Origin of the sequence: Acinetobacter sp. AC1-2 (assembly GCF_016124155.1) — a bacterium.
In the GTDB taxonomy this organism is placed as follows: Bacteria; Pseudomonadota; Gammaproteobacteria; order Pseudomonadales; family Moraxellaceae; genus Acinetobacter; species Acinetobacter calcoaceticus.
The window spans coordinates 57,672-115,342 of sequence record NZ_JABFFO010000001.1; the positions used below are offsets into that span (position 1 = coordinate 57,672).

The 57,671-nt window shown below is 37.5% G+C and carries 52 protein-coding genes, 1 tRNA gene and 1 pseudogene (2 of these 54 cut by a window edge); 31 read left to right on the forward strand and 23 right to left on the reverse strand.

The genetic code is table 11. The features are described 5' to 3' along the window. Positions 1 to 230 carry the 3' portion of an SCP2 sterol-binding domain-containing protein gene (locus tag HL290_RS00220; RefSeq protein ID WP_198495272.1) on the forward strand. The gene continues 154 nt to the left of window position 1, outside the view, so only the last 230 of its 384 coding nucleotides appear in the window; its start codon lies off the left edge, out of view; its stop codon occupies positions 228 to 230. Between the two features lie 91 nt (positions 231 to 321). Here HL290_RS00220 and HL290_RS00225 read toward each other — a convergent pair whose 3' ends face one another. After that, on the reverse strand, positions 322 to 1,434 hold the full coding sequence (locus tag HL290_RS00225; RefSeq protein ID WP_198495273.1) for a transglycosylase SLT domain-containing protein: 1,113 nt from the start codon (positions 1,432 to 1,434) through the stop codon (positions 322 to 324). A 373-nt stretch (positions 1,435 to 1,807) separates the two neighbouring features. Here HL290_RS00225 and greB point away from each other — a divergent pair, with 373 nt between their 5' ends. From greB to HL290_RS00245, 4 genes are all read left to right on the forward strand, one after another. Further along, positions 1,808 to 2,302 (forward strand): transcription elongation factor GreB, encoded by a 495-nt coding sequence (gene greB, locus HL290_RS00230; RefSeq protein ID WP_092709468.1) that lies wholly within the window; start codon positions 1,808 to 1,810, stop codon positions 2,300 to 2,302. 89 nt (positions 2,303 to 2,391) lie between these two features. Then, positions 2,392 to 2,481, forward strand: a tRNA-Ser gene (locus HL290_RS00235). Positions 2,482 to 2,818: 337 nt separating this feature from the next. Continuing rightward, positions 2,819 to 6,817 (forward strand): delta-poly-L-ornithine synthetase PosA, encoded by a 3,999-nt coding sequence (posA, locus tag HL290_RS00240; RefSeq protein ID WP_198495274.1) that lies wholly within the window; start codon positions 2,819 to 2,821, stop codon positions 6,815 to 6,817. Positions 6,818 to 7,284: 467 nt separating this feature from the next. Beyond that, positions 7,285 to 8,163 carry a MetQ/NlpA family ABC transporter substrate-binding protein gene (locus HL290_RS00245; RefSeq protein ID WP_198495275.1) on the forward strand — a complete coding sequence of 293 codons (879 nt, stop codon included), beginning with the start codon at positions 7,285 to 7,287 and terminating at the stop codon, positions 8,161 to 8,163. Between the two features lie 157 nt (positions 8,164 to 8,320). Here HL290_RS00245 and HL290_RS00250 read toward each other — a convergent pair whose 3' ends face one another. From HL290_RS00250 to HL290_RS00275, 6 genes are all read right to left on the reverse strand, one after another. Beyond that, a complete protein-coding gene (locus HL290_RS00250) occupies positions 8,321 to 9,064 on the reverse strand; it encodes a TSUP family transporter (RefSeq protein WP_045429337.1) in 744 nt (247 codons plus the stop codon). Between the two features lie 43 nt (positions 9,065 to 9,107). After that, a complete protein-coding gene (locus HL290_RS00255; protein ID WP_198495276.1) occupies positions 9,108 to 10,172 on the reverse strand; it encodes a hypothetical protein in 1,065 nt (354 codons plus the stop codon). A gap of 34 nt (positions 10,173 to 10,206) precedes the next feature. Beyond that, the gene (locus tag HL290_RS00260) at positions 10,207 to 11,058 is read right to left on the reverse strand and encodes an alpha/beta fold hydrolase (protein WP_198495277.1); all 852 of its coding nucleotides are present in this window, start codon (positions 11,056 to 11,058) and stop codon (positions 10,207 to 10,209) included. A gap of 114 nt (positions 11,059 to 11,172) precedes the next feature. Further along, positions 11,173 to 12,027: an MBL fold metallo-hydrolase gene (locus HL290_RS00265; protein ID WP_198495278.1), complete on the reverse strand. Its 855-nt coding sequence runs from the start codon at positions 12,025 to 12,027 to the stop codon at positions 11,173 to 11,175. A 19-nt stretch (positions 12,028 to 12,046) separates the two neighbouring features. Then, positions 12,047 to 12,373, reverse strand: a complete 327-nt coding sequence (locus tag HL290_RS00270) for a hypothetical protein (RefSeq protein ID WP_127492810.1) — start codon at positions 12,371 to 12,373, stop codon at positions 12,047 to 12,049. Between the two features lie 3 nt (positions 12,374 to 12,376). Beyond that, complete coding sequence (locus HL290_RS00275) at positions 12,377 to 12,922, reverse strand: sugar ABC transporter (RefSeq protein WP_198495279.1); 546 nt, start codon at positions 12,920 to 12,922, stop codon at positions 12,377 to 12,379. A 150-nt stretch (positions 12,923 to 13,072) separates the two neighbouring features. On the opposite strand from HL290_RS00275, the gene HL290_RS00280 reads away from it, so the two are divergent. After that, positions 13,073 to 13,957 carry a LysR substrate-binding domain-containing protein gene (locus HL290_RS00280; RefSeq protein WP_005045712.1) on the forward strand — a complete coding sequence of 295 codons (885 nt, stop codon included), beginning with the start codon at positions 13,073 to 13,075 and terminating at the stop codon, positions 13,955 to 13,957. Between the two features lie 43 nt (positions 13,958 to 14,000). Here the strand turns inward: HL290_RS00280 and HL290_RS00285 are convergent, their stop codons facing one another. Further along, positions 14,001 to 14,306, reverse strand: coding sequence for a hypothetical protein (locus HL290_RS00285; protein ID WP_003650141.1), 306 nt, complete (start codon positions 14,304 to 14,306; stop codon positions 14,001 to 14,003). Between the two features lie 321 nt (positions 14,307 to 14,627). Here HL290_RS00285 and HL290_RS00290 point away from each other — a divergent pair, with 321 nt between their 5' ends. The 4 genes from HL290_RS00290 to HL290_RS18540 all read left to right on the forward strand — a co-directional run bounded on the left by HL290_RS00290 (position 14,628) and on the right by HL290_RS18540 (position 17,894). Then, positions 14,628 to 15,341 carry a DUF4882 family protein gene (locus HL290_RS00290; protein WP_003650142.1) on the forward strand — a complete coding sequence of 238 codons (714 nt, stop codon included), beginning with the start codon at positions 14,628 to 14,630 and terminating at the stop codon, positions 15,339 to 15,341. Between the two features lie 300 nt (positions 15,342 to 15,641). After that, positions 15,642 to 16,061: a hypothetical protein gene (locus HL290_RS00295; RefSeq protein ID WP_198495280.1), complete on the forward strand. Its 420-nt coding sequence runs from the start codon at positions 15,642 to 15,644 to the stop codon at positions 16,059 to 16,061. Positions 16,062 to 16,199: 138 nt separating this feature from the next. Next, on the forward strand, positions 16,200 to 16,928 hold the full coding sequence (locus HL290_RS00300) for a hypothetical protein (RefSeq protein ID WP_198496367.1): 729 nt from the start codon (positions 16,200 to 16,202) through the stop codon (positions 16,926 to 16,928). A 579-nt stretch (positions 16,929 to 17,507) separates the two neighbouring features. Next, positions 17,508 to 17,894, forward strand: coding sequence for a hypothetical protein (locus HL290_RS18540; protein ID WP_320158881.1), 387 nt, complete (start codon positions 17,508 to 17,510; stop codon positions 17,892 to 17,894). 204 nt (positions 17,895 to 18,098) lie between these two features. Here HL290_RS18540 and HL290_RS00305 read toward each other — a convergent pair whose 3' ends face one another. Both HL290_RS00305 and HL290_RS00310 read right to left on the reverse strand, forming a co-directional pair. After that, the gene (locus tag HL290_RS00305) at positions 18,099 to 18,584 is read right to left on the reverse strand and encodes a hypothetical protein (protein ID WP_198495281.1); all 486 of its coding nucleotides are present in this window, start codon (positions 18,582 to 18,584) and stop codon (positions 18,099 to 18,101) included. Between the two features lie 97 nt (positions 18,585 to 18,681). Continuing rightward, positions 18,682 to 19,002 (reverse strand): hypothetical protein, encoded by a 321-nt coding sequence (locus HL290_RS00310; RefSeq protein WP_080758338.1) that lies wholly within the window; start codon positions 19,000 to 19,002, stop codon positions 18,682 to 18,684. Between the two features lie 704 nt (positions 19,003 to 19,706). Here HL290_RS00310 and HL290_RS00315 point away from each other — a divergent pair. Further along, positions 19,707 to 20,261 carry a TetR/AcrR family transcriptional regulator gene (locus HL290_RS00315; RefSeq protein WP_198495282.1) on the forward strand — a complete coding sequence of 185 codons (555 nt, stop codon included), beginning with the start codon at positions 19,707 to 19,709 and terminating at the stop codon, positions 20,259 to 20,261. A gap of 100 nt (positions 20,262 to 20,361) precedes the next feature. Here the strand turns inward: HL290_RS00315 and HL290_RS00320 are convergent, their stop codons facing one another. Further along, positions 20,362 to 20,967 carry a nitroreductase family protein gene (locus HL290_RS00320; protein WP_003650149.1) on the reverse strand — a complete coding sequence of 202 codons (606 nt, stop codon included), beginning with the start codon at positions 20,965 to 20,967 and terminating at the stop codon, positions 20,362 to 20,364. A 58-nt stretch (positions 20,968 to 21,025) separates the two neighbouring features. After that, positions 21,026 to 22,162, reverse strand: a complete 1,137-nt coding sequence (locus HL290_RS00325; protein ID WP_198495283.1) for a glycerate kinase — start codon at positions 22,160 to 22,162, stop codon at positions 21,026 to 21,028. A gap of 397 nt (positions 22,163 to 22,559) precedes the next feature. On the opposite strand from HL290_RS00325, the gene HL290_RS00330 reads away from it, so the two are divergent. The 5 genes from HL290_RS00330 to epmA all read left to right on the forward strand — a co-directional run bounded on the left by HL290_RS00330 (position 22,560) and on the right by epmA (position 28,518). Next, positions 22,560 to 24,968 carry an FdhF/YdeP family oxidoreductase gene (locus HL290_RS00330; RefSeq protein WP_198495284.1) on the forward strand — a complete coding sequence of 803 codons (2,409 nt, stop codon included), beginning with the start codon at positions 22,560 to 22,562 and terminating at the stop codon, positions 24,966 to 24,968. Between the two features lie 78 nt (positions 24,969 to 25,046). Beyond that, the gene (gene fdhD, locus HL290_RS00335; RefSeq protein ID WP_057085834.1) at positions 25,047 to 25,838 is read left to right on the forward strand and encodes a formate dehydrogenase accessory sulfurtransferase FdhD; all 792 of its coding nucleotides are present in this window, start codon (positions 25,047 to 25,049) and stop codon (positions 25,836 to 25,838) included. 143 nt (positions 25,839 to 25,981) lie between these two features. After that, positions 25,982 to 26,374 (forward strand): YkvA family protein, encoded by a 393-nt coding sequence (locus HL290_RS00340; protein WP_004643806.1) that lies wholly within the window; start codon positions 25,982 to 25,984, stop codon positions 26,372 to 26,374. 105 nt (positions 26,375 to 26,479) lie between these two features. Beyond that, positions 26,480 to 27,547: a 4-phosphoerythronate dehydrogenase gene (locus tag HL290_RS00345; protein WP_198495285.1), complete on the forward strand. Its 1,068-nt coding sequence runs from the start codon at positions 26,480 to 26,482 to the stop codon at positions 27,545 to 27,547. After that, on the forward strand, positions 27,544 to 28,518 hold the full coding sequence (gene epmA / locus HL290_RS00350) for an EF-P lysine aminoacylase EpmA (RefSeq protein WP_198495286.1): 975 nt from the start codon (positions 27,544 to 27,546) through the stop codon (positions 28,516 to 28,518). The genes HL290_RS00345 and epmA overlap by 4 nt, the downstream gene beginning before the upstream one ends. 58 nt (positions 28,519 to 28,576) lie before the next feature. On the opposite strand, the gene HL290_RS00355 is transcribed toward epmA, so the two are convergent. After that, positions 28,577 to 29,557 carry a Tim44 domain-containing protein gene (locus HL290_RS00355; protein ID WP_198495287.1) on the reverse strand — a complete coding sequence of 327 codons (981 nt, stop codon included), beginning with the start codon at positions 29,555 to 29,557 and terminating at the stop codon, positions 28,577 to 28,579. Positions 29,558 to 29,639: 82 nt separating this feature from the next. After that, positions 29,640 to 31,028, reverse strand: a complete 1,389-nt coding sequence (gene radA, locus HL290_RS00360) for a DNA repair protein RadA (protein WP_092709518.1) — start codon at positions 31,026 to 31,028, stop codon at positions 29,640 to 29,642. A gap of 489 nt (positions 31,029 to 31,517) precedes the next feature. On the opposite strand from radA, the gene HL290_RS00365 reads away from it, so the two are divergent. The 5 genes from HL290_RS00365 (at position 31,518) to HL290_RS00385 (ending at position 36,121) form a co-directional block, all read left to right on the forward strand. Further along, positions 31,518 to 32,924 (forward strand): amino acid permease, encoded by a 1,407-nt coding sequence (locus tag HL290_RS00365; protein ID WP_004643801.1) that lies wholly within the window; start codon positions 31,518 to 31,520, stop codon positions 32,922 to 32,924. A gap of 140 nt (positions 32,925 to 33,064) precedes the next feature. Then, entirely contained in the window at positions 33,065 to 33,289 is a 225-nt protein-coding gene (gene lptM / locus HL290_RS00370) for an LPS translocon maturation chaperone LptM (RefSeq protein WP_004643800.1), read from the forward strand. 22 nt (positions 33,290 to 33,311) lie between these two features. Further along, positions 33,312 to 34,562, forward strand: a complete 1,251-nt coding sequence (gene lysA, locus HL290_RS00375) for a diaminopimelate decarboxylase (RefSeq protein ID WP_198495288.1) — start codon at positions 33,312 to 33,314, stop codon at positions 34,560 to 34,562. A gap of 5 nt (positions 34,563 to 34,567) precedes the next feature. After that, the gene (gene dapF / locus HL290_RS00380) at positions 34,568 to 35,413 is read left to right on the forward strand and encodes a diaminopimelate epimerase (RefSeq protein WP_003650169.1); all 846 of its coding nucleotides are present in this window, start codon (positions 34,568 to 34,570) and stop codon (positions 35,411 to 35,413) included. 102 nt (positions 35,414 to 35,515) lie between these two features. Then, positions 35,516 to 36,121 (forward strand): alpha/beta fold hydrolase, encoded by a 606-nt coding sequence (locus HL290_RS00385; RefSeq protein WP_198495289.1) that lies wholly within the window; start codon positions 35,516 to 35,518, stop codon positions 36,119 to 36,121. Between the two features lie 48 nt (positions 36,122 to 36,169). On the opposite strand, the gene HL290_RS00390 is transcribed toward HL290_RS00385, so the two are convergent. Next, positions 36,170 to 36,793 (reverse strand): LysE family translocator, encoded by a 624-nt coding sequence (locus tag HL290_RS00390; protein WP_198495290.1) that lies wholly within the window; start codon positions 36,791 to 36,793, stop codon positions 36,170 to 36,172. Positions 36,794 to 36,966: 173 nt separating this feature from the next. Here HL290_RS00390 and xerA point away from each other — a divergent pair, with 173 nt between their 5' ends. The 4 genes from xerA (at position 36,967) to gyrA (ending at position 43,098) form a co-directional block, all read left to right on the forward strand. Continuing rightward, the gene (gene xerA / locus HL290_RS00395; protein WP_198496368.1) at positions 36,967 to 37,857 is read left to right on the forward strand and encodes a site-specific tyrosine recombinase/integron integrase; all 891 of its coding nucleotides are present in this window, start codon (positions 36,967 to 36,969) and stop codon (positions 37,855 to 37,857) included. A 461-nt stretch (positions 37,858 to 38,318) separates the two neighbouring features. Continuing rightward, complete coding sequence (locus HL290_RS00400) at positions 38,319 to 39,068, forward strand: electron transfer flavoprotein subunit beta/FixA family protein (RefSeq protein WP_003650176.1); 750 nt, start codon at positions 38,319 to 38,321, stop codon at positions 39,066 to 39,068. 17 nt (positions 39,069 to 39,085) lie between these two features. Beyond that, positions 39,086 to 40,018, forward strand: a complete 933-nt coding sequence (locus HL290_RS00405; protein ID WP_127492777.1) for an electron transfer flavoprotein subunit alpha/FixB family protein — start codon at positions 39,086 to 39,088, stop codon at positions 40,016 to 40,018. 365 nt (positions 40,019 to 40,383) lie between these two features. After that, positions 40,384 to 43,098, forward strand: a complete 2,715-nt coding sequence (gene gyrA / locus HL290_RS00410; RefSeq protein WP_198495291.1) for a DNA gyrase subunit A — start codon at positions 40,384 to 40,386, stop codon at positions 43,096 to 43,098. Positions 43,099 to 43,142: 44 nt separating this feature from the next. Here the strand turns inward: gyrA and HL290_RS00415 are convergent, their stop codons facing one another. Genes HL290_RS00415 through HL290_RS00430 form a run of 4 tightly spaced genes read right to left on the reverse strand, consistent with a single transcriptional unit; the run spans position 43,143 to position 47,992 of the window. Then, on the reverse strand, positions 43,143 to 44,240 hold the full coding sequence (locus tag HL290_RS00415; RefSeq protein WP_198495292.1) for an ABC transporter permease: 1,098 nt from the start codon (positions 44,238 to 44,240) through the stop codon (positions 43,143 to 43,145). Further along, positions 44,237 to 45,367, reverse strand: a complete 1,131-nt coding sequence (locus tag HL290_RS00420) for an ABC transporter permease (protein WP_174704867.1) — start codon at positions 45,365 to 45,367, stop codon at positions 44,237 to 44,239. Before HL290_RS00420 ends, HL290_RS00415 begins: the two co-directional genes overlap by 4 nt. 3 nt (positions 45,368 to 45,370) lie before the next feature. After that, positions 45,371 to 46,492 carry an HlyD family secretion protein gene (locus HL290_RS00425; protein WP_198495293.1) on the reverse strand — a complete coding sequence of 374 codons (1,122 nt, stop codon included), beginning with the start codon at positions 46,490 to 46,492 and terminating at the stop codon, positions 45,371 to 45,373. A gap of 12 nt (positions 46,493 to 46,504) precedes the next feature. Continuing rightward, positions 46,505 to 47,992, reverse strand: coding sequence for a TolC family protein (locus tag HL290_RS00430; protein ID WP_092706589.1), 1,488 nt, complete (start codon positions 47,990 to 47,992; stop codon positions 46,505 to 46,507). A 388-nt stretch (positions 47,993 to 48,380) separates the two neighbouring features. On the opposite strand from HL290_RS00430, the gene serC reads away from it, so the two are divergent. Continuing rightward, positions 48,381 to 49,460, forward strand: a complete 1,080-nt coding sequence (gene serC / locus HL290_RS00435; RefSeq protein WP_198495294.1) for a 3-phosphoserine/phosphohydroxythreonine transaminase — start codon at positions 48,381 to 48,383, stop codon at positions 49,458 to 49,460. Positions 49,461 to 49,517: 57 nt separating this feature from the next. Here the strand turns inward: serC and HL290_RS00440 are convergent, their stop codons facing one another. Then, positions 49,518 to 49,664: a hypothetical protein gene (locus HL290_RS00440; protein ID WP_005038822.1), complete on the reverse strand. Its 147-nt coding sequence runs from the start codon at positions 49,662 to 49,664 to the stop codon at positions 49,518 to 49,520. A gap of 33 nt (positions 49,665 to 49,697) precedes the next feature. Further along, a complete protein-coding gene (locus tag HL290_RS00445; RefSeq protein ID WP_198495295.1) occupies positions 49,698 to 50,639 on the reverse strand; it encodes a hypothetical protein in 942 nt (313 codons plus the stop codon). 247 nt (positions 50,640 to 50,886) lie between these two features. Here HL290_RS00445 and HL290_RS00450 point away from each other — a divergent pair, with 247 nt between their 5' ends. Continuing rightward, positions 50,887 to 51,375, forward strand: coding sequence for a YaiI/YqxD family protein (locus tag HL290_RS00450; protein WP_016801978.1), 489 nt, complete (start codon positions 50,887 to 50,889; stop codon positions 51,373 to 51,375). A 7-nt stretch (positions 51,376 to 51,382) separates the two neighbouring features. Beyond that, entirely contained in the window at positions 51,383 to 52,291 is a 909-nt protein-coding gene (locus HL290_RS00455) for a DMT family transporter (RefSeq protein WP_045429452.1), read from the forward strand. A gap of 29 nt (positions 52,292 to 52,320) precedes the next feature. On the opposite strand, the pseudogene HL290_RS18545 reads toward HL290_RS00455, so the two are convergent. Beyond that, positions 52,321 to 52,401, reverse strand: a pseudogene (locus HL290_RS18545) (PilZ domain-containing protein); the annotation flags it as partial. A 149-nt stretch (positions 52,402 to 52,550) separates the two neighbouring features. On the opposite strand from HL290_RS18545, the gene HL290_RS00460 reads away from it, so the two are divergent. From HL290_RS00460 to HL290_RS00470, 3 genes are all read left to right on the forward strand, one after another. Further along, positions 52,551 to 53,786, forward strand: a complete 1,236-nt coding sequence (locus tag HL290_RS00460; protein ID WP_045429455.1) for a lipoprotein-releasing ABC transporter permease subunit — start codon at positions 52,551 to 52,553, stop codon at positions 53,784 to 53,786. Further along, positions 53,779 to 54,465 (forward strand): ABC transporter ATP-binding protein, encoded by a 687-nt coding sequence (locus tag HL290_RS00465; protein ID WP_004643715.1) that lies wholly within the window; start codon positions 53,779 to 53,781, stop codon positions 54,463 to 54,465. The genes HL290_RS00460 and HL290_RS00465 overlap by 8 nt, the downstream gene beginning before the upstream one ends. An 84-nt stretch (positions 54,466 to 54,549) precedes the next feature. Then, entirely contained in the window at positions 54,550 to 56,982 is a 2,433-nt protein-coding gene (locus HL290_RS00470) for a DNA internalization-related competence protein ComEC/Rec2 (protein WP_198495296.1), read from the forward strand. On the opposite strand, the gene HL290_RS00475 is transcribed toward HL290_RS00470, so the two are convergent. Then, positions 56,935 to 57,671, reverse strand: the 3' portion of a protein-coding gene (locus HL290_RS00475; protein ID WP_017391828.1) for a lysophospholipid acyltransferase family protein. Its footprint extends 223 nt past the window's final position; only the last 737 of its 960 coding nucleotides appear in the window; its start codon lies off the right edge, out of view; it ends in the stop codon at positions 56,935 to 56,937. The genes HL290_RS00470 and HL290_RS00475 overlap by 48 nt on opposite strands.

Below are 57,671 nucleotides of genomic sequence, written 5' to 3' on the forward strand. Positions count from 1 at the left end.
GTAAAATCAAAAAAGGTTTGTCTTCAAATGCCAAAACAACTTTAAACATGGATGCTGAAACTTTACGTAAAGTATTCTTAGAGTTTGATATGGCTGCTGCTATGCAGGCATTCATGACTGGTAAAATTAAAGTTCAAGGCGATATGTCTCAATTGATGGCTTTACAAACAGCTAAGCCAAGCCAAGAACAAAAAGATTTATTTAAGAAAGTGTTAGATCAAACAGCTTAAATTTCAAAGAATTCATATAAAAAGCTTACCCATAGAGGTAAGCTTTTTATTTATACAAACAATGAATTTATCAACTTTTAAACAATAAAAATTAGATATTGATTCGTGTTTGCGCCGTTTTGATATGTTCAAGATAAGCACGAATACGAGTGACATATTGAACCGCTTGCTTATATCGACCATTACGCGTTTTATTACTTTGCAAATAATTGTAGAGATTAACCCACTGATTTGGATCTTTCCCTTGTGCCTGCAAGCGCTTCTGAATCTGGTTTACCGCACCAGGTCCCATATTATAGGCCACCAGCGCATACCAGTTCCGATCAGGGAAGGGAATATCATCATATTCACTTAACATCTGGTCGTAATACTTTGCTCCACCTTGAATGCTTTGAGCTGGATCACTACGATTGCTCACACCCATTGCTCGAGCAGTGCTATTGGTCAGCATCATTAAGCCACGAACACCTGTGGGAGAAACAGATTCTGGCTTTAAATATGATTCTTGATAACCAATTGCGGCAAGTAAATGCCAGTCGAGATCGTATTTAGCTGCACTTTGTTTAAAGCTCGCTTTATAAATCGGTAAACGCGTCGTTAAGTCACGTTGAATGGTTGACCAAGCTTCTGGTTTCACCACATTACGATTATAGAAAGAAGCGAGTTGCTGAGTCACACCATTTTGCTTACTTTGGCATACAAAGCCACTAGCAGTCTGGGTAAGAGGATCATCAGCTTGTTTAAACACCCAGCTTAACTCAGAATTTAAACCGTTTTTTTGCAAATTGACTGTGTCACCACAACTTGCAGAAAAGGACATTAAACCTTTGTTCTCGATGGTACTTAAACCTGCGGTAGTCATCGCAAAGTTTGCTTTACCTTGCTGAACCCATCTAAGTGCAGTGGCATTGTCTGCCACGATTTTAAAGTCCAGCTTTACATTAAGGCTTTGTGCATAGTTACGTGCTAAGTCGTAACCAAAACCATGTAAAAACTGATCTTCTTTGAAAACGGTTGTCGGGCTTTCTACCGCAACAACAGTTAGAGTGTTTGTATTTACTACAGTATTGTACTGTAGGGTTTTTCCTGCATTAATACTATGAAATGGAAAAAGCATAGTACTGAGTGCAAGTGCTTTTAACGGGAGAGAAGAAAATAAAGAGTTAAGGCAAAGCCTCGACCCTGAACTTGAATTACTGTGCATGTTGTCTCCGCTACAGATAATTTATGCCCAAAAAGTCAGACAATAAGCTGCCATAACTTTTTAAAAGTTGATAAATTCAATAAGGGGTGGGCAGTCATGACGTCATTCAAAATGACATGAAATGAAAAAAACAAACTGTGTAGAAAATCTACATAGTTTTCTAAAAGGTTAAAAAATGCTCAACATTTAATCTGCGCGCATCATAGTATTGAAAAAAAGTATTGTCAAATTTCGTACAATTAAATATTCGATATATCATCATAAACACATGAATTTCTTAAGGAAGAAAATTTATACACTTCTGATATGAGAAAATAGGGTATAAAATGCTACATCTTGTAAGCGATATGTTGTTGAACAGTGGTTTTTAATCATGAAATCTAACTTAATCACCCGATCAGGGCATGACAAATTAGTTGCTGAATTAAAACAACTTTGGCATGAAGAAAGACCGGAAATCACAAAGAAAGTGAATTGGGCTGCAAGCTTGGGTGATCGCAGTGAAAATGCAGATTATCAGTACAACAAGCAGCTACTTAGAAAAATTGATCGACGAGTACGTTATTTAGGAAAGCGTTTAGAAGAATTAAAAATCATTGATTACTCCCCTGAGCAAGCCGGTAAAGTTTATTTCGGCGCTTGGGTCGAGATTGAAAATGAAGAGGGTGAGCAAAAAACTTTACGTATTGTAGGGATTGATGAAATTTATGATCATCACCCACAGCATATTTCGATTGAATCGCCTATGGCTCGCGCACTGCTTGGTAAAGAAGTAGATGATGAGATTGAAGTACACACGCCATCTGGGAAAAAGCTTTGGTATATCAATACAATTCGCTATGAAAAGAGCGAAAACCCAGAAAACTAAATTAATTTGTATTTATTTTGATCGTTTGAATTGAAAGTTAAATAAAAGATTTGCCAACTTGTGTTTTTATTTATATTATAGCGCTCGTTGGAAGCGTGGCAGAGCGGTTTAATGCACCGGTCTTGAAAACCGACGAGGGTGTGAGTCCTCCGTGAGTTCGAATCTCACCGCTTCCGCCAAATTCTTAAAAAGCCCTTGTTAATGACGAGGGCTTTTTTTTATGCCTGTTTTTTATTTTCTCGGCTTATATCAATTTTGAATAACGCTATTTAAATTTTATTGAAACACGTGCCTATATTTTTCCTTATTGTCGTCCTAGTTTGATTTATAAGGCATAAAAATCGATTGTTCTTCTAAGTTAATAACTCACTCTCTACGCTTAAAATAAAATCTTTAATCTTCATTTAAGTTCAACTCTTTAATTTGTTGCCTAACAATTGATTTCTTTAATAAGTCATAAAAATCCAAACGTGACTGTATTTAAGTTAAATCAAAAACTTAAAGAGAGTTATAAAAATGAACCAATGCGTAACAAGCTCGAAAAATATTATTCGTGGTAAATTTCACCCCGAATTTTTGCAAGATGAAGTACTCGCCGATATTTTTATTCAAACTGCTCAAAATCTCCCAGATAAAACAGCTTTAATTGAAGCAAATAAAACGCTGAGCTATGGAGAGTTATATCAGCAAGCTTTAGTAATGGCGCAACAACTGACTTTAAATGGGGTGAAAGCAGGGAATATTGTCGGGTTATGGCTGCCGAGGGGGATTGAACTTTTAAAAGCACAACTGGCGATCTGTTTGAGTGGCGCAGCGTGGCTTCCTTTTGATATGGATACGCCTGCCGACCGAATTGCAGTTTGTCTTGAAGATGCTGAAGCTGTAGGCATGATTACTACAGATGAATGGTATGAACATTTAGCTGAAGTGCCACAAACCAAATGGACAAACACAGAGCTACAACAGCCGGTTATTAAAGAAGTAAGCTTACCGAAAACCACACCAGATCAACCTGCTTATATTATTTACACTTCAGGCTCAACTGGAAAGCCGAAGGGTATTGTGATTACCCAGAAAAATATTTGTCACTTTCTGCGTAGTGAAAACAGTATTTTAGGGATTCAAGAACAGGACAAAGTCTATCAAGGCTTTTCAGTCGCTTTTGATATGTCGTTTGAAGAAATCTGGCTTTCTTATTTGGTTGGGGCAACATTATGGATTGCTCCAAAAAACTTGGTGAGTGACCCTGAACGTTTATGCCAAACATTAAAGCAGGAACAAATTACAGTATTGCATGCTGTACCAACATTACTGGCTTTATTTCCTGAAGATGTACCGAATTTACGCATTATTAACTTAGGCGGGGAAATGTGCCCGGATTCACTGGTTGACCGTTGGGCACTACCTCACCATCAAATGTTTAATACCTATGGTCCAACTGAGACTACGGTTACTGCAAGCTTAGAGCTATTACAACGTGGTAAACCCGTCACGATTGGTAAACCTTTACCAAACTATGGCATGTTAGTCATTAACGCTGAAAGAGAATTACTGGCTCAAGGTGAGACAGGTGAGCTCTGTATTTTCGGTCCGAGTGTGGCACCAGGCTATTTAGGGCGACCTGATTTAACGGCTGATAAGTTTATTGAAAACCCTTGGGCAATGAGTGCGGATGAAGAGTTGCTTTACCGTACTGGGGATTTGGCAAAAATTGATGAATTTGGTCAAGTCCACTGCTTAGGGCGTGCTGATGATCAGGTGAAAATCCGTGGTTTCCGTGTTGAACTCGGTGAAATTGAAGCGGCACTTTGTGATATTGACGGCATTGGCACAGCAGCAGTAATTCTACGTCAAGAAGACGGAATTGATCAGCTTATTGGTTTTATTGCACCTGAGCTTGATGCCAAACAACCGATAGAAATTAAGCAACTTCGTCATACTCTAGCTCAACGTTTACCACCTTATATGGTGCCGAATCGTTTTGAGATTATTGAAGAAGTACCGCGTTTATTATCTGGAAAAATTGACCGTAAAGCGTTAAAAATAAGACCGCTTACGAGTGTAATTGACCGCAGTGAATCTGATCAACCGCAAAATCCAGCCGAAGAAATTTTATTTGAAATTTTGAATCGCCTGTTTCCGAACATGCCGATTAAACTAGATTCGGATTTCTTTGATGATCTAGGTGGGCATTCACTTTTAGCAGCCGTTTTAATTTCAAACCTGCGTGAACATCAAAAATATAGCCATCTTACAATTCAAAGCTTATATCAAGCCCGAAGAGTGGGGGCAATTGCTGCTTTAATGTTGGAACAGCCAGAACCAACATTATTTGATAGCCAGATTGGGCAAGACAACCCGCGTAATCAAACTTATAAATGGTTATGTGGTATTGCGCAGCTTGCGACCATTCCAGTTTTAATTTCGATTAATATTTTACAGTGGTTAGCACCATTCTTTACCTATCACTATTTTACAGGTGGAACCCGAGACAGCATTCCATATGCAATCGCGTTGTCTTTACTGGTTTATATCAGCGTTATTATTAGTAGTTTTGTACTTTCAATTACGGTGAAACGATTATTAATGTTGGGCATTGGTGCAGGACGTTATCCACTTTGGGGAATGACTTATTTCCGTTGGTGGTTAGCAGACCGTATTAGCAATATTTCACCAGTTTATTTATTGTCAGGTTCAACTTTACTTAACCTCTATTTAAAAGCACTTGGCGCAAAAATTGGACATGATGTCACCATTAGTTCAGTTCATATTCGCATGCCATCTTTATTAACAGTTGAAGATGGCGTGAGTATTGGCTCTCAAGTGAATTTAGAAAATGCCAAAGTCGAACATGGTCATTTGGTGTTGGGTTCAATTCATCTTAAACAAGATAGCTATGTGGGTTCGTATGCTGTATTAGAAGAAAATACAGTGTTAGAAAAACAAGCTCATGTAAATGCCTTAACTTCAATTGAATATGACACGGTTGTACTAGCTGGAGAAATTTGGGATGGTACGCCAGCTAAGAAAATAGGGCATGTGGACGAGCATGATAAAATGCCAGAGCGTCCTAAATTATCGTTCATTCGTAAAATTTCTGAATATGGATATTATGGTGTTAGTGCATTAATTATTGCTTGTTTGTTCTTTATTCCAATTTTCCCAAGTTTCCTTTTGGTCGATTGGTTAGATGTAAACGTATTTAATATCAATCCGAACAACCATCTGCAAATCGCACTTTATTATTTTGCTTTAGCGATTCCAGCTAGTGCAATGATGATGATGATTACTGCTGTTATTTCTTCAGCGATACGCAAAATTGCACTGCCTCGTCTTGAGATTGGAACGTACGCTATTCATGGCAGCACGTATTATCGTAAATGGTTTGCATCTCAAATTTTAGAAACAAGCTTACAAACATTGCACGGCCTGTTTGCTACGATTTATGCGCCTACATGGTTTCGTATGTTAGGGGCAAAAGTAGGTAAAAATACCGAAATTTCTACCGCAAATGGTGTTATTCCTGAAATGCTGACTTTGGGTGAAGAAAGCTTTATTGCCGATGCTGTACTGTTGGGTGATGAAGAGATCAAAGGCGGTTGGATGACATTAAAATCGACCAAAATCGGGAATCGTAGCTTTGTCGGAAATAGTGCTTATATTGCTGATGGAACTGTCTTGCCAGACAATGTCTTAATTGGCGTACAGTCAAAAACACCAGATAACCTTGAAATGTATGATGGTCAAACTTGGTTTGGATCGCCGCCATTATTATTGCCTGCACGTGAAGCTGCTGAAAAATATCCTGACCATTTAACGTTTAAACCTAGTGCCAAGCGCCGTTTCATGCGTGGTTTTATTGAAGGACTTCGTGTTGTATTGCCAGCCGCACTCGCAATTGGCGTAGGTTATATGATTGTATTAGACGTTATTGATGTTATTAATAACTACGGCATAGCGAAAGGACTATTAGCATTAACCATTGCAGGGCTGCTCTATGGTGTCGGCTGTTTCATTATTGTTGCATTGATGAAGTGGACTTTAATTGGACGTTATCAACCACGTTCAGCGCCAATGTGGACCATGTTTGTGTGGTTAAGTGAAGGGATTACTAGCTTATATGAATCAGTTGCCATTCCAAACTTCTTAAACTACTTAAGAGGAACGCCAATGTTGCCATTCTTCTTGCGTATTTTAGGTGTTCGAATTGGTAAAGATGTTTACATGGATACGGCTGATATCACAGAATTTGACTGTGTAAGCATTGGTGATCGTGCTGAATTTAATAGCTTTTCAGGTCCACAAACTCACTTGTTTGAAGATCGTATTATGAAAATTGGGCAGGTCAATGTTGGAAATGATGTAGTCGTAAATTCACGTAGTATTATTTTATATAACGCCAATGTTAGCCACCATGCAGTGTTAGGACCATTAACTTTGGTGATGAAAGGTGAAAATATTCCTGCTAAATCTGCGTGGATTGGTTCGCCAGCTGTGCCTTGGGTTCATAAATAATTGAATTTAAGTTTAACCATCTAATTAAAAAAAGCCTTTGTGAAAACAGGGGCTTTTTTATGCATACGGCATAAATTACAGTCATAGTTAGCTTAAATATTGCTAACAAATCCTGAAAATTTCATATAAATCAAATAAGTATATATTTTAATCAAAACTGTTTTATTTATATAATATGTTTTTTATTTTCAGTGCTTTACCAAGAGCACGTCTATATATCAAAATCGAACAAGTTATTTGTAGAATATTCACTTATTGATATATGATGATCCAATATTTAGAAACTGATTCAAAACATAATTCTATTGTTCAGCGAGCAAGATCAAGGAAGAAATTAGGCTGAATTCAGGCTTCTAAACCCTTATATATCTGGAAATTACTTCCAGCCAAATATTGCATTTCGACCCAATGGTTGGGAATGCCTCATTCTTTTGAAGAGTAGGCGTTTCCTATTTTAGGATGTATCTATGAAAAAATTATTTAGTGTCCTGTTCAGCGCATCTGTACTCACACTGACTGCATGTAATAAACAGCCTGCACAAACTGAAAATACAGCACCAGCTAAAGACAAAACTGAGTCAGTACGCACAATTAAACTTGTTTCAACAGGTTCAGACACTGACGTATGGAAATATGTTGCAACGCTTCCTGAGACTAAAGAAGCGGGCATTAAACTCGAAGTGACCAACCTGACTGACTACGTTGTGTTGAACACATCTGTAGCAAGTGGCGAACAAGACGTAAATGCGTTCCAGTCATTTAACTATTTAGCAGCTTACAATGCTTCAAATACAGCTAAAGTTGCTGCTGTTGCGACAACTTACTTGGAACCAATGGGTCTTTATGCAAATAAAGTTAAAACTGTTGATGAGTTCCCACAAGGCGCTACAATCGCGATTCCAAACGATACTGCTAACGAAGCGCGTGCATTAACATTATTACAGTCTGCTAAACTCATTAAACTTAAAGCAGACTTTGACCCTGTAAAAGGGACGACCAATGACATCGCTGAAAACCCTAAAGGTTTAAAATTAAAACCAATTCAAATGACGACAGCAGTTCGTGTTAAAAACGACGTTGATGCAATTGTATTGGGTAATACATTGGCACTTGAAGGCGGTTTAAACGTACTGAAAGATTCTATCTTCCGTGAACCTATTGACCAGTCTACAAAGCTTTATGTGAACTTATTGGGTGTGGCTGAAGCGAATAAAAATGACCCGATCTATACGAAATTAGGTGAACTTTACCACTTACCTAAAGTACAAAAATTTGTGAGCGAAAAATTTGCAGGTACAAAAGTTGAAGTGAACAAACCTGTTTCTGAGTTTACAGACATCAAATAAGTAATTTTTTAATTAAAATTATTTTCCAAAGCTAAGTCTCGGTAATCGGGGCTTAGCTTTTTCTATAGTATGTTCTGTTTCAGAATAATGAGCTCTTAACAGACTTAAGAGCCTCTAGAAAAAACGCTATTGAGATGCAAGTAATGTAATAAATAGATTAAAAGAAATGGCTAAAATATATGAAAATGGGGTTCTTATGATCCAATAATAATTTTAGAGCCATACATAAGCTTATCAATATTAACAAAGGCTTAATTACTCTTGATCCAAATCTTACCGCAAATTTTGCGCCAATCGAAGCCCCAATAAAAGCTCCACCAGCCATTACTAAAGCGATTGGAAAAATGACATATCCTTTAATGATGAAAATAGATAAAGAACCTAGGTTACAAGCCACATTTGCTAACTTGGTATAAGATAAGGCACTTACCAACTTAAAACCTAATAATAGTACAAATGCAACTATGAAAAATGACCCGACTCCAGGACCAAAAACTCCATCATAAAACCCTAGTAAAGGTGCAACTAGAATTGCAAATAGAAAATAAGGAATAAGTGGTTTTTTATCTACATCACTTAGTTTTGGTGAAAAAATAAAATATAAGGCTACTAAAATTAAAAGTATTGGAACGATAGTTAAAAGTACATTTTTAGGCATGAGGGTAACTGAAAGTGCCCCTAATATTCCACCTAAAAAAGACATACAAGCTATAGGGATTGCTTTACGCCACTCGATGAGTCCTTTTCTTGCGAAACTAATGGTTGCTGAAAGTGTTGCAGAGGCAGCTTGCAATTTATTGGTTGCTATTGCAGATACAGGAGGAACACCTGATAAGAGCAATGCAGGTAGAGTTATTAAGCCACCCCCACCTGCAATAGCATCAATAAATCCAGCTACCATAGCCACTAAGCCTAAGATAAGTAGGAGTTCAAAATTCAATTCATTAGCCTTTAACAATAAGAGGATTTTTTTGCAGTACAATATAGTCAAGATTTTTTCTATAACCAAATAAACGAACTAATGTTCTTCGGTTATCTTTAATAACATCTCGGCAATGTAAGCATAAACTATTATTAATAATTAAAACGGTATTAGGATTTAAATTAATAGAATCAACAATACTAGTTTTTCGAACAATTGATTCAAATTTATAAAAAGCATTTTTAATTTTTATAGAGGCATTCTCATTTGGAGTGAATCTATATGAATTGTATTTCATGGCTTTATAACCATATTTATCTACTTCTAGGATAGAAACATTTTCTCCTCCAGATCCTTGGCCCTCATTAAATGTTTCACTTCTTGTAAAATTAAAACTTTCCGTTGTTAAAGCAAGTACCTCTTCAATAGTTAATTGGCTTAACACTCTTGATATTGGAATTAAACTTGTAGGTTCATTTAAGGGATTCCATCTTGCTGTTAAAATTAAAGAAGAAGGAGCGGGTGAGTGATTATTAACAACTTTAGTAACTGTATGGTAGGGCGCTTCAGTATGTGCAGTTAATTCTATACCTGAATGTGAACTCTTATCAGGATTCTCATTTTCAATTTTTGTAGCTCCACCGCCTTTTAAGTTTGCAACAACTCTAACGATTTTACCCACATTATCAATATCAAATGCAAAAGCATCTTCCTCAAGGAGTGCCAATATTATTTGTTCAGAAGAAGCTAATGTTAATATATCTATATCTTTTTCGAGTATTTCAAGGGGTGGTAGTTGAGTTGATTGAGTAATATCAATTTTACTACGATCTAATTTTTTAATATTTAACCCTTCAAGTACTAGGTAAGGTATTTCTCTATGAATATATTTTTCTATCATACTTTTTTCATATGAATTTAACTTTGTACTTAGTATTTCCTTAAAAGCTAGAATCTTTTCTTGAACAAATAAAGAATCTGGACCTCCTAATAACGCCAACTCATATGACATTTCATTAATTAAATGAGAAATCTCGGAAGAAAGATGAAGGTGATAAGTTTCTAAGTTCTTAACTATTTGATTCATGGGTAGTTTATTGTGATTAAAATTCTGCTACAGACTAGAGTGTCTTTTTTAAGAAATCAATATTTTTTTTAATATTATAAGTTTTTATATTTTTTAAGAGGTAATGATCTTTATCTTTCTCAATTATTAAATTAAAGTTAGATTTTCGCATAGAAATTTTTTTAAATGTTTGGACTATCTCATAGGGAATGGGAGAATACTGAGTCATACCATTAATTTCATAAAATCCTTTCGACTTTCCATCACTCGTTTTTATTCCATCCAACTCTCCATATACGATTAATACTTCTCTTTTATACTCCATTAAAAAATTCCAAATTGATGATGAATAAAAACTATAAGGTTTAGAAATTTCATTCTTAAAATCATTTCCATACATTTTGTTTACTGCTTGATCTGAATATATAGCTGGACATAATAAAATTAATTGATCTATTTGAAATTTTTTTGCTAAATTAATTGCAATATAACCACCCAAACTATATCCAATAACAATATCTACCTTTTTTAAGAGACTGTAAAAAGCAATACTTTCATTTATATTTTGAGATAAAGATGATTTTGTTTTACTCGTACTATTTAACCCACTTAAATTAAATGAAAGCGTTGCAATATTTTTCTTTCTAAGTAGATCTTCTAAAGGACTTAAAGAGCTTAAGTCAGAGTTACCTCCATGTATAAGTAGAGCTACTTTTTTGGGAAAACCATCACAATAACTGAATTTGGCTTCTAATTCATAAGTACCAAAATCATGTACAAAGAAGAAAGAGCTTTCATTTTCGATAGGATTATTATTTTTTAGCTTATGTATGGGGAAATTCGTTACTTTAGAAATGGTATTAGAAAGATATTTATGAGCAATTGATATCTTATCCTGCTTTTGCATGACTCATTGTTCCTGATAGAAGTGTTAAGGAGTTTATTATTTATAAAATAAAATTTCAAAAGCCTCTGCGAAAGCAGGGGCTTTTTTGTATTTCATAGAGCATTTATTATTATGTTAATGAGGTTCATTTAAATATGAAATCTCATATCTATCTTTTTGTTCCATAGAATGGATATATGCAAATCCTGATTTTCCGATATGCATACCTGCGATCAATTGCTTTTGCTCTGCCACTTGCTTCAGAAGTTTTTTCCGTGTGATTTTTGCCTGATCTGAATCATAATCAAAGGCAATAGAAACATTAGGGTTATCTAACTGAATATAGGGGAAATGCACAATATCTCCCCAGATTAATAAGCTACTTTCACCTGCTCCAATCTGAAAGCCAGTATGTCCCGGTGTATGGCCAGCAAGTAAGATCGGACGAATACCAGCAATGGATTCATGACCATCAAACAAGTGTAAGGATTGTGCGTATGCATTTAAGGTATGACGCATCAGATCAAAATTTCGCTTACCTCGTTCAGTCGCTTGTGCGAAGGCATAATCATTTTGCCAGTATTCAACCTCTAAAGTATGCAGATAAAGTTTAGCATTTTCATAAACAGGTTTTCCTTCATTATCCAGCAATCCACCAATATGGTCAGGATGTGCATGGGTGATGAGAATGGTATCAATATCACATGGAGCAATGCCAAGTTGAGCAAGGTTTCTTAATAGCAAACCGCCTGCATGATTTAACCCTCCTGTTCCTGAGTCGACTAAAATTGTGTGTCCATTGCTCTGAATTAGATAGCAATTAATGTCAATTTGATCTGCATTAATTACGCCTGCATCAGTTTGTATTTTTTCAGCAGACTTTTCATCAATCCCAGCTAAAAGTGCCAGACTGACGTTCATTTCACCATCACTCAAAACAGTCACTAAAAAATCACCGATTTGATGTGATTTCTGTGCTTGATGATTCATTAAGCTCTCCGATTTCTTATTAATTATAGGCATACAGCTGTTCAGGTGGATAAGCAAAACATCGAATGCGGGATGTAACATCCAAAGATTTCTGAATAATTTGATCAAGTTTGTGCATAAAAGCAGTCATCATTTCAGGAGAGCGGCTTGCTAACAAGCGATACCTCAACTCAGCATAAATGGGATGTCCACAACCTGATTGAACCGAAATATAAATAATATGCACCTTTTCCACCTCAGCTCCGAGATGCTCAACGCATAAAGACTGAAAATCTTGTGTTAGCGCAACGACATCCTCAATTTGTTCTAACAGCTCTTTCGAAACATAAAAAGTAAGATTAGGCATACTTTAAATCTCATGATTCAGTTGATTATTGGATAAGTTTTGCATTTGCATAGTGATTGGTTCATAGAGATCTACATCAACAGTATTTGCAATCTGTTCAGCTTGGCTACGTGATAAAACATAAGCTACGCGATAATTTGGTGATTGGTCTAAACCTATTGCTTGCATTTGTATGGGTTTTGGTGGAGTTGTTATTTTATCGAGTTGCAGCACTTGAGCACTCAGTAATAAAACTTGATCTGCTGATACCGTAGGTGCAACGCCCTGAACTTCATAGAGATTACGATGCCAATCGGTAATGTTAGTTTGCCAACGTGCGAAGTTTCCGCCACCTTTTTGTTTATATTCATTACTGTTGATTACGTGTTCATCTTGAACAGTATGAATAGCCAGATAAGTAGGGCAGGCAAATGTGATTGCTTTAAATCGCTGTGAAGTGATGAATCCAGTTACTGAAATGAGGGCAGCTAATTTCTCAACACTATAAAATTCATTCCACTCATGTTCAGTTGTTGCATCGGTATAACTGCATTCGACGGTATATAACATGGGGATCACCTCGGCATGAAAATTAAAAAAATCGTCAAGTTGTTGACTTTTAATCATGCTAAAGGCTATTTACTTGAGTATAAAACGATATTATTTCATTATGTAGTGATATTTATTCACTAAAGTGTTTGGTGCTTTGAGGTTGCAACGATGCGTAGAAAGATACCGAGTAGTAGTTCTTTACAAGCTTTTGAAGCGGCAGCAAGGCATGGTAATTTCGCTCGTGCAGCCGAAGAGCTTTCATTGACCGAGGGTGCGATCAGTAGACAGATTGGCCGTCTTGAATCATTTTTAAATTGTAAATTATTTGATCGTGTTGGCAGTCGGGTAAAGCTCAATGCTATGGGGGCGAACTATGCACATCATGTTCGTGAAACACTTGAGCGATTGGATCGGGATACGCAATATATCCAAGGTTTACCTGAAGGAACCCAAAGTCTAGAAATATCTGCACTGCCTACCTTTGCCAATCGTTGGCTGATTCCTCGTTTAGGGAAATTCAAGCAGAAATATCCTGATATTACGGTGAATATTTCCGTTCGAACTGATCCTTTTATTTTGTCGGGGAGTGGTTTTGATGCCGCTATTCATTTTGAACATCCCGCATGGGCGGGTATGCGTACCCAATTTTTACTTGAAGAACGCTTAATTCCTGTATGCCATCCTGCACTTTTGTCAGACGAAGAGCTAACGGGCCAATTGCTACAATTACCCCGTATCCATCGGCGTCAAAATCCTGAAGCGTGGCAGGAGTATGCAGCGGAAAATAGCATCTTATTTAAACATCCTGCTCAAGGCGTGCGATATGATCTTCATGAAATGGCGATTTCAGCAGCATTAGCAGGTTTGGGGGTTGCCCTCGTTCCATCTATGTATGTTGAAAATGAGTTGGAAAATGGGCTTTTGGTTGCACCTTGGCCAAAATCCAAATCACTCAAGAAAAGGTTTTGTTTGGTGAAACCACCTGAAACAGGTATCAATGAAAGTATATTGATGATATTTGAAAAATGGCTCGAAACAGAAATTATTAAATGACAAGTAGACTGATATTAATTTTTTATTTGTCAGTTTAAGAATATTATTTCCTAGAAAAATAAACTCCTAACATAAGTATAAGAGTAATCAAAACTCCCACGCCTACGCTGATAGTTACTAGTTCTAAATTAAATATCTCTTTCCATAACCCATGTGCTCCCCAATCACCATCTACTCCTCGATTATTAGATTTACGGCCATAGGTAGCTGCTACGCCAAAACCTAAAGTGGAAAACAAGAAACAAGCTAAAGAAAGTTTTAGGGGATTAAACCTTGAAAATAAAGGGATTAATATTGTTGCAACAATAGTCACAACAACGGCGGTGATGATATGCTTCCAGTTATCCATAACTTCTCATTAAATCTTATTATTTATAGCGTGTAGGAGAGAACACTCTCCTAGATATCGGTATATTTTATCTTGTATCAGGAGCGAAATATATAACAGATGGATGGCTTGCGCTAATTTGCATAGGTGTTAAAGATCCCAAATCTATTATTTGATAATTCTAACTAGCTTATATTTAAATAAATGGATAAAACAAAAAATCTAGGGCATAGAAATAGGAGTATATTTTCCTATAGGAAAATTCCATTTTTATCTGAAAAATTTCTATACATTAAATTTTTACCATACAATCAAAAATCACAATAAAATTAAGGTGAAATAATGAAAAAAAATATATTGATTCTTAGCTTATTAATTATCAGTGTACAGAGTTGGGCCGAATGTAAAATTGGTGATCTAGAGATTGATCCAAGCACTTCACAAACACCAGAAGGGACACCAAATCCAAGCAACTATATAACAATAACTGGACAGAAAGTGTTAACTAAGGCTTTGGCTAATATAAGCATAGGAACACTGATAAAAACTAAATCTGATACCAATATTGCTCAGTCTAATGTTATTGCTTTTGAATATATTTTCAAGAAACCAATAAATCTAAATTCAAATGAGCTAGCTTCAGGATTTATCACGGGAACAAGTAATTTTGATGGTATCGTTTTTGCCGCTCCAAGTTTTGGAAGTGCGTATGGTTCACAGCAAAATTTATTTATGAGTTCTATTTCTGGAAACATAACCCCAACTCAGACACAAAATGAAGTTTTCGCAAATGAAACAGTTAGAGTTGGGATTTATTACAATCAACTCACTAAAAAAATTGGTTATATTGTAAATGGAGTCGATAGAGGATACACATGGAGTTATACAACTCCATTAAGCAAAATGAAGTTTGGTATAGCAATTGAACAAGGGTTTTATACTTCCAACTCTAGTGCCCTTGGAAAAGAAATATCATTTGAAATAGTATCTGATCATTCAAAACTACAATTTACCTATCCAACAGGCACTACAGATATTTGTGGAACACCTCTTTAAAAGTAAAACATATATCCAAAACTGCCTCACCATTCTAGTGAGGTAGTTTTTATTAATATATTGAATAATCCATGTCTATGTTGGGGATCAAATAAAATAATTTTTATATTCTCATTTACTGCTAATTTGGTTTTTACTAAAATGTGTATAGGAAATTTCCATATTACCTTTTTTTAGTTTTATACAGTAAAATTTTCAATAAGTGTTCTATTTTAAAGGGATTTTTTTTAATTCAGCTATGAATGAATATTATAATTATATAAAATCAGGCAACAGAAAAACATGTATGAGTTCTAGTAAATGAAAAAAACAATTTTTAGCCTAATTTTCGCTACCTGTGCAGCTTTTTCAAATAGTATTCAAGCAGAAGAAGTTTATTTTCAACAAGAGGATATCGCTTATGCTTTTGAACTAGATTCAATCGAATTTTATTTACCAAGTAAAAGTAAATTTAAAATTACTGCCACTAGAAAACTAGTTGGTGTACCTGAAACAAAATTTTATACAGGTGAGTTTGATAAAGATAATATCGCACAATACCACATGGCTTTCGACTGTTCACATAAGACGATACAGATTTTAGACTTTATGATCGGTGATAAAAATAATGGTGAACTTAAGTACAAGAATGATAAAAAGGGTGAAATAATGAAAGCTAGTAGTGATAATGATTTAGCTATGCTTAATTTAGTGTGTGAAAATGCTAAAACTATAAAATAAGAGTCTTTAAATTATAAAGTCTATTTTTTAAATACGGATATACAATTTTCTTGGCGGCCCACCTTTGAAAAATATGAAGTTAAAGATTTAACAATTATGATACCTGTACAAACATTCTCCTTTTTTGCAATTTTTCTGTTGTTTATTGCTCCATTAATTGGTGTTGTACTAACACTAGGTTTATTGGTGAAAGCACTATTCTTTTGGCGAAAGAAGGCACAAAAGCCTGTGATATTTTTTTCTCGAAAGACATTATTCATTCTGTTATTAGCATTGATATGTGACCTATGGGCAGGTTATTTATTTTATATGACTGCATCGGTAAAGTATGAGTTCGCACTTGAGCAGCACTATAAGGAAAGTCGCCGTCATTTCGTTTTATCTCAAGATGCGCAATATGGAGAACTGTTAATTCCCAAAGGGAGCTTAATTAGTCGTTATGATGCTTTTGACAATGGTGAGCCACAATTACCCCTGAGTTTACGTGGATTACAGGCTGTACGTTTCCCTCACCCTGTACAAGTCGCAGGGATGTGGGTAACTGCGATAGAGCCTCCTCGAATGGAATTAGCGTGGGATCAGCATATAGGTCCAGCCATGCGCTTTGATCCTAAGGAAGAAAATGGTTATGGTAAATGGGTTTACGACACAAAGCATCCTACAATTGCCTGTTCTCGTGGAGACATAGTGTTACTTGAAATTCCACTCATTGATTACGATATTGAAAAAGAATTTGGTAAACCTGAACCCGATGGAGCTAATGCGCGTTTTCGCCCTAGTGAGTGGGGTATTCAAGAATGTGAAAAAGGTCAGGGGCCAATTAAAGTTAGCCCTGCATATACTGGGACTGCGCCAAAGAAACCTTAGTTTCAACCTCACTGAAAAGCTCTATTTGGCTTCTTCATAGATTAAGTCGGCAGTCTTATGCATTGTTGGAATAATTAATAAAGAGAGTTCTAAGTTTTTAGAAAAACAGTTGGTGTGATGGTTGCAGCAAAGACAGGTTTATAAATTATTTAGTGTTGAAATAAATATGTTATACGATGAAAAGCTCTTAATATATCCTTATAAAATTCTAATAATTTGAGAAAATTTATGTGGGACACAGTCATTCATATTTCTATTTTTGATTATGCTTTTTTAGGATCTAATAACACTCTTCATTTGTAGGTAATAAACGTGATAAATCAACTTTATGCCAACTACTACATATAAGGATAGGATAGCTAAAAATAATTGCGTAAGCATGAATTTTTTGATGCTAACCTTTTTTAATAATATATATAATCGCAATATGATTGTTGAATACATAAGAACATCAAGTTAATGAAATACTCAAGTGAACAAATTAAAAAAGCTTTATTGCTTACTCCATTGCCATTACTTTTGTGGCATTTATTTTTTAAATTTATGAATGTGGATAAAGTCTAATTTAACTTAGATCACATTTTTGCTTTTTTTCTTGGTATTTTTGGTTATAGTCTTGTTTATTTAGCTTATTGTATTTTGACTGTACCCTTTAGCTTTATTTTTTCCATTCTTTTAAATCATTATAATTATCTCAACGTGTGGACCATCTGTCTTAGTTCCGTAATTATTACTTCGCTATTTTTCTTTTTCTTAGGATGGCTTTTTACAGGAGAAATTTCTCCAAAAATAAATTATATGGAATCTATGGAGGGAGAAGCACCTCTAAAATGGTGGATGATATATACCGATATATCTTTTATTATTTTTATATTATTTCCTGGTCTATGTTATTGGGGATTTTTAATTTTTCTTCAAAAGAGACAATCAAAGATTATTAGAAGTCGCTTTTCAAACTACTCCTAAAATTAACATACTACATATGATAAAAAATCTCTCTAGCTTAAAACAGCTTATCATAAATAGGCTGTTTTGATTTATAGTCCTTTAAATAAAGGTCTAACTCCAGAGAGCGGACAGATACTAAATGATTTAGAGCATCAATTGGAAGGTTGTTAGAAAAATACGACTTAGCCTCCTTAACGGATGTTAATTTCGAGAGTAGTCATTCTATGAAATAAGCTCAAATTGTAATGATAGCCAATTTTTAAGATCCTTCAAGAAAGTAGGCCATATCTCATCTAATTCTAATTTAGATATACCTTCTGAAGCCAAATATAACTCATCATCATAATAATTTATAAAATCGTATAAATCTTCATCTTCAGCAAATCTAGATATCTTTATTAATATTGCAAATAAATTAGAAATGAATTCTATTGAATATCCGGTAGAGGGTGTTATCTCTGTATATTTTTTTAATATTTCATAAAGAATTTTTTTCTTAAGAGTAGGTTCTACGTTAGTTTCAGCAATACTAATCTTATTAAAATAATCTAAAACTTCATTATCTTTAGAGAAAAAGCAAATGTCTAAAGCGAATAGATCTGCTGGGTTTTTATCTAGTCTATTTATAGCCCATTTTTGAATATCTTTGGCAGATTTTAAATTTAGTAATAACTCTAATTTGAACTGAAATTTTTCTACATCATTCATTTAATTTTATTCACCTTTTAGTCTCATATAATATATCTTATATGAGTAACCTATCATTAGTATGCTTCTTCATTTTATATGAAATAAGATTTTAATATTAAGAATGTTTTGATTTTTTTGGCATTCCGCAAGTCTTGCAATTTTTTCTAAATAAAAGACTTATTCCATTCATTCCGAAACTTTCTGTAAAAAAACTCTCTTTACACCAAGGGCAAGTATCTTTGGACAAGAAAAACAAGTTACTAAAAAGCATGAGTAATAAAGCTACTATAATTAAAATAAGTGTAATCACTGAAATATTTACATTAAAGTAAGTTAAAAGCTGAAAGATGCAAAATAAGAAAAAAGGTATTCCAAAAAGTGTAAAAACAACAAAGTAGTTTCTAATTTTTAAAAGTTTTTTATATTCTTGATACATTCAATAACCTATATTTTAAGGGTATTCTAAAATTAATAAGATACACCTTATTTAAAAATTCTGCTTATCCTAAATGGCTTTCCAAGCCAATTATCTCCCCCTTTATAAACCCCAATTTAACAATAGCTCACTCATTATTTATCCTTACTTTTTAATGATCTAATTTAAAACAAATGTCATTTTGTGTGCTTGACTGCAAAAGGGCAGAGCACTATCCTTTGCCTGCTGGCCTACATTGCCAGTCGGTTTTAGCAGACCGTACTCAAGAGCATTGAAAAAACTCGTTTTTTTAATGTGAACTCGTTCGTCTCCCTTTTGTTGCGGTAGGACGGAAGGGGGACACCTTCGGGTGTGCTGGGTCTTGAGCCAGTCTGCTAACCCCCTTTCGTTCTGCCACCATAATTCCTATTAATGTCTGGCAGAACTCCCAATAAAAAGGAGTTGGCTTTGCACATTCTTAATTTCTTGGCAGCCTTTGCCAAAGTCTATATCGACACGACTTAAACTTTAAAAGCAGTTTGATGGCCATTGGGCTTTTTAGGCTTTAAATCGCTTCGTCTAAAAACTTAATCAACAATAAAACTTGAGATGTGCCAAGCACAGTCTTTACGGCTTTGCTATGCCTTTTTTTCTCCCAAAAAAAGTGCAACGGTTTTTATATCTCATTTATATACAACAAAAATTTAATTTATAACGGTAAAAATATGCCACATTCAGATCTCCCATTTCGTGCTTTAAGTGTGCTTCATACCTCCCGATTTCTTTTTAATAAATACGGCTTTCATAAAGTCGGGGTAGACCGCATTATTGAATCTTCGAAAACTCCGAAAGCAACTTTTTATAACTACTTTCACTCAAAAGAAAGGCTGATTGAAATGAGCCTAACCTTTCAAAAAGATGGTCTTAAACAAGAGGTCATTTCAATCATCTATGTTCAGAAAGAGTTAACCCTGCTTGAAAAGCTTCGCAAAATTTACTTTTTACATGCCGACTTAGATGGACTCTATCATTTGCCTTTTAAAGCCATTTTTGAAATTGCGAAAACACATCCCAAGGCGTATCAGGTGGTCGTTCAATATCGAAACTGGTTCATTAATGAAATCTATAATTTATTTTTAACAACCAATGAAAATGCTTTAAAACAAGATGCGCACATGTTTTTGTTTGTGATTGATGGGGCGATGGTTCAACTTTTAGACCCAAATAAGGCAGGGGAAAGGGAGAGATTATTAGATTATTTTCTGATCCAGTTTAAATAGGACTCACAATCAGATTTATCATGATACAAAATTGAAGGCTTCCAACGATTCATATTAAAAAATATAGAATTGTATGGAAGCCTAAAATCTGACTAAAACCTTAGAATGTATTTTGAATAATTACATCATCAAAAGGAAGTTTGCCCACACGTGGGTAAGGTTGAGTCGCCGATTTACCAACTGCAATCATTAAACACACCACATGATCTTCAGGTAAGTTAATTAACTTCGCCATCGCATCAAAGTCAAAACCATCCATTGGGCAACTGTCTAAACCATGCTCTTGAGCAAGAAGCATTAAGGTTTGAGCAAAAATACCCGCACTACGCATAACTTCATCACGTTGAGTTTGTGGGCGGTCACGGTAATATTGATCAATTGCACCAACCATAATATTTTGAACTTCCGGAGAAGCCCCATCCCACACACGTTTAGCATCGACTTCCCACGAGCTTACTTTTGCGCATAGCACAATTAGTAATGATGCTTCTGTAACTTGTGGCTGGTCCCAAGCAATAGTACGAATTTTTTGTCTTAACTCAGCATCTTCAATTACAACAGGACGCCAGTGCTGCAAATTAAATGCACTTGGTGCATTTGCCAAAACTTCATGTAATAACTGTTGTTTATTTTCTTCAGAGAGTTGAAATGAAGGATCGAAGCGCTTAATAGCACGACGTTTCTGAATGGCATCAATAACGTTCATAAGACATTCCTATTTGTTGGTTTGACTGTTTTAAAGATAACTAAGTAATTTTTAGCGGTTATTTCATATTAAACTGAATTAATCTCGCAATATCGATTGTTCTTTCGAAAATGAGTTCTGCTGCTTGTTCGCAGGCTTGTTCTAATGTGATTGGACCATTTGTTAGTGAAAAAGCAGCCGTAACACCGTGCTCATAAAGCGCTTGGTAGCCTTCGCCTAAAGTACCTGCAATCACAATAACAGGTACATTTTTCATTTTCGCGACTCGACTCACACCAAAAACTGTTTTGCCATTTAAGGTTTGCTGGTCAAATTTGCCTTCACCTGTAATGACCCAATCTGCGCTAGAGATTTTATGAGCAAGTTGATTGAGCTCAGCTACAACTTCGACTCCAGCTTTAAATTCAGCATTTAAATAACTTTTAGCTGCAAAGCCTAAACCACCCGCAGCACCCGAACCCGCTTCATCTCTTTTATCGAAACCCAGAAGTTGTGCAGAGACATCGGCAAAATGAGCAAGCGCTTGATCAAGTAACTGTACTTGAGCAGGGGTAGCACCTTTTTGTGGACCAAAAATATAAGATGCACCGTTTGGGCCGCAAAGTGGATTTGTAACATCGGCAGCCAATAAAAAACGTGTCTGTTGAATGCGCGGGTCGAAATGAGTTAAATCAATTTTTGACAGGTTATTTAGAGCGAGGCCACCTGCGGGTAAAACGTGTTGGTTTGAGTCTAATAAATGTGCACCTAATGCAGTTAATAAACCAGTGCCGCCATCGTTGGTTGCACTACCGCCCACAGTTAAAATAATGTCTTTTGCACCTGCGTCTAAAGCATCTAAAATGAGCTGGCCTGTTCCAAAAGTTGTGCTTTGGCAGGCATCACGTTCTGACGGTGGAACTAACTGTATGCCGCTGGCTTGTGCCATTTCAATCATGGCTATTTTTTGTGTTTCTAACCATCCCCATTTTGCCTGAACAGGTTTACCTAAGGGTCCAATTACGGTTTTTTCACGCCATTCACCTTTGCAGACTTCTAACACTGCTTCAAGTGTCCCTTCACCCCCATCTGCCATAGGGCATAGAATTGTTTCGGCCTCAGGAAAAACCTCTTGCCATGCTTGAGCAATTGCCTGCGCTACGCCCAAAGCCGACAGGCTGTCTTTAAAAGAGTCTGGCGCAATCACAACCTTCATACGTTCTCTAAATCTGTTTTTTTCAATTAATTTATACTGCTTAAACCAATAAAAACCTACTTAAAATGACGTAAATTTCAGTTCATCACATCATTTCTATTTGTGAAAAATATAAAGTTAATTATGTTTTTATCTGTAAAAAATAGATCTTTCTGAGGTTAAGGTATTGTTATTATTTAATTTAAATGATTTTTTAGATTTGGCTAAATTATTGTAATTATAAAAAATATGGCACATATTATAAGAACGATTGAGCCAGCTTTTAAAATATTGGGAATAGCATAAAAAGCGGACTCTACCCATAAGCTAGACAGCAGATAGCGTAGATATAACCATAATTAAATTGTGAATTTATTGCATCTGTTGAATGTGTAAAAAGAAATAAGAGGATGACAAAGTGGATAATTCTGAAGAACAAAAGCATATACAAGAAAATAACGGCTTTGCGCGAATTGAACCCTACACTCATCCTGCTGGGGGATGGGGGGCACTACTCAGTGTCGCTCGAAATCTAAAACGACAAGATATTTTGAAAAAAGGTTCGATTACCTTACTCAATATTAACCAGCCTACAGGCTTTGATTGTCCGGGATGCGCATGGCCAGAAAAGAAAAATGCTCATGCGTTTAATTTCTGTGAAAACGGAGCAAAAGCGGTTGCCTTTGAAGCAACCAGTAAAACAGTGACTCCTGAATATTTTGCAGGTCATACAGTCAGTTGGTTGTCTGAACAAAGTGATTTTTTTCTTGAAGATTTAGGGCGTTTAACCGATCCAGTCCGCTACGATGCAGCAACTGATAAATATGTACCCATTTCATGGGATGAAGCTTTTCAGATTATTGCTAAACATCTTCATGCGCTAGACAACCCAGACCAAGCGGCATTTTATACGTCTGGTCGCGCCAGTAACGAAGCGGCATTTCTATATCAACTGTTTGTGCGAAGCTTTGGTACAAATAACTTTCCAGATTGTTCGAACATGTGCCATGAAACGACAAGCGTTGGACTGCTTGATTCGATTGGTTTAGGAAAGGGCACAGTCACCCTAGAAGACTTTGATTTAGCCGATGCAATTTTTAGTTTTGGGCATAATCCCGGAACCAATCACCCACGTATGTTAGGTACTTTGCGTGAAGTGTCTAAACGTGGCGGCAACATTGTTGCGATTAACCCAATTAAAGAACGAGGCTTAGAGCGTTTCCAAGACCCACAAGCACCACTAGAGATGATGACCAACGGCAGTACCCCAATTAGTCGTTATTATTTCCAACCTAAAATTGGTGGTGACTATGCACTCATGTTAGGTATGTTAAAGCACCTAAATGAGTGGGATAAAAAAGCCCTTGCCTCAGGAAAACCAAGTGTTTTTGACCAAAACTTTATTGCGGTCAATACCATTGGTTTTGATGAAATGATTGCTGAGGTTGAAAAAACTGAATGGGCAGATATCTATAAACATTCAGGTTTGTCTGCTGAACATTTAGAAAAACTAGCCAAACTCTTTTTAGATTCTGAACGTTCAATTTTTTGTTGGGGTATGGGAATTACCCAGCATCGTCACGGAACTGCCAATGTACATATGTTAGCGAATTTATTGTTGGCTCGTGGGCAAATTGGCAGGCCAGGTGCAGGGCTATGTCCAGTTCGTGGGCACAGTAATGTGCAAGGCGACCGAACCATGGGCATTAATGAGTTACCTAGCCCTAAATTACTCGACAACATTGACCGCGTGTTTGGGATTAAATCACCGAGAAAAAATGGACATGGTGTCGTCGAAACCATTAAAGCCATGGCTGAAGGTGAGGTCAAAGTCTTTATTGGTCTAGGCGGAAACTTTGCAGTTGCAACCCCTGATACACCGTATACCCAAGAAGCACTTAGAAAGTGTAATTTAACCGTTCATGTTGCAACCAAGTTAAACCGTAGTCATTTGGTATGTGGTAAAGAGGCACTCATTTTACCTTGTTTAGGGCGTACCGAAATTGATGAGCAACTTCATGGCCCGCAAGCAATTTCAGTCGAAGATTCGATGAGTAATATTCATTTGTCGGCAGGACGTAATACCCCAATTTCTGAAAATATTTTATCGGAACCAGACATTGTGGCAAGAATGGCAGAGGCAGTGTTACCAGATAGCCAAATTAAATGGAAATGGTACATCGAAAGCTATGACCGTATTCGTGATTCAATTGCCGATGTCTTTGATGAATTCCATGATTTTAATTTACGGGTCTATGAACCGGGTGGATTCCACTTAGAGCATCCAGCCAATCAGCACATCTGGAATACAAAAAGTGGTAAAGCACAGTTTATGATTACGCCACTTAATGAAGTCTATGGCGATAAAGAAAATCAATATGCTGCTGCCTATACCGAGAGTAAAGTTTATACCTTAATGACGACTCGTTCTCACGATCAGTACAACACGACGCTATATGGTCTTGATGACCGTTACCGTGGGGTCTTTGGTCAACGCCGTGTATTGTTTATGAATCAGGCCGATATTGATGAAGCTGGCTTCGAAGCAAACCAGTGGGTCGATATTGAAAGTGTTTTCTCGGATGGCGTTAAACGTATTGTGCATAGTTTCCGAATTGTGCCTTACAACATTCCACGGGGCAGCTTAGCTGCTTACTATCCGGAAACCAATCCTTTAGTAGCCTTAAGCAGTCATGATAAATATGCCAAGATTCCGGCTTCAAAAAGTGTTCCTGTTATTTTGCATGCCGGTGATGCACCTGAACACTTTAATTTGGCAACAGCAGTTGACCCTGAAGATGCAGATAGAAAAGTAAGCAGCCTTTAAATCAAAGGTGATATTAGAAATGTAATTGAAACAGATGGCGCTTCCAAAAGGCGCCATTCCAATATAAAGGAAATTATTTTGACACCACATTCTTATGGGGTTGAAACATTACAAGTACAGCGGTTTAAGAAAACCGAATCTGAAAGTGTTTTAGATAATATTGTTCAAGAGTATCCAATTGCTTTGGTATATAACGGTATTTCTCATGCAGTGATGATGGCAACACCTACCGATGTGAGTTTGTTTGCTAAAGGTTTTAGTCTCTCTGAAGGAATTTTAACAAGCTTAAAAGAGTTGTATGCCATTGAGGTGCATCAAAGTGAATTAGGTATTGAAGTCGAAATGACGATTTCATCTAGAGCATTTGCCACATTAAAAGAACGTAGACGAATGATGGTTGGGCGTACGGGCTGTGGTTTATGTGGTATTGAAAGTTTAGAGCAGTTTCATCTCGATGTTCCTAAAATTACCACCGAACCTTCTAAAGAATGGCTTGCGCAAATTCCGATGGCGATTGCTCATTTAAAGAATCGGCAAGAAATTACTGCTTTAACTGGAGGTGCTCATGCAGCAGCTTGGGTTGTTGACGGCCAAATTGTCGCTTTATTTGAAGATGTGGGACGTCACAATGCTTTAGACAAATTACTCGGTTATTTAGCTCAAGAAAACTATGACACCAGTTTGGGTTTTGTTGTCATGACCAGTCGTGCAAGCTATGAATTAATTCGTAAATGCGCTCAGTTAAATATAGGTTTATTGGCTTCAATTTCTGCTCCAACCAGCATGGCTATTCGTCTGGCAAAAATATCGGGTCTAACTTTGGCTAGTTTTTGTCGTGGAGATGGCTTTGTTTTATATACCGAAGTATGAAGCCTTAAAATAACCATTAAATAAACTTTCATTAAAAGAATGATCAAAAAGATAGAAATTTACATTTCTATTTTTTCTAATTTTAAGCTAGGCATGAGTTTTATACTTTATTATCAGACTTCTGTAGGTCGGAGTGTGTCCCAGTGTCTTGGTTGCAGTCTCTAAAAGATTGGGCAAAACGTCTAAAAAAACAAATTATTATGTTGTGGTTTGCATCAAAGCACCCGCAAATGCCGTTGTTACCAAAAATTATTGCTATTGTAGCGGTAGCTTATGCTTTTAGTCCCATTGATTTAATTCCAGATTTTATTCCTGTTTTGGGTTTACTTGATGAAGCTTTAATTTTACCAATACTCATTTGGTTAGCTGTTCGCTTTACACCCAAACACGTCATTTTAGAGGCGGAACAACAAGCTGAAGAATGGCTTGAACAACAAGAACGCCGTCCTCAAAATTATTTGGTTGCTGTGTTGATTATTCTAGTTTGGATAACTTTGGCTGTGATGGCTTATTTCTATTTTGGCGGTGGTTTATAAGTTCTCAAGGTTCAAGATATAGAGTACGAATTTAAAGGCATTAACATTGTACTTTGCTACAACTCAAAGGATAATAACGTTTTTATAAGCTATGAGTTGCAGACAATGAAAATCGTCGCAGATGAAAATTTAGCATTTACCGATTACTTTTTTTCAGAGTTTGGCGATATTCAACACCATGCAGGGCGTACCTTAACTCATGCAGATGTAAAAGATGCTCAAGCTTTACTGGTTCGCTCGGTAACAGCAGTTAACGAGAGTTTAATTCGAGACACTTCAATAAAATATGTAGGTAGCGCTACAATCGGTACCGATCATTTAGATATTCCAGCTTTAGAAAAACAAGGAATTACGTGGGCAAATGCGGCAGGTTGTAATGCCCAAGCAGTTGCTGAATATGTAATTACTGCTTTACTGCATTTAGATGCTAACCTTTTAGAACAACAAGAAAAATTTACCCTAGGCATTGTTGGGCTTGGAAACGTGGGTAAACGTTTAGCATATATGGCTCAGTTGCTTGGCTGGAATGTGATTGGCTTTGACCCATATGTACAGTTAGATTCAATTGAAAATGTAAGCTTAGAAATGCTCTTGCAACAAGCGAATGCAATTTCAATTCATGTGCCTTTAACTAAAAATGGTGAGCATGCGACGTATCACCTTTTTGATGAGCAAGCGTTTGCAGCACTTCAACCTAATACAATTTTAATTAATAGTGCGCGTGGTCCAGTCGTTAAAGAAGCGGCTTTAATCGAAGATATTCAGCGTACAAAACGTAAAGTCGTGCTCGATGTATTTGAGCATGAACCAGTCATATCTGAACAGCTTATAGATATGTTGGCTTTGGCCACACCGCATATTGCTGGTTATAGCCTTGAAGGGAAGGCCCGCGGTACGCAAATGATTTATGAAGCGTTTTGCCAAAAGTTTGGTTTCGATATAAATAAGCGTTTCGAAACACAATTGCCTGCATGTGACGACTATTTTTCAGGTCATGACTTAAAGGCTGTGTTAAAGCAAAAATTAACTCAAATTTATGATATTGCTCAAGATGACGCCAACATACGTGCTTGTATCAAAGACGGTAAGGTAGAGCAAAAAGCATTTGATTTATTACGTAAGAACTATCCGCTACGTCGGGAGTGGGCAGCACATGGAGGGCCGCAGGCATGAGTTTAAGTTATCAACCTACTTGTTCAATTGATGCCTTAAAAGCGCGTGCCAAGCTCTACACCCAGATTCGTCAGTTTTTTGCAGAACGTGGCGTCATGGAAGTTGAAACACCGATTGTTTCACAAGCAGGTGTTACCGATGTGCATTTAGCGTCTGTGCAGGCTTTACGTCATATCAATGGCAAATTGCAAACACAATATTTACAGACTTCACCTGAGTTTGCCATGAAACGGTTATTGGCAAGTGGCAGTGGGCCGATTTACCAAATTTGTAAGGTTTTTCGAGATGATGAACACGGGCGTAAACACAATAGTGAATTTACGATGCTTGAATGGTACCGCCCGAGTTTTGATCTAAAAGCTTTAATGCATGAAACCGCCGATTTATTGCAAAGCTGTTTGCAGCATCGTTTTGGTGAAGTTCGTCCGTTTATTCTAAGTTATAAACATGCCTTTCAAGACCGTTTAGACATTAACCCATTACAAGCAACTTTGAAGCAACTCAAAGATACGGCAAATCGTGTGGGATTAAACATTGATTTGGGCGACGACCGTTTAGCTTATATCGATTTGTTATTCTCGCATTTTGTTGAACCAAGTTTGGGGTTTGATGCACCTGTCTTTTTAACTGACTTTCCACCAGAAATGGCATCTTTGGCAAAGGTAAAACTAGATGAAGATGGCGAAGAGGTTGCCGCTCGCTTTGAGGTTTATATTGAAGGTCTAGAGCTGGCAAATGCCTATGACGAATTGCTTGATGCAGAGGTGTTACGTTCACGCTTTGAAGCAGACAATGCAGAGCGGGCTAAGCAAGGGTTGCATGTCATGCCTTTAGATGAACACCTATTAGCTGCTTTACCTCATATGCCAGAATGTTCAGGAATTGCTTTAGGTATAGACCGCTTACTCATGGTTGCAATGGATCAGGTCAAAATTGAAAAAGTCATTACATTCCCAGCAGACATTGCTTAAAAACTAACAAATAAAAAAGCCACAATATTGTGGCTTTTTTATTTAGAGCTTATTCAATTTAAGCTTGTTGAATACCAGCAACAACCCAGTCTTGCTGAGAGCCAGCAGGTTTAACAAAGTGCCAGATTTCAGTAAATGGTTGTGGCAAGCTGTTTAAATCTTCACTCACATTACCTGTGAAGCGTACGCTCACAACGTATTGACCATTTTCAGTCGCACTGTCTACAACCATCGCATTAAGATTGCTAAATTCGGCAACGTCTTGATCTTGGTTTTCCATGATGTCGTTATACATAGAAGTATAAAGTTCTGGTGTTAAGTAACGGCGAATTTCTTCAATGTTACTTGCAGTATTCATCGATTGGATGTGATTAAAACGTTGACGTGCAATACGCAAGAACGCCGCTGGTTCACTACCGTCTGGAAGTTGGTTGCCATTGCTGGTTGTTACACCGCCAAAAGGAGCTTGGGTTGCAGCACCACCAGTCACAGACTGACCAAAGATGTTTGTATTATCCCCAGCATTACGTGGTGTCGCTTGTGGTGCAGCAGAACGGCCAAATGGGTTTTGACCGCCGTTGTTTGGTGCGTAAGGATTATTACCCGCTAATTTTTTTTTTGCGCCCAATTTGCGGAATACAAAAAAGGCTAAAGCTGCTGCAAGTAATACCCAAAGCCAGCTAGGAATTCCGCCTTTCTTCTCTTCTTGTGCTTGAGCAGCTTGGTCTGTTCCAGCTTGATGTTCAGTTGATGTTGGTTTGTCATCAGCTAAAGCATTTGCTGCAACAGCACCTACGGCAGCACCAGCCACACCAGCTGCAACCATTGAACCAACGCCTGGACCAGATCTTTGAGGTGCAGTAGCAGGTTGTTGAGCAGGAGTCACTTGACGAGGTTGTTGATAAGACTGGCTTGAAGTAGTCGAGCGTGCCATACCGTGGCTTTTACCACCACCTGCACGTTTAGCTTCAGCAAGAGGCGAAATTGCTAAAGCAGCCATTAAAATACCGGTAATCAAGCCACGCTGGTGTACTTCCATAGGAAATTCCTGTTTAAAATTAAATTGTAATAGTATTTATGAAGGTATTTGCGCTAAATTTCAACTATAAAAGTATGTTTTTTTATGTCAATTCATCACTAAGTTGCATTGCTTCTGTCAATGCTTCATGCAGGCGGGCAACCGCAATGACTTGTACGCCTGGAATTGCTTTTTGCGGCGCATTACCTCTTGGTAAAATGACATATTTAAAGCCATGTTTTGCAGCTTCTTTTAAACGTTCTTGACCATTAGGGACTGGACGAATTTCACCAGAAAGACCAACTTCTCCAAAAACCGCAAGTTGTTGGGGTAAAGCTTTAGTACGTAGACTTGAAGCACATGCTAACAAAACTGCTAAATCGGAACCTGTTTCGGTAATTTTTAAGCCACCCACAATATTGACATAGACGTCTTGCCCTGTGGTTTGGACACCGCCATGACGATGCATTACAGCAAGGAGCATATTTAAACGGTTTTGTTCAAGACCTAATGCGACACGTCGTGGTTGGCCTTGTGCATCGTCAACTAAAGCTTGTACTTCGACCAAAAGAGGACGAGTCCCTTCACGGCTAATCATGACAATTGAACCGGGGATCGCTTCATCATAACGACTCAAGAAAATGGCAGAAGGGTTAGCAACTTCACGTAACCCTTTATCTGTCATGGCAAATACACCAAGTTCATTGACCGCACCAAAACGGTTTTTAACAGCACGAATCATTCGATAGCGTGAGTCGGATTGACCTTCAAAGTAAAGTACACAATCCACCATGTGCTCTAAAACACGAGGGCCAGCAAGTGCACCTTCTTTGGTCACATGACCAACAAGAAATAGCGCCGTGCCACTATTTTTTGCATAACGTGTAAGTAATGCAGCAGATTCACGAATTTGAGAAACACCACCTGGTGCCGATTGAAGTGTTTCGGTGTAAAGCGTTTGAATAGAATCTAAAATAGCCACCGCAGGCTTTTCTTGTTCTAAAACCTCACAAATTCGTTCTACACAGGTTTCGGCCATGGCTTTTAATTTGTCAGTAGGCAAATCAAGACGTTGAGCACGAAGAGCAACCTGAGATAATGATTCTTCACCCGTAATATAAAGTGCAGAGCTTTTCGCGCTTGCCATGTGGGTCGCGGTTTGTAACAGAATGGTCGATTTACCAATACCGGGGTCACCGCCGATCAGTACGACTGAACCGGTAACTAAGCCTCCGCCAAGTACACGATCAAATTCGCTAATACCTGTCTGTAAGCGGGTTTCATGGGAAACTGAGACTTTATTGAGTGTTGTAATATTGGCAGCTTGGCCTGCATAGCCCCCAGTTTTGGGACGTGCTCGGTGCGCAGTGGTTGGTTCGACTCTGACTTCACTAAGACAATTCCATTCACCACACTCTGAACATTGACCTGCCCATTTAAGGTGGTCGGCACCACATTGTTCGCAACGGTAAACAGTTTTGACTTTGCTCATATTCGACTTCAGTTAAAAAACTTCTTAATCAATAGTAGAAACAGAGTATAGCAAAACCAAAATAGAGAATCAGTTTTGAGGTGGAATACATTTTGCTTAATTTAAAACAACGAAAATATCAGGTCATTGTCATGTGTTAAATAAATTGAAAGATTAAGGTCGAGAAGGGGTGTTTTTAATAAACAGATGAAGGACTGAAATGAAATTGAATATTAGAAAAACAGTCAATTGAGTCGTCTTTTTAATTTAAAAATCAGACAAGTTCAAGTCATGTTTTTAGACCGTAAAGTGCGTTGTATTGCTATGGGCTTGTGCGTATTATCAGATTTAATTGTATGTAGCTTGAAATCATCAGCAATACAGATAAAAATCGGTTAGCTGAAAAGTTATCAAAAAATATACATTTAAAAGATACCTGCAAATGGTGCGATATCGTCTTTTTGATTTTAGCTAACGGACTAAAAAAAATTACTGGAGTGTATTGATAAGATGTCGAATCAAAATCTGAGTGAGTCTCATGAACAAGGTGAGCTCCATCGTAGCCTCTCAAATCGGCATTTACAGCTGATCGCGATTGGCGGTGCAATTGGTACGGGATTGTTTATGGGATCAGGCAAAACGATTAGTCTTGCTGGTCCATCAATCTTATTTATTTACCTGATCATTGGTGTGATGGTGTTTTTTGTCATGCGTGCGCTTGGCGAATTACTTCTTTCAAATCTTGCCTATAAATCATTTATTGATTTCACAACAGATTTAATCGGCCCATGGGCAGGTTATTTTGTAGGCTGGACGTATTGGCTATGCTGGATCACAATTGGTATTGCCGATCTTTCAGCAATTATCTATTACTTACAATTCTTCAATAATGGTCTACCTTTCTCGCCAGTCGAAGGTGCCATGATCAGTGTTGCAGCCATCGTATTCATTATGGGTTTGAACTTGTTAACAGTTCGCTTGTTTGGTGAATTGGAGTTTTGGTTTGCGCTCATCAAAATTCTAGCAATTATCATTTTAATTGCTGTGGGTTTATGGATGATCTTTACGGGCTTTACCTCTACTACAGGTGAAGTTGCTTCATTTACTCATCTTTGGGCCAATGGTGGTTTCTTCCCAACAGGGGTGCATGGTTTCTTAGCAGGCTTCCAGATTGCGATCTTTGCTTTCGTTGGTGTAGAGCTGGTTGGAACAACGGCTGCGGAAACTAAAGATCCTGAACGTAATTTGCCTAAAGCAATTAACTCAATTCCGATTCGTATCATTATTTTCTATGTGTTCGCATTAATTATTGTAATGTCAGTAACGCCATGGAATCGAATTGATCCAGCTATCAGTCCGTTTGTAAACTTGTTTAGCCAAGCAGGTGTTGCAGCAGCAGCAATCTTGATGAACTTAGTCGTATTGTCATCAGTGATGTCATCAATGAACAGTGGCGTGTTTTCAACAAGTCGTATGTTATTTGGTCTATCGCGTGAAGACCAAGGACCTAAAGCTTTTGGTAAACTTAACAAACGTGCAGTACCTGCAAATGCATTATATTTCTCTGCTGCGTGTTTATTGTTAGGTGCGGCTTTACAGTATTTTGTGCCAAATACCGTTGAGGCATTTACACTTGCAACAACACTTTCAACGATTCTGTTCATTTGTGTGTGGTTGTTAATTATCTGGAGTTACATCCGCTATTACACTACGCGTCCTGAACTACATGCCAAATCGACATTTAAGTTACCAGGTGGTTTATTTACATGTTGGATCACGATTATTTTCTTTGTTGGTATGATTTACGTGTTGTCTTTAGAGCCAGATACGTTTAAAGCGCTTAAGGTCAGTCCAATCTGGTTTATTATCTTGCTCATTGGTTATTTCTTCTTCTATAAACCACGCAATAAAAAATAATTAAACTTATTTGGTTATGACTAAACGCCGGCTGAAAAGCTGGCGTTTTTTATGCATATTGTTTTTCTCTTTAAGTTTACTCTTTAGCCGCTTGCATGATCACGGTATACTGCATCGAATTGTTTAAATCAGGTGCTCAGATGCGTCGTGTCATTTGCCTCATCAGTTTATTGAGCAGCAGTGTTTTGCTTAGTGCTTGTGGTCAGTCAGGAGTATTACAACTGCCTTCTGATCCAAATTATGACAAACGTGCAAAATACTTGCTCTATCGTAATAAAGAACCAAAACAAGTTGTGCAAAACGATGAAAAGGCTGATCAGTCAGTTGAATCATCATCAGCTCCAACCCAAACAACATCACCTTAAGCTTTGAAATAAGGACACATTCATGAGTTTCACCCGCATTAATGGAGTATTGCACGCAGAGCAATGTTCTCTGGAGCAGCTTGCGCAGCAATTTGGCACACCGTTGTATGTTTATTCAAAAACAGCTTTTGAAAAACATTATCTAGATATGGATCGTGCTTTTGACTTTATTGATCATCAAATCTGTTTTGCGGTGAAATCTAACTCAAATTTAGCTGTTCTTAATGTATTGGCAAAACTTGGTGCGGGTTTTGATATCGTATCTGGTGGTGAACTTGCACGTGTTTTAAAAGCAGGCGGGGATGCATCTAAAATTGTTTTCTCGGGTTTAGGTAAAACCGAAGTTGATATTGAAACATCGTTAAATGCGGGTATTGCCTGCTTTAATGTAGAGTCATACGCAGAACTAGACCGTCTTCAAAAAGTTGCGGCTCGTTTGGGTAAGAAAGCTCCGATTTCTTTACGTGTAAATCCTGATGTAGATGCAAAAACACATCCTTATATTTCAACAGGTCTTAAAGAAAATAAATTTGGTATTCCAAGTGATACCGTTTATGAAACTTATCAATATGCTGCATCTTTACCAAACCTTGAAATTATTGGGATTGACTGCCACATCGGTTCGCAATTAACCGAGACTAAGCCATTTGTTGATGCTTTAGATCGTGTCATGTTGATGATTGAGGAACTAAAAAAACTTGGTATCAATCTTAAACACATTGATATCGGTGGCGGTTTAGGTGTTTGTTATAAAGATGAAACACCGCCAAGTGTTGAAGAATATGCCAACTCAATGAAACCTGCTTTAGAAAAGTTAGGTCTCAAAGTTTATATGGAACCGGGCCGTAGCATTAGTGCAAATGCAGGTGTGCTTTTAACAAAAGTTGATTTGCTCAAGCCAACAAGCCACCGTAACTTTGCCATTATTGATGCTGCAATGAACGATTTGATTCGCCCTGCATTATATGAAGCGTGGATGGATATCCAACCTGTGGTACCAAGTTCAGATACTGAAGAAAAAACTTGGGATCTTGTTGGTGCAATCTGTGAGACAGGTGACTTCATTGGTAAAGACCGCTCATTGGCTTTAAAAGAAAATGACTTGTTAGCTGTTCTCGGTGCTGGTGCTTATGGTTTTGTAATGAGTTCAAATTACAATACACGTGGACGTGCCGCTGAAGTAATGGTATCAGGCGATAAAGCTCATTTGATTCGTGAGCGTGAAACAGTTGAATCCCTTTGGGAAAAAGAACGTTTATTGCCTGAGGAGTAAATGAGATGTTATTAGAATTTACTAAAATGCATGGCTTAGGCAATGACTTTATGGTGGTTGATCTGATTAGCCAACGTGCTTATTTAGATACAGAAACAATTCAACGCTTAGCTGACCGTCATTTTGGTATTGGTTTTGATCAGCTATTGATTGTTGAACCACCAGATTTACCAGAAGCAGATTTTAAATATCGTATTTTTAATGCTGATGGTTCTGAAGTTGAACAGTGTGGTAACGGTGTCCGTTGTTTTGCTCGTTTTGTCCATGAGCGTCATTTAACGAGCAAAACCAATATTACTGTTCAAACCAAAGCAGGTATTGTAAAGCCAGAACTGGGGCAGAATGGTTGGGTACGCGTGAATATGGGCTACCCGAAATTTTTACCAAATGAAATTCCATTTGTTGCTGAACAACCGGAAGCTTTATATACACTTGAGTTAGCCAACGACCAAAACATTAGTATTGATGTAGTCAATATGGGCAATCCTCACGCTGTAACTATTGTTCCAGATGTACTCACAGCAGATGTCGCTGGTATTGGTCCACAAGTTGAGTCACATAAACGTTTTCCTGAGCGTGTTAATGCTGGTTTTATGCAAGTAATTGATGAAAACCATGTGCGCCTTCGTGTATTTGAACGTGGTGTAGGTGAAACACTTGCATGTGGTACAGGGGCTTGTGCTGCTGCGGTAAGTGGCATGCGCCGTGGCTTACTTGCTAATTCTGTAGAAGTTGAATTGGCTGGCGGTAAGCTGCAAATCGAATGGCAAGAAGGCGATGTGGTCTGGATGACTGGTCCAACAACCCATGTGTATGATGGGCGTTTGGATTTACGTTATTTCCAAGGCTAATAGCGTTACCTAAATAGAAGCCTCTTTTCATCAACTAAACTGATAAAAGAGGCTTTCTTTTATATGTACAATAATATTTGATTTAACTACTTTATAAGAAATATGAATAATTTAATTTTCTTACCCGGTGCTTCAGGAAGTATTAGTTTTTGGCAGCCATTAATTGAAAAACTACCTCAGCAGTATCATACAAAAATTATTGGTTATCCGGGCTTTGGAGATACACCAGAATCTGTAGAGGTCAAAAGTTTTGAAGACCTAACAAACTATGTTCTTAATCAAATTAATGATGAGTCTGTAATTATTGCTCAATCTATGGGAGGAATTTTTGCTGTTGCCGCAGCGTTGCAAAAACCTCAACTGGTTAAAGGGCTGGTCTTGATTGCAACTTCTGGTGGAATTGATCTCTCTGCATTTAATATTCAAGATTGGCGTGAAGCATATCGCCAAGCCTTTTTACAATATCCAGATTGGTTTGTTACTACCAATATTAACTATGAAGAATTTTTATCAGATATAAGCATTGAAACTTTACTAATTTGGGGCGACCAAGATCCAGTGAGTCCAGTTGAAGTGGGGATATACTTAAATCAGATATTTAAAAGTTCAACATTGCATATTGTTAAAGGGGGAGATCATCAGTTGGCAGAAAAATATGCAGATGAAGTTGCAATCCAAATAAAAGACTATTTAAAAAAGCTGAAGTAACTCTTTAAGTTATATTAAGCGTGCTAGATGTCAGCACGCTTTTTAGATTTACTTTTTGCTCAAAGCCAATTTCAAAGCAAACAACACAAAAATACTGCCTGTAATACGGTCCATATATTTCACAAATTTAGGTTGCTTTAGATAACGTGACAGTGGTTGCATGGCCAAAATTAATAGAGTTGACCATAACATTCCAATCACCACGTGAATCATCACAAGCCCCATGACCCAAGTGACAGCCGATGCTTGCGGTGGAATAAATTGGGGAAGAAATGAAATATAAAAAATGCCAACTTTGGGATTAAGTAAGTTACCCAAGAAACCTTTAATGAACCAATTCTGCGAAGTAGTCATATTTGAATTACTCCCTTGCATATCTGCAAGTTGACTACGCGGTTTTAAAATCATATTCAAACCCAGCCATGCAAGATAAGCGGCCCCCATCCATTTCAATATATTAAAAGCTAAATCAGAAGCCATGAGCAAAGCACCCAGACCGCAAGCAACCACAATTCCCCATGCAATACAGCCAAGGCTAATGCCTACTGCTGCTTGGAATGCTTTGGATTTACCTTCAAGTGTAGCAGTACGAATAATTAAAGTCGTATCCAGACCTGGCGTAAGCGTAAGTAAGGTAATCGCAATTAAGTAAGGAATGAGTATGGTGGTCATGGCAGCAAGGTTCCGACAAATACTTGAGCTAAAGTGTAATACACATATAAGGTAGTTAGTTGTTATGTTGACGAACACAATTTTCCTGATCAACTACTTTTTGGTACACTGAAAAAAATAAAATGAGCAAATAAATGGAGAGCAATTTGAATTTTGCATTACAACTGCTCTCAATGTGGTTAAAAGAAAGAAAAATTCAGAACCAGTCTGAGCACACGATTACTGCTTATGAAAGAGATGTTAAAAGCTTTCTTGAGTTTTGTGATCTCAAACAAATTGATTTAAGAAATGTTGAAGCTTCAGATTTACGTGAATATTTGGCCCAGCGTGTTGAGCAGGACCAGTTAAGTTCAAGCAGTATGCAGCGTCATCTCACTTCAATTCGCCAGTTCATGAAATGGGCAGAACAAGGAAAATATCTAGAAATTAACCCTACTGATGATTTTAAGCTCAAACGTCAGTCTAGACCTTTGCCTGGTATGATCGACATAGAAACGGTTAATCAAATTTTAGATCAACCTATGCCTGAGAAACCGGTTGATCAGCAACTATGGTTACGTGATAAAGCCATGTTGGAATTACTTTACTCAAGTGGTTTGCGTCTGGCTGAGCTGCAAGGTTTAACAATTAAAGATATAGATTTTAATCGGCAACTGGTCCGTATTACAGGTAAAGGAAATAAAACCCGTATTGTACCGTTTGGAAAAAAGGCGAAAGAAAGCCTATTGAATTGGCTAAAAATTTACAAAATCTGGAAAGGCCATTTTGATCAAAATGCTTTTGTTTTTATTTCTCAAAGAGGTGGCGTGTTAACCCCACGACAAATCGAAAAGCGTGTAAAGCTTCAAGCACAAAGAGCAGGTGTGAATGTAGATTTGCATCCTCACTTATTGCGGCATTGTTTTGCTAGCCACATGTTATCAAGTAGTGGTGATTTACGCTCAGTTCAAGAAATGTTAGGTCATAGCAATTTATCTACGACACAAATTTATACGCATATTGATTTTGATCATTTGGCGCAAGTCTATGATCGAGCTCATCCAAGAGCGCAAAAGAACGAATAGATTTAAAAACTATCTTAATAATAAAGTTGACTAAAATGGCAAGTCTTATACGAATGTAGACATCATTTGTATTTTTTTAGAAATTTGTTTAAGAGAAATAGGGAAAATAGTCAAATTGACCATTTTGATCTTTGGACATTTTGTCAGTACCCCTGAGTCAAAAACATCTAATCTCGATTATTTAAAGGTGATCTTATGTTTCTGGCTAATAAGCTAAATAAGATAAAAAGATAATAAAAATCAATATATAAAATAGAGTGTAAAAAGAATGAAATAGCACCTAATAAGGCACAATATTTTTTTTATGAACTGATGGTTTCATTTTTTTTGTGCTGTTCTGGAAAATTGTGACTTGACCGAAATGCCAAACACATTGCAAGATAGGGTACCTAAAAAATTTTAATTGAAGAGTTAATATACTTTTCTCAACATTTACTTTTGCTAGAACAGCCGAGGATTACATGAAGGCTCTTGTTGCTGTAAAACGCGTGGTTGATGCCAACGTCAAAGTTCGTGTTAAGCCGGACAATAGTGGGGTTGACCTTACTAACGTTAAAATGTCAATTAACCCATTTTGTGAAATCGCAGTGGAAGAAGCGGTTCGCTTAAAAGAAAAAGGAACAGTATCAGAAATCGTTGTTGTTTCTGTTGGTCCTAAAGAAGCTCAAGAACAAATCCGTTCTGCAATGGCTTTGGGTGCAGACCGCGGTATTTTGGTTGAAACCACTGATGAAATTGGCGCTTTAGAAGTTGCTAAAATTTTAAAAGGTGTTGTTGATGCTGAAAAACCAGAACTTATCCTTCTTGGTAAACAAGCAATTGATGATGACTCTAACCAAGTAGGTCAAATGCTTGGCGCATTATTAGGTGCGGGTCAAGGTACATTCGCTTCTGAAGTGAAAGTTGATGGCGGCAAAGTACAAGTAACTCGTGAAGTTGACGGTGGTTTACAAACTGTTGAACTGGCACTTCCTGCGATCATTACAACTGACTTGCGCTTGAATGAGCCACGTTATGCAGCTTTGCCTAACATCATGAAAGCTCGTAAGAAGCCACTTGATACTAAATCTCCTGCTGATTATGGCGTTACAGCTGGTACTAAGCTTAAAACTGTTAAAGTTGAAGCTCCAGCAGAACGTAAAGCTGGCGTACAAGTGAAATCTGTAGATGAGCTTGTTGAAAAATTGAAAAATGAAGCGAAAGTGATCTAATACGGAAGGATAAAATCATGAGTATTTTAGTTATCGCTGACCACAACAACCAAGTACTTAACGGTGCTACTTTAAATGTTGTTGCTGCAGCACAAAAAATCGGTGGTGATATTACTGTATTAGTTGCTGGTTCTGGTGCTCAGGCAGTTGCTGATGCTGCTGCTAAAGTTGCTGGTGTAAGCAAGGTTTTACTTGCTGACAACGCAGCTTATGCAAACCAGTTAGCTGAAAACGTAGCTGCTTTAGTTGCTGATTTGGCTAAAGGTTACAAATACGTATTAGCTGCTTCTACAACGACTGGTAAGAACATTCTTCCACGTGTTGCTGCTCTTCTTGATGTAAGCATGATCACAGATATTATTTCTGTTGAATCTGCTAACACATTCAAGCGTCCGATCTATGCAGGTAACGCGATTGCTACTGTTCAATCTGACGAAGCAATCATTGTTGGTACAGTTCGTGGTACAGCATTTGATCCAGTAGCTGCTGAAGGTGGTTCTGCTACCGTTGAAGCAGTAAGTGAAGCGAAAGATGCAGGTATTTCTAATTTTGTATCTGAAGAAATCGTGAAACTTGACCGTCCTGAATTGACAGCTGCTCGCATTGTTGTTTCTGGTGGTCGTGGTGTAGGTTCTGGTGAGAACTACCATAAAGTACTTGATCCATTAGCTGACAAGCTTGGTGCAGCACAAGGTGCTTCACGTGCGGCAGTTGATGCAGGTTTTGTACCTAACGACTTCCAGGTTGGACAAACTGGTAAGATCGTTGCACCTGACCTTTATGTTGCTGTAGGTATTTCTGGTGCGATCCAGCATTTAGCTGGTATGAAAGATTCTAAAGTTATTGTTGCAATCAACAAAGACGAAGAAGCGCCAATCAACGGTGTTGCTGACTACTGGTTAGTTGGTGATTTGAACACTGTGGTACCAGAGTTGGTATCTAAACTTTAATCTTTACTGGTTAAAGTCAAAAACCCTTAGTTTTTACTAAGGGTTTTTTTATTGTAGGGATGGATTTTAAAGAATAAATTGGATTTGTTATCTCATTTTAGGTTTGATTTTTATAGAATAAAAATCACATAGTTTTATTAAGGTGAACCTATGTTCATTACAGCGATATGATAAGAATAATATGTAATTAAATTATACAAATATCACCAGATTGACCATGTAGATTCCGTACATTCCAAAGCGCTTTTGTGCTATACTATACAGCTATATTTTTTTCGACTTTAGTTCAGTTTTCGGAACTAAATTTTTTGCAAGATCAAGACATATAAGCAGATGGAAATTTCTATCTGTAAGAAGGAGTATGCATGAGCGTATCGGAAATCCGACCGATTGCCATTGAGGATGAACTCAAGCATTCATATTTAGATTACGCGATGAGTGTAATCGTATCTCGTGCATTGCCGGATGTGAGAGACGGTCTAAAACCTGTTCACCGTCGTGTGCTATTTGCCATGCACGAATTGGGCAATGACTATAACAAAGCCTACAAGAAATCTGCACGTGTTGTTGGGGACGTAATCGGTAAATATCACCCTCATGGTGACTCAGCTGTTTATGAAACCATTGTACGTATGGCTCAGGACTTTAGCTTACGTTATTTATTGGTAGATGGTCAGGGTAACTTCGGTTCGATTGATGGCGATAGCGCAGCTGCAATGCGTTATACCGAAGTCCGTATGACAAAGTTAGCGCACGAACTTCTTGCAGATCTAGAAAAAGACACTGTTGACTGGGAAGATAACTACGACGGATCTGAGCGTATTCCTCAGGTGGTTCCGACACGTGTTCCAAACTTGCTAATTAATGGTGCTGCCGGTATTGCTGTTGGTATGGCAACAAACATGGCACCACACAACATGACAGAAGTTGTGAATGCATGTTTAGCCTATGCCGACAATCCGAATATCTCGATTGAAGGATTGATGGAATATATTACTGGTCCTGATTTCCCTACAGGCGGTATTATTTACGGTAAATCAGGTATTGTTGATGCTTACCGTACAGGTAAAGGCCGACTACACATTCGTGGTAAATACCATTTCGAAGAAGATGAAAAGACAGGTCGTATAACCATCGTCTTTACTGAAATTCCATATCAAGTTAACAAAGCAAGAGTTATTGAGCGTATTGCCGAGTTAGTTAAAGAGAAAAAACTTGAAGGTATTTCAGAGCTTCGTGATGAGTCTGATAAAGACGGTATGCGTATTGCGATTGACTTGAAACGTGGTGAAAACGCAGAAGTCATTGTAAATAACTTATTCTTAAATACACAGCTTGAAAACTCATTCAGCATCAACATGGTTTGTCTTGACAATGGACAACCAAAATTGATGAATCTGAAAGATATTATTGCGGCATTTATTCGTCACCGCCAAGAAGTAGTGACACGCCGTACCATGTTCGAATTGCGTAAAGCACGTGAACGTGGTCATATCTTGGAAGGCTTAACCGTTGCCTTAGCCAATATTGATGAAATTATCGAAACCATTAAAACTTCTGCTAACCCAGCTGAAGCGCGTGAGCGTTTACTAGCAGGTGAGTGGGCTGGCGGTGGTGTTGTTTCTTTACTTGAAAATGCTGGTGCTATTTCTGTTCGCCCAGATGAAATCGAAGGTGAAAACCCAGATCGTCCATTTGGTTTAACTGAATCAATTTACCGTTTATCACCAACGCAAGTAGGTGCAATTTTAGAATTGCGTTTACATCGTTTAACGGGTCTTGAGCAAGATAAATTACATGCTGAATATACTGAAATTTTAGGTCAAATTGCTGAACTTACTGCAATTCTTAATGATTTCAATTTATTGATGGCTGTGATTCGTGAAGAGCTAGCACAAGTATTACAACAGTATGGTGATGGACGTCGTACAGAAATTATTGAATCGCGTATTGATTTTAGTCGTGAAGATTTAATTCCAGAAGAACAAGTTGTATTAACGGTTTCACAAACAGGCTACGCAAAAACTCAACCGCTTTCTGACTATCAGGCTCAGCGCCGTGGTGGACGTGGTAAGTCTGCAACTTCAATGAAGAGTGATGACTTTATTCAACATCTCATTGTAGCTTCAAACCATGCGACTGTGCTGTGCTTTACTAACGTAGGTAAAGTATATCGCCTTCGCGTATTTGAAGTGCCTCAAGCATCACGTGGTGCAAAAGGCCGCCCGATTATAAACTTGTTACCTTTAGATGCGAACGAAACAGTAACTGCGATCTTGCCGTTAACAGAGTTCCTGGAAAACCATTACGTATTTATGGCAACAGCTTCAGGTACAGTTAAACGTGTTGATTTAGAGCAGTTCTCTAACATTCGTTCAAATGGCTTACGTGCAATTGAACTTAATGAAGAGGATACCTTAATTGGTGTTGCGATTACTGATGGTAATCAGCAAATCATGTTGTTCTCAAATGAAGGTAAGGCAATTCGTTTTGCTGAAACTGATGTGCGTTCAATGGGTCGTACTGCTAAAGGCGTCCGTGGTATGCGCGTTAGCATTGCAAGCAACACTTTAAGTGAAGAAGATGCAGAAATTGAAAATGATGAATCTGATGATAATGAAGATTCAGCAGAGTTAAGTGTAGTAAGTCGCATCGTATCACTTGTTGTTGTTCCTGAAACGGGTGAAGTGCTGTGTGCGAGTGCCAATGGTTATGGTAAACGTACTCCTGTAAATGACTTCCCAACCAAAAAACGTGGTGGTAAGGGTGTTATTGCAATTAAGACAAGTGAACGTAATGGTGAGCTTGTGGGTGCGGTATCTATTGATGAAAGCAAAGAACTGTTGCTTATTTCTGATGGTGGTACATTAGTTCGTACTCGCGCGGCAGAAGTTGCAATGACTGGTCGTAATGCACAAGGTGTACGTCTAATTCGTTTAAGCGAAGAAGAAACCTTGGTGGGTGTTGTGTCTATTGAAGCGGTTGAAGATGAAGAAGAGTTTCTCGAAGGAGAGGTTGATACTTCAGAATTAGATACCGAAGATGCAGTATCTACGAATGACGATGCATCAGAAGAGTAAGTAGAAATTAAATAAAAAAGGAAGCGTAAGCTTCCTTTTTTATTTTATGAAGAAGATTTTTTAACAAGTCGATAATAAGCTAAGCACACTAATATTAATCCGGCTGTCGCAAGAAAAATCAGTTTTGGTGTAACCGTGGCTAAAAGAACACCCATCTGGTTAAGTTGCACAAACATTTGTACCCCATGTGTTGATGGTAAACACCATGCAAACCATTGTAACCACTCAGGCATTGCTTGATGAGGCCATGCAGCGCCTGTCAGTAAGAATAGGGGAACAGAGCTAAACACAATCATATGTCCAGCACGTTCTGGCATATCTAAAAGTGAGCCAATCAGCATGCCTAATCCAATCACACAACTAATAAAAATAGGAACGGCGACTAGCAAGCCAGTAAAGTTCCCACCGTGTGGATAGTCATTGAACCACAAGGTAAAACCGAAAAGATAAAAACATCCTAAACAGCCAATGGTAAATATACTTGCGAAAATTCCCGCGAAGCGAACACCTGTAATTTTTTGGTGTTGTTCACGGTAGCTTGCGATTAGCATTGCTAAACCTAACACAATCGTTTGATGGATAATTAAACCTGCAACAGCTGGAAAAATATAACTTCCATATCCTGAAAGCGGGTTAAATAACGGGACTTGATGAATAGAAAGGGCCGGTTGGAAATGTGTGCGCTCTCCAAATCTTTCAATATATTCTTTTAATGTGGCTTCAATGGATGTGGCTAAACCTAAACCAATTTCTTTAGTTTTTAAAAAGTTGGTTGTGCTCAGATATAAGCCAATCCCACCTGTTTCTCCTCGGCGTAAGCTTTGTGTTAAGTTGCTTGGTAAAAGTAAAATACCATCGGCCTTTTGTTCACGAACCATTTGTTCAGCTTGTAAGAAATTACTTGTAACGGTAACAATATGAACATGTGGACTATTCGCACTTTGGCCGATTAATTGAGAGGTTAATAGGCTTTGTTCTTCATCAACTATTACGATTGGAATTGATTCTGCACGTTCAGCTTTATAGGCGGTAGGATAAAAAAAGCTATAAAGAATGACCGATAAAATCAGAGTTGTGAAAACCGAGCTATTACTAACAATATCTTTAAATGTTTGCCCATAAGCCTTTAAAAACTCTTTCATGGAGTTGCTCCCCGAATTAATTTTTTAAGCAGCAGAGAGCTTAAAAAGAAGTAAATAAGGCAGTAACCCAGAAGTATTAAAAAGGGAATCATTGAAATGAAAAGTGGGCTACCAATCACCCATTGTTCGGTTTGCAGCTTGGCATAAGGTGTATAGGGAATAATGAGTGACCAAAATTTAGTGAAAATCGGTGCATTATTTAAAGGCAGAGTAACGCCTGCAAAACTTAAAGATGAGCCACCATAGACGGCAATAAAGCCAAAAGTTTTACTTAAATTTTTAGTGGCAAGAATGACCGTACTGCTAATCAGAGCATAGGCAAAATAAAGTAAGAACTGTGCGACCAGCAATAAACTTAAGGAACCCGCTACGAACCAGCCACGGATTTCAACTAGCCAAAACATCCATAGCCATGTCCATACACAAAAAATAAGGCTATAGAGCAAATTTTTAGCCAATAAGCCTTGAATAAAATTTTCTCGGTTTACCCATTGAGTGAGGGTATTACGTTTTAGTTCTTGTCCAATTGCAAAAGCAACACAGCAGCATAGCAACAGATGCAATACGGCAGGAACCATAAATGGCTCTAAATAAAACTCATAGCTCATGCTCGGGTTGTAAAGCGTTGATACTTTTACATGAGCTGTAGGTACATCTAAATAGGGAATATTATTTGCAAGATAACTTTGGCCTGCATAGTCTGCTAAAGCATTGAGGGTACTTACCAGCATTGCTGAAGAAATCGTATTTCCTACGCTAAAGAAAGACTGGTTAAAAGCAATGCTGATTTGAGCATCTTGCGCTTTCACAAAACGCTTTTCAGCACCGTCCGGAATGAAAACATAACCCCAGATTTTAGTTTCGTTAAGTAATTGTTCCGCTTCAGTAGGGCTTGCCGTAATCGTTTTAATATCTACCGTATGATTCAACGAAAGATACTTTTCAATATTGCGGCTGAGTTCACTTTGGTCCTGGTCAATAATCGCAATCGGTAAGTGTTCAGCTTTACCTGCGTAAAACATGCTGCTAAACAAAAAAATGATAAAAGCAGGGATAAGTGTCACCATGCACAAATCCCATTTATTGCTTTTTAGATAGTTTAGTTCGCGTAATATACTGGCAAACATAAGTTATTTTTCTTCTTTAATTTTAAATAAAACGCTCATACCCACTTTTAAATCTTGCACTGGTTTTTCAGGTACAAGATGAAGTTTAAAGCTACGAATATCATAGCCTCCAGTTTGGCGAGTCGTTTTTATAGTGGCAAATTCACCTTCAGCATCAATATTCTTAATTTTAAAAGTCACATTTTGATTCAGTGCAGGAATAAAACCTTCAAGGGTTTTATTTTTATAAACAGAAGCATATTGATTTTCACCCACGTTTAAGCTGACCCATAAATCATCATCTTCTAAAATGCTGACAACAGGTACACCCATAGCGACTAACTCGGAAGGCTTCCCGTAAGTTTTTGAAATTGTACCCGAAATAGGAGAGAATAAACGTGTCTCTGCTTCTAGTGCTTTTGCTTCGCCTACAGCTGCTTTTGCAATTTCAACCTGTGCATCTGCTGTAGATTTTTGTTGACTCGTACTGCCACGTTTTGCACGAGCATATTGTTGATAAGAGGCTTCACTTAATTCTTGGGCAGAAGTTTGAGCCGCTAGCATCTCATCTCGTCTTTGGCGTGAAATAACACCTTGTCTATATAAATTTTCACCACGTTGGTAAGTGGTTTTTGCAAGGTTTGCTTGTGCTTTGGTGCTTTGCCAGTTGGCATAGAGAGTATTGATATTTTCTTGCTGAGAACCGCGGTCTACCGTAGATTGAAATGCTAAAGCTGATTGTAAAGCTGCCAAGGCTTGTTGCTTTTTAGCTTCTATTTCTGGGCTAACCAAGCGAACAAGTGGCTGGCCTTTGGAAATTTTCTGGCCTTCTTGTACATAAATTTCTTCAATACGACTTGGAACTTTCGTACTCACGTGAATAGTTTCGGCTTCAACCCGACCTTGTAGTTCAATAGGCTTTGGCTGATAACTTTTCCACAAACCAAAAATAATTAAACCTAATAGGGCAATAATTACTAAACCAATAATCAGTTTAAGCTTAGAGTTTTTAGGTGGTTGAGAGTCACCGTTATTTATGTTTGATTCAGGGGTGTCACTCGCTTGATCGTTTTTTTGAGATTGGTTAGTTTCTACCGTATCCGCAGCAAGAGAATCCTGCTCTGAATGAGATGATTCTTGATTCATTTTATACTCCTATTAACGGATATAGTCGGTATGTGGTTGATTGACATAAGCTTTAAATTGATCAATTGAACCATGGCTTTGCAATAGAGTCGCGAGTGACATGACATATTTATATGCATTTAAAGCCATTTCAGTTTTTAAAGCACTTAAAGCATTTTGTGCATCAATCACTTGTGTTGCTGTACCCATTCCTTCACGGAAAGAAAGCTCTTGAATACGTAAGTTTTCTTGAGCGGCATTTACGTTTCTTTGTAAGAGTTGATGGCTTTGCTGAGCAGAGTTGAGTTCGTTATATGACTTATTCAGAAGTGCCTCAATTTCTTGTTTAGTACGTTCGGTCATAAGTTCAGAGGCATAACGCTTTAGTTCGGCGGCATGGATATTCTTATTTTTATCTACACCAGAGAATAGGTTGTATTTTGCCATTACACCTACAATCCAGTTTTCATTTTCATCAAGGGCATATTCACCAAATGCAAAAAGACTTGGTTTTTTTGCGGCTTGTTGAGCTTGAATATTTACATTAGCCAGTTGTGTATCCATCTGCATTTTTTGTACAAGGCTAGATTTTTGCGAATAACTGGTTAAAAGTGATTCTAGAGACTGGCTTGGAGTGTTATTTACAAATAAGGGCGTACTTAAATCTACATTATTTTGTTGATGTAGAAGATTATTAAGGCTAAAGCGACTGGCATTTAAGTTGGCTTGAGTACTTTGTAAAGTACGTTCCGCATTATTACGAGCCACTTCAAACTGCATGCGTTGCCCTTTACTAATAAACCCTTGTTGTTCGAGCTTTAGGGCATTGCTGTAATGTTTTTGCATGGCATTAAAGTTGAATAAACTACTTGCTACCAGTTGCTGCTGTAATTGAACATTAAAATAACTTTGTACAACTTCAAACCGCTGTACATCTTGTTGCTGTTGACTTGAAAGTTCAGAACGCTGTGCTTGAATGTTGGCTATTTTTTTTGCACTGCTGGTTAAACCACCTGTATATAGGGGCATAACGACCGAAATAGAAGGGCGTACAACCTGATCTTCTATAGTCAGATTCGCATAGTCGGGAAAGCGATTTATACCATCATGAATGGTTTGATTTGCACCTTCTTGAACTTGTCCAAGAACATCCGATGGAATGACATTGTTCCACTGTGAAAGTTTGTCGTTGAACCCCTGACTTAAATCATTCTCAAGCTTTTGTTTAAAAGAGGCGAGGGGTACATCTGTTTCGCTATGAAAAGCATATGCTCTAACATTTAAATCAACTCGAGGTAATCCGAGTCCTTTCACTGCTTCAGCTTCTAGTTGAGACGCTTGCTGCAAAGCTTGATTAGCTTGAGTGCTATAAGAACTTTTCAAAGCTTGTTGTTCCGCTTCAGCATAGCTTAAGCTTTGAGCGTATAAATGATTTGTGAAAAAAAGTCCTAAGGCCAAAGCAAGATGCTTGGGTTTAAAGAAAAAGGGGCAAATAGACTGTCTATATCGATGTACTGGCATTTTAAATAACAATTTCTGGCATCCCTTATAGTTTAAATTTCTTGTTATTAAATTCAATTATCATCTTGTTTCTTATACATTTGTATAAAAACCTTGTAGTTTTAACCTCCCTTTAATTATTGAATATGACGAAGCCTATATATTTGTAATCCCTATCAAAGTATGTGAAATCATAATCACAAGTCAAGCTGATCTTGATTGAATAAAAAATGTTTTAAATCGATAAAATTGGAAGTCAAAGCAAAGAAATAAATAGAACAATAATTGAAAAAATAAACCTAAATACAGTCCAGCATTGAAATATTTACTTGAGAAGCTGCTGCAAGCTTAAGCAATCTGTGGTTAAATGCCATTTTTATTGTGTTTGACTTTATACAAGGGAAAAATCATGCGCGCGTACAATTTCTGTGCTGGTCCTGCTGCATTACCTACTGCCGTTTTAGAAAAAGCTCAACAAGAAATGTTGGATTGGCATGGTAAAGGTCTATCCATCATGGAAATGAGTCATCGTAGTGCTGACTATGTTGCTATGGCTGAAAAAGCTGAAGCAGATTTACGCAAGTTAATGAATATTCCTGAAAACTATAAAGTACTGTTTTTACAAGGCGGTGCGTCATTACAATTTTCTGCGATTCCTTTAAACCTTTTGGGTAAGAATAGTAAAGCTGATTATATTGATACTGGCATCTGGTCTGAAAAAGCGTTGAAAGAAGCAAAACGTTATGGCGACATTAATGTTGTAGACGCTGGTATTAAAGTAGATGGTAAGTTCGCAATTTCTGAACAAAGCGAATGGAATTTATCTGACGACGCAGCCTATGTACATTATGCAGATAATGAAACGATTGGTGGCTTACAGTTTGCCGGAATTCCTGATGTAAAAGCGCCACTCGTTTGTGACTATTCATCAAGTATTTTATCTGCTCCATTAGATGTGACCAAGTTTGGTTTGATCTATGCTGGCGCACAAAAAAATATTGGTCCTGCTGGTTTAACAATTGTCATTATTCGTGATGATTTACTTGATCAAGCTAAACCAGAAATTCCAAGCATCTTGAAATATGGTGACCAAGCGAAAAATGGTTCTATGGTTAATACACCATCGACTTACGCTTGGTACTTGTCTGGTTTGGTATTTGAGTGGTTGCTAGAGCAGGGGGGGGTAGATGCTATCCATAAAATTAACCTTGCAAAAGCTCAGTTATTATATGGTTATATCGATTCAAGCGATTTCTACAATAACCCGATTGCAATTCCAAACCGTTCAATTATGAATGTACCGTTTACCTTGGCAGATGAAGCTTTAGAAAAGCAATTCTTAAAAGAAGCAGAAGCAAACCATTTATTAAACTTAGCTGGACATCGCTCTGTCGGTGGTATGCGTGCAAGTATTTACAACGCAGTGCCTTTAGAAGGTGTACAGGCTTTAATCAACTTTATGGATGATTTTGCAAAGCGTAATGGTTAAGTAAATCAAAAATAAAGCCCTCAAATGAGGGCTTTATTTTTGAATAAATTTTATAAACTAAAAAGGAACTAAACCAAACTGGTGCATGAATATGGCAGCTAAAAACATACCCAATACAAAAAAGCAAAACGCACCAGTATCGACCTTTACGCGCAGGCTACTAGATTGAATGAGGCTGGTAGTTTGTTCGGGTATAATCTTCATTCAATAACCTAATTATTAAAATATTAGTGAAATTCAATTAGTTTCACCCTTTTTAGCACAAATAGTCGCCTGAATCCAGATATTACCGCGAATATATTCGCCAATATTAAAGTTTTTATACAAATCGTTTTTGGTTGCAATGCGCACTAATATGGCAGGAAGATCATCTTCTAAAACCAAAGTAACATCATAAAGGGTATATTCTGCCCCCATAAATGTCATTGAAGTTTTGCCAACAATATTACCTTGGAACCATGCTTCATCTTCTTGACCAAGAGTTTCACCATATAAATAAGCAACCATTTTTGAAAAATCAACGGTTACAGGTTCTTGATCTTCTTGAGTTTTTGGTTGCCATTCATTAATAAGCTCCTGTAAATTTTCAGGAGCAATACCATTATGTTCAGTCAAAATCGCATTTAATGCACGGTGATGTTTAATTGAGGCTGGGTCATCAACAACAATTTTTTCACCTGCTGGAACAGGTTCTAATTCATAAGCCCATGCATTAAATTGAACTTGATAGTCTTTAGTTTTGTCATATTGACAAGCGTTAACGCTAAATAAATTATCAAATGCATAAACCGTTGTATCTTTATTTAGTTTTAAACTTAAAACAGCTTGTGTTGCAGAGTCACAAGTAATGATACGTTCAATTTTCGCATTATATTGATATGGACTTTCAAAACTTGGAAAGGCTGTTTTGAGTGCGCGAGGTTTCTGATTTTCAACCGCAATAATCTGGTTGATTGTAACTTTTTGGTCTTGTGGGCCTTGAATCAACCAAAAAGACTGATCCATCTCTTCTTCATGTTCGCATAAGCCCATTGGCATTACGGGTGCATCAAGTGCTAGTCCTAACCATTTTGGTACATCTGTTTCGGGATGGGACGTCAATAGATTCCAATGTTCGCCATGACTACCAAAATTTTGGTCATTTACTTTAATAACTTCTGGACTGTTTTGATTTTTCATAAGCATGATGCTGTTGGGTTCACATTACTTGTTATATTAAATCGAGGGTGTTTGCTATTTTTCAAGTCACCATATGTAAATTCTCTTGTAAAAGCACATATTTAGTCATTGAAAGATAGATATTGCTGCTAATTATAAAATAAAAGGTAGATCTGGCTCTTAAAAAAACTTAAACACTAAATTAAAAATAAGTTTAATGTTTATTACTATTCACCTTAGAAAAGCATCTGTTAGACTTATATTTTTAATGGAAATAGAGAATAACTTGCTGCCATTTAAGCTATGGGTAGATGCAGATGCTTTACCAAGAATATTACGTGAAGTGATTTTGCGCGCATCAGATCGTTATCAGTTAGAAGTCATCTTTGTTGCTAATCAAAATGTTGGGATTACGCCTTCTGTCCGCATCAAGTCAATACAGGTTTTAAGTGGTGCAGATCAGGCCGATAAAGAAATAGTTGATCGTATGATTGAAAATGACATTGTCATTACGCAAGATATTCCACTAGCGGCTCAAGTCATTGAAAAGGGTGGCGTTGCTATTCACCCCCGAGGTGAGGTTTATACAACCGCTAATGTTAAAGCGCGGTTACATCTACGTGATTTCATGGATACGCTTCGTGGCGCGGGTGTGCAAACTGGTGGACCGCCACCTATTTCAGAGCGGGATAAGCGTGAATTTTCGAGTGCATTAGATCAAACAATTTTAAAGCAAAAACGTAAAACAGCTAAGTGAGCATCGCATGCCATCGCAAACCAATTTGGCTTTAACCTATGCCTTGTTAGTGTTTATATGGGCAACAACTCCATTAGCCATTGTTTGGAGTGTGTCCGATTTACATCTTATGTGGGCATTGTTGTTACGCTTTTTTATTGCATTGCCTTTGGCCGTGACCATATTACTGATTTTAAGAACACCTTTTCCAATTCATCGACAAGCAATTCATAGTTACGTTGCCGGATCTTTTAGCTTAATTGGTTCTCAAATTTTCACATATGCCGCTACCCAATATTTAAGTTCAGGCATGATTGCGCTTATGTTTGGTTTAGCTCCGATTATGGCTGGGCTGATTGGCCGTTTTGCATTCGGTCAGCAACTTTATAAGTTGCAATGGTTAGGTATGGCTATCGCCGTAAGTGGTTTAGCGATTATTTGCTTGAATGGATCGAATCAGCATGTGCATCCATTTGGCATTGTTCTTATGCTGATCAGTGTTTTTGTCTATTCTTTTTCAATTTTCTGGGTTAAGAAAGTTAATGCACAAATTCAGCCTATGGCTCAGGCAACAGGCTCTATTTTAGTTTCTTCGATTTTGGCAAGTTGTCTTATTCCATTTATTTGGCAATATGCACCGACACATTTACCAGAGGCCAAATCTTTATTTGCCTTAATTTATACGGTACTGATGGCTTCATTAGTCGCCATGTTTTGTTATTTCAAACTTATACAAAATATTCAGCCAACGACTTTATCTTTAACCACAGTAATTACACCAATGTTAGCTATGATGATTGGAGCTGCCTTAAATCATGAACAACTTTCGATTATGGTTTTTGTAGGGGCTTTAATCATCTTGTCTGGACTCTTTTTATATTTCTATAAAGACATTCAAGCAAATCGAAATTTTGCTCGGCATATTAAGTCTAAATAGGAGAAGATTTGGGTAATTTGTTGAGCTTATTCATTAAATTGTTCTAATTCGTAGCGAAATGCATGATCAAATTGATCTCCCAACTTAAGTAGTAGAAAATAGCGCAGCAATATAATATTAGGATTGTTAAGGAAAGATCAGAACTTACTGATTTTTAAACCTTAATACAGCATCTAACGATATGGTCAAATAGTAGATGTGGATGCGATTTGACATGAGCATCTGCTATTTCCCATCAATCACCTTGGATTTAGAAGGTATGTTTAAACCAATCTCACTGTATATAGGGTTGAGATATACTCGCGCAAGACGCAGTAATCATTTTATTTCTTTTATTGCATTGGTTTCGATGATCGGTTTGACACTAGGTGTCGCTGTGCTGATTACGGTACTTTCTGTGATGAACGGTTTCGATCGAGAACTAAAAAACCGTGTTTTGGGAATGGTTCCGCAAGCTACAGTTTCATCTACACAAATCCTCACGGATTGGCCTGAACTGGTAAAACGAGTTGAACATCATCCACATGTAACTGGGGTTGCACCTTTTACCCAATTGCAAGGTATGTTAACCGCGCAAGGGCAAGTCGCTGGTATTATGGTGACGGGTATTGACCCAAAATATGAAAAGAATGTGTCTATTATTCAAAATCATATTGTTGCTGGTAGCTTAGATTCACTTAAAAAGGGTGAGTTTGGTATTGTCCTTGGTAAAGATATGGCCGATTCATTAGGCTTACGTCTAAACGACAGTGTGACATTGGTTTTACCTGAAGCAACGCCATCTCCAGCAGGTGTAGTACCTCGTTTCAAACGCTTTAAAGTGGTTGGTATTTTTAGTGTAGGTGCTGAAGTCGACTCTATGGTGGGTTATATCGCTCTCTATGATGCGTCAACCCTATTACGCTTACCAGATGGTGCTCAAGGTGTCCGTTTAAAACTAGACGATATTTTTGCCGCTCCACAAGTTGCTGACGACTTGGTAAAAAGTTTACCAAGTAATTTCTACGCGACGAACTGGACCTATACGCATGGCAATCTGTTTAATGCCATTCAAATGGAAAAAACACTAGTTGGTTTGTTACTTGTACTTATCATTGTGGTTGCAGCATTTAATATCGTTTCGTCTTTAGTGATGGTTGTTACTGATAAAAAATCAGATATTGCCATTTTGCGTACATTAGGGGCGTCACCATCGATGATTACTAAAATATTTATGGTGCAAGGCACCGTGATTGGTGTGATTGGTACAGTTGCAGGTACGGTTTTAGGTGTAATTTTGGCTTTAACCATTAGTGATATCATTTCATGGTTTAACAATGTGTTGGGCCTAAATCTATTTGATGCTTACTTTGTGCATTACCTACCTTCTTATTTAAGATGGCAAGATGTGACGATTATTGTGATTGTATCTTTACTTTTAAGCTTCTTGGCGACTATCTATCCGGCGCTTCGTGCTGCCAAAGTTCAACCTGCCGAGGCACTGCGCTATGAGTAAAATTGTTTTAGAAGCGAAAGATATCTATAAACATTTTGATGATGGTAAATCTAAGGTTGAAGTCATTAAAGGTCTTTCTTTACAAGTTGAAGCAGGGCAGTTTGTTTCGATTGTTGGTGCGAGTGGTTCAGGTAAAAGTACTTTACTTCATGCGCTAGGCGGTCTAGAGCAACCAACGCAAGGACAAGTATTTTTAAATGGTCAGCGTTTTGATAATTTAGGTGAAGCCGAGCGTGGTTTTCAACGTAACAAATACCTCGGTTTTGTTTATCAATTTCACCATTTGTTACCTGAGTTTACTGCGCTTGAAAATGTGGCAATGCCTCTTATGCTTCGCCCAGATAGCCAATACAAATCGGTAAAAGCACAAGCTGAATATTTACTAGACCGTGTGGGTTTATCTCATCGTATGGATCATCAGCCAGGTGAGCTTTCCGGCGGTGAGCGCCAACGTGTCGCTTTGGCTCGTGCTTTGGTCACTCAACCTGCAGTTGTTCTAGCTGATGAACCAACCGGAAACCTAGATCGTAAAACGGCTTTAGGCATTTTTGAATTATTGACCGATCTTAAGAAAGAACTCAATATGGCGATGCTCATTGTGACTCATGATGAGCAGTTGGCGCAGGCAGCAGATTCAATCTTGCATATGGAAGATGGTCTTTGGGTGAGCGGTTCTTAAAAAAATTGTCATTAAATCACATTGTTAAAGCCCACTCAGTTGGGCTTTAATTTTGCCCCTAAAAAGATAACGATATGATTTTAAATGTTAAAGCTTATTTTAGTGGGGTGGGTTGTAGGTATTGCATTGATGGGAATAGATCTTCCTTTAATAATGCAATATGGATGGATTGGGAAAGTTGTTCTCTTTATCAGCTTTATTTTTTATATTTTTAAGCGGCATATTGTTGTAAATCGACCTATATTAAAAGGAGTTTATTATTTAATCTGTGGTCTAAACCTTTTTATTATAGGCCATCAGTATGCTCAGCATGCCTTAAATGAAAGACTACAACTACGGGAGATGCAACCTGAGTCTTTAGATATTGTTGTGTATATAGACCGAATAAGTGAAGAAAAAGATAATAAGACACAGCAACTTGCTCAGGTTCTAGGGCGGTCATCCCATATAGTCAATTGGCTATTATATTTAAAAAATGAAAATGAGAAAGCATTGATAGAGGGGCCAAAATTACAATTAGGCCATTACTATCGGATTTCGGGTAAGACTAGACCTGCCCATAGTTACGCAGTATCTGGTGCTTTTGATCAGGAACAATGGTTCATTCAACGAAATATAATGTCAGGTTTCAGTGTTCAGCATATTGAACCTTTAAGCTCTGATGAAATTTATCGATTGGGTTATCAAAATCATTTACAACAGCAACAAAAGTTTTTTACTAGGCAACAATTAAATATAGAAAAATTGCGCCTAAAATTTAGATTGATGCTAAAAAAATCTCCCTTACAGAACAAAGGACTGTTATTAGCACTTCTAACAGGAGATGAAAGTCTTTTAAATGAACAGATTAAAAATCAATTTAAACAGTTAGGAATCTCTCATTTGTTGGCCATCTCAGGGCCTCATGTCCTCATTTTTGCAATCTTGTTATCTTGGGGATTACATCAATTAGTACGACGTTATTATCCTCAGCTTTATTTGTGGCAACCCAAGCAAATATTAGCAATGATTCCGTTATGTTTTGGCGTTTTGATTTATACGGCTTTTGTAGGCTTTGAAATTCCAGCCTTAAGAACTTTACTTTCAGTATTTTTATTTGCCTTTTTATTGTTCGTCAAACTGCCTGTTAAACCATTTTCGCTCTTGGTTTACAGTGCAAGTCTACTTTTGCTTTTCGATCCATTTAGTGTCTTATCGGCAGGTTTTTGGCTATCTTATGGTTCTTGCTTTATTTTATTGCGCATTTATCAAACTATAGTACAGACTCCAAATCTTGTTTCAGTGAGTTTGCTATCTAGAATAATTCTTTTAAGTAAAACCCTCATTGAATCTCAGAGCAAAATATTTATCGCTCTATGTCCTTTAATGCTGATTTTCTTTCAACAAATTTCATGGGTCGCACCTCTCACAAATATTATTGCAGTTCCTTTGCTAGGAGGAATTATTGTTCCTTTGAATATTTTTGCTGCTTGTGTGTGGCTTATTTTTAATTCAATTGGAAATGCACTCTTTCAGATTAATGATATTTTGCTCAGTATAGTGCTGACATGTTTTAGTTTTTTAGAGAAGTTATCTCTACCATTGCAAGGTTTTAGCCTGACACCCTTTGCTTTGTTATGCTTAAGCTGTGCCATTATTATCTTATTTTTACCTCGTGGTGTTTTACCTAAATCTTGGGGTCTTATATGTTGTTTACCCTTAGTCATTCCGACTAAAACCTCTCAGCAAATTCAATTAAATATTATAGATGTAGGCCAAGGCCAATCTATTTTTTTACAACATCCAGAGCAGACATGGTTAATTGATACTGGCGGTTCTTATGATGAGAAGGCTTTTAGTATTGGTCAAAATGTAGTGATCCCATATTTACGTCAGAAAGGTATTAAACAATTAGATCATGTGGTGTTATCTCATCTTGACCAAGATCATAGTGGTGCATTTCCTGCCATCAGTCAGGCTTTTCCTATCAAACAAGTCATATCGAATGAGTTGTGGAAAGAGCAGGTTAAAGAACCATTTACTTATTGTCATCAAGGGCAAAAATGGCAATATCCCCAGTTAGATATTGAGATACTTTGGCCTAAAGAAAATGATTTAAATTTAGTTTCTTCAAATCAAAATCAATACTCTTGTGTCGTTTATATTCATTTAAAACAGATAAAAGGTTATCAAAACTATTTAATTATGGGGGATGCCGGATGGGAAGCAGAATATCAATTGATAAAAGAATATCCTGATTTAAAAGTAGATGTTTTGGTATTGGGTCATCATGGTAGTAAACATAGTTCTGCCTATGACTTCTTAGCGACTTTAAATCCCAAGCTTGTTGTTGCCTCTGCCGGTTTTAATAACCGATACGGTCATCCAAGCAAAGAGGTTTTAGCGAGAATACAAGCACTTAATATCCCTTTTAAAAGTACAATTGAGCAAGGAACATTAAGTTTTGTATCTCGCAATCATCAAATGATTTTATACACTCGACGTTTTGAGCGCACTTGGCTTCACAGAACTTTGTGAAGCTTCGGCTTTAAGTCTATCTACAATTTGAAGTGCTTCATTTGGATCAATATTATAAATATTATCTAAAGCAGGATTTGCCTTAAAACGTTTATAGCTCCAGTGATAGTGTTCTGGATAACGCTGGATGAGTTGTTCAATAGCCTGATGAATGACATAAGTTCCATCATCCGCACTACCTTCGTAGATCTTCTCATCCATAGGTTCAATGTGCATCGTAAAGCCGTCATTTTCGTTACGAATTGCGTAAAGAAATAAAGCTTTTGCTTTAGTTTTTTGGATGAGCTTGGCACTTAAATTACTTGAGGCAAGTGGAACACCAAAATAATTGATCATATCGCCGCCAATGTTGGGGGTATGGTCAGGTAAAATTACGGTGGTTTCACCTTGTTTTAAAGCTTTAAAAATTTGTCTTACACCAGTTTCATCGGTAGGCACCAAATTGGCTTGCTCACGACTACGTGCTTCTCGAACAAAACGGTCTGCATCTACATTTTTTACAGGCTTGTATAAAATTGTCATTGAAGTGAACTGTGAACACCAGGCATTCATGATTTCCCATGTGCCAAAATGTGGGATGATCATAACAAGCCCTTTTTTTGCTGCAAGCGCTTCGTGATAGTAGTGTTCACCTTCAACATGATGAATTCTTTCGATATTCTTACTATTTGATGAACCCCAAATACTTA

Coding starts and splice junctions, on each gene's coding strand:
- HL290_RS00325 (WP_198495283.1), bottom strand. CDS start 22,162: ATGAAGGTTGTGATTGCGCCAGACTCTTTTAAAGACAGCCTGTCGGCT.
- serC (WP_198495294.1), top strand. CDS start 48,381: ATGCGCGCGTACAATTTCTGTGCTGGTCCTGCTGCATTACCTACTGCC.
- HL290_RS00225 (WP_198495273.1), bottom strand. CDS start 1,434: ATGCACAGTAATTCAAGTTCAGGGTCGAGGCTTTGCCTTAACTCTTTA.
- HL290_RS00420 (WP_174704867.1), bottom strand. CDS start 45,367: ATGTTTGCCAGTATATTACGCGAACTAAACTATCTAAAAAGCAATAAA.
- HL290_RS00390 (WP_198495290.1), bottom strand. CDS start 36,793: ATGACCACCATACTCATTCCTTACTTAATTGCGATTACCTTACTTACG.
- lysA (WP_198495288.1), top strand. CDS start 33,312: ATGAGTTTCACCCGCATTAATGGAGTATTGCACGCAGAGCAATGTTCT.
- HL290_RS00310 (WP_080758338.1), bottom strand. CDS start 19,002: ATGTATCAAGAATATAAAAAACTTTTAAAAATTAGAAACTACTTTGTT.
- lptM (WP_004643800.1), top strand. CDS start 33,065: ATGCGTCGTGTCATTTGCCTCATCAGTTTATTGAGCAGCAGTGTTTTG.
- dapF (WP_003650169.1), top strand. CDS start 34,568: ATGTTATTAGAATTTACTAAAATGCATGGCTTAGGCAATGACTTTATG.
- HL290_RS00470 (WP_198495296.1), top strand. CDS start 54,550: ATGTTAAAGCTTATTTTAGTGGGGTGGGTTGTAGGTATTGCATTGATG.
- HL290_RS00275 (WP_198495279.1), bottom strand. CDS start 12,922: ATGTTATATACCGTCGAATGCAGTTATACCGATGCAACAACTGAACAT.
- HL290_RS00425 (WP_198495293.1), bottom strand. CDS start 46,492: ATGAATCAAGAATCATCTCATTCAGAGCAGGATTCTCTTGCTGCGGAT.
- HL290_RS00295 (WP_198495280.1), top strand. CDS start 15,642: ATGAAAAAAACAATTTTTAGCCTAATTTTCGCTACCTGTGCAGCTTTT.
- gyrA (WP_198495291.1), top strand. CDS start 40,384: ATGAGCGTATCGGAAATCCGACCGATTGCCATTGAGGATGAACTCAAG.
- HL290_RS00465 (WP_004643715.1), top strand. CDS start 53,779: ATGAGTAAAATTGTTTTAGAAGCGAAAGATATCTATAAACATTTTGAT.
- HL290_RS00365 (WP_004643801.1), top strand. CDS start 31,518: ATGTCGAATCAAAATCTGAGTGAGTCTCATGAACAAGGTGAGCTCCAT.
- HL290_RS00305 (WP_198495281.1), bottom strand. CDS start 18,584: ATGAATGATGTAGAAAAATTTCAGTTCAAATTAGAGTTATTACTAAAT.
- xerA (WP_198496368.1), top strand. CDS start 36,967: ATGTGGTTAAAAGAAAGAAAAATTCAGAACCAGTCTGAGCACACGATT.
- HL290_RS00290 (WP_003650142.1), top strand. CDS start 14,628: ATGAAAAAAAATATATTGATTCTTAGCTTATTAATTATCAGTGTACAG.
- HL290_RS00440 (WP_005038822.1), bottom strand. CDS start 49,664: ATGAAGATTATACCCGAACAAACTACCAGCCTCATTCAATCTAGTAGC.
- HL290_RS00400 (WP_003650176.1), top strand. CDS start 38,319: ATGAAGGCTCTTGTTGCTGTAAAACGCGTGGTTGATGCCAACGTCAAA.
- HL290_RS00430 (WP_092706589.1), bottom strand. CDS start 47,992: ATGCCAGTACATCGATATAGACAGTCTATTTGCCCCTTTTTCTTTAAA.
- HL290_RS00245 (WP_198495275.1), top strand. CDS start 7,285: ATGAAAAAATTATTTAGTGTCCTGTTCAGCGCATCTGTACTCACACTG.
- HL290_RS00255 (WP_198495276.1), bottom strand. CDS start 10,172: ATGAATCAAATAGTTAAGAACTTAGAAACTTATCACCTTCATCTTTCT.
- HL290_RS00285 (WP_003650141.1), bottom strand. CDS start 14,306: ATGGATAACTGGAAGCATATCATCACCGCCGTTGTTGTGACTATTGTT.
- HL290_RS00320 (WP_003650149.1), bottom strand. CDS start 20,967: ATGAACGTTATTGATGCCATTCAGAAACGTCGTGCTATTAAGCGCTTC.
- HL290_RS00250 (WP_045429337.1), bottom strand. CDS start 9,064: ATGGTAGCTGGATTTATTGATGCTATTGCAGGTGGGGGTGGCTTAATA.
- radA (WP_092709518.1), bottom strand. CDS start 31,028: ATGAGCAAAGTCAAAACTGTTTACCGTTGCGAACAATGTGGTGCCGAC.
- HL290_RS00385 (WP_198495289.1), top strand. CDS start 35,516: ATGAATAATTTAATTTTCTTACCCGGTGCTTCAGGAAGTATTAGTTTT.
- HL290_RS00260 (WP_198495277.1), bottom strand. CDS start 11,058: ATGCAAAAGCAGGATAAGATATCAATTGCTCATAAATATCTTTCTAAT.
- HL290_RS00345 (WP_198495285.1), top strand. CDS start 26,480: ATGAAAATCGTCGCAGATGAAAATTTAGCATTTACCGATTACTTTTTT.
- HL290_RS00455 (WP_045429452.1), top strand. CDS start 51,383: ATGCCATCGCAAACCAATTTGGCTTTAACCTATGCCTTGTTAGTGTTT.
- HL290_RS00270 (WP_127492810.1), bottom strand. CDS start 12,373: ATGCCTAATCTTACTTTTTATGTTTCGAAAGAGCTGTTAGAACAAATT.
- HL290_RS00315 (WP_198495282.1), top strand. CDS start 19,707: ATGCCACATTCAGATCTCCCATTTCGTGCTTTAAGTGTGCTTCATACC.
- HL290_RS00415 (WP_198495292.1), bottom strand. CDS start 44,240: ATGAAAGAGTTTTTAAAGGCTTATGGGCAAACATTTAAAGATATTGTT.
- epmA (WP_198495286.1), top strand. CDS start 27,544: ATGAGTTTAAGTTATCAACCTACTTGTTCAATTGATGCCTTAAAAGCG.
- posA (WP_198495274.1), top strand. CDS start 2,819: ATGAACCAATGCGTAACAAGCTCGAAAAATATTATTCGTGGTAAATTT.
- greB (WP_092709468.1), top strand. CDS start 1,808: ATGAAATCTAACTTAATCACCCGATCAGGGCATGACAAATTAGTTGCT.
- HL290_RS00445 (WP_198495295.1), bottom strand. CDS start 50,639: ATGAAAAATCAAAACAGTCCAGAAGTTATTAAAGTAAATGACCAAAAT.
- HL290_RS00265 (WP_198495278.1), bottom strand. CDS start 12,027: ATGAATCATCAAGCACAGAAATCACATCAAATCGGTGATTTTTTAGTG.
- HL290_RS00405 (WP_127492777.1), top strand. CDS start 39,086: ATGAGTATTTTAGTTATCGCTGACCACAACAACCAAGTACTTAACGGT.
- HL290_RS00450 (WP_016801978.1), top strand. CDS start 50,887: ATGGAAATAGAGAATAACTTGCTGCCATTTAAGCTATGGGTAGATGCA.
- HL290_RS00280 (WP_005045712.1), top strand. CDS start 13,073: ATGCGTAGAAAGATACCGAGTAGTAGTTCTTTACAAGCTTTTGAAGCG.
- HL290_RS00460 (WP_045429455.1), top strand. CDS start 52,551: ATGTTTAAACCAATCTCACTGTATATAGGGTTGAGATATACTCGCGCA.
- HL290_RS00355 (WP_198495287.1), bottom strand. CDS start 29,557: ATGGAAGTACACCAGCGTGGCTTGATTACCGGTATTTTAATGGCTGCT.